Here is a 57,272-nt window from a genome sequence, read left to right on the forward strand (position 1 = left end):
GTACCTCGTCTACTACAACAACCACAGACCCCATCAGGCCTTGGCAGGACAAACTCCCAAGGCTTTCGCCGCTTCCAAGACCACCGCGATCCAATCAGCGAATTATTGAACATCGACAGCAATGACGCCGGAGATAGTTTGCATATTGAAACACAATTGAGGGGGTAACGAATGACTTTTCAGAGGATCGTCGTCGCGCTTCTGGTGCTGATCGTCGCCGGTCTTGGTGCCATCGGCTATGTCGAATGGAAGATGGCGGTGCAGGTGCGCACCCTGAAGGCGTTCGTCGAGGGCTATGTCTTCAACGAGGCCGTGCTGGCCTGCGAGCAGGCCAAGAGCTCGACCCCGTTCAAATGGAACGGGGGCAAGAGCACCTCGGTGATCGGCCTGAACTCGGTCAAAACAGACAAATACACCGTCAGCGCCAGCTACACGCTGGTGGCGGACCTCGTTTATTGTGATTACGATCCGATCAAAAGAAAGGCCGAGATCGGCTCGAGCTTCCTGGAGCGGGAGTAACGATCCGGCCTACACAAATGGGGTGGGATCGTCATGACCGGGGACCGGGCAGGAGACTATCGGATTCTGCATGAGGCGGCCTTGCGGGATTATCTCGCGGCCCTTCCGGACCTGAAGGTGCGGCTTGGCGGCGATCCCGTATCCTGGGCGATCACCGAGGTCGGCGACGGCAATCTCAACCTCGTCTTCATCGTCAAGGGCGCCCGTGGCGGCATCGCCGTGAAGCAGGCGCTGCCTTACGTTCGCCTCGTCGGCGAGAGTTGGCCGCTGCCGCTGTCGCGGGCCCATTACGAATATCTCGCTCTGTCACGGCAGGCCGAGCTCGCACCCGGCCTGGTGCCGGCCCTGCTGCATCACAACGAAAAGCTGGCGCTGACGGTGATGGAGCTGCTCGAGCCCCACATCATCATGCGCAAGGGCCTGGTCGCGGGAACCAAATATCCGCGCTTCGCGGACGACATCACCACCTTCATGGCGCGCACCTTGTTCTTCACCTCCGACCTCGCGCTCTCCGCGGCGGAGAAGAAGCAGGGCATAGCCGCCTTCGCCGGCAACCACGCACTCTGCAAGATCACGGAGGATCTGATCTTCACCGATCCCTACCGCATCGCCGAACAGAACCGTTGGACGGTGCCATATCTCGACGGCGTCGCCGCCGATCTGCGCGACGACATGGACCTGCACATCGCGATCTCCCGGCTGAAGTTGAAATTCATGGCGAGCCCCGAGGCGCTGATCCATGGCGACCTCCACACGGGCTCGATCATGGTCACGGACAGCCAGACGCGGGTGATCGACCCTGAATTCGCATTCTACGGTCCGATGGGGTTCGACGCGGGCGCCGTGCTTGCCAACCTCTTGATGGCCTATTTCGCCTCCGCCGGCCACGAGGGCGCGCCGGGCGACCGGGCCGCATTCGAGGCCTGGGTGTTGGAGACGGTCGAAAACGTGTGGACCGGGTTCGCCGGCAAATTCCTCGATCTCTGGCGCGGCAGCGCGGCCGGTGACGCCTATCCGGTGTCACTCTTCGGCGGCGAGAAGGGCACGGCGCGCCTGGAGGCCGAGCGGCAGGCCTACATGCAGCGCCTGTTCGCCGATACGGTCGGCTTCGCCGCTGCCAAGATCATCCGCCGCATCTTCGGCCTCGCCCACAACATCGATTTCGAGCTGATCGAGGACTTGCGCATGCGGGCGACCACCGAGGCACGCGCCGTGCGGCTGGCGCGCACGATGATGGTGGAGACGGGGGCATTTCGGACGGTCACCGACGTGACGGGCGCCGCGCGGAAACTGCGGAACTGGATGCCGGAGCTGTCCGGCTGAGAGAGCCGCATGGTGAGGAGCCGGAGCCGCCCCACGCTCCGTCATTGCTGTCGATGTTTTGCGAGCGCAGCGAAGCATCCAGAATCTTTCCGCGGAGCCAGACTGGATTTGCTTCGCTGCGCTCGCAATGACGAGGTGAGAGATCGTCGCGGGAACGTCAATAAAGCCGGCGCCCAGTCCCTCCGTCGTTCGCGTTGATCACGAAAAATGTTCACCGATCCCGGCCGTTCAATGACGCACCGCGTCAAATCGGCTTGGGGCATGCAACCAGTCCCCCGAAGGGTCTCGGTCGAAGGACTGCCTCGGAAACCGGCATCGGTTGCCATCAAATCGAAGCTTGCTTTCGACGGGCGACGAATGATCAAATCTCTTGTCGGAATACGCCTGCGCTGTTGGGGGACACATGATGTTCAGGATGATTGCGGTCGTCGCGGGGATGGGGCTGGCGCTCGCTGCTACGGCGGAGGCCGAGACGCCGCGCAAGGGCGGAACCATCCGGATGACTGCGCCCTATGGCTCGAGCTTCACAAGTCTCGACATTCACACCACGCAACGCGCCCAGGACGAGATCTACGCCAAGGCGCTGCACCGCTCGCTCTACATCTGGGATTCCGCGCAAGGAAAGCCGGTCCTGGAACTCGCCAAGGAGGATGTGGTCTCGGGCGGAGGTCTCGTGCACACCTTCAAGCTGCGCGACGATGCCTACTTCCACAATGGCCGAAAGATGACCGCCGACGACGTCATCTGGTCCTATAACCGCATCATGGACGGCAGCAAGGCCTATCCCGGCGCTCGCTTTGTCCGCGTGATCGAGGGCGCGGCCGCGGTGGAGAAGGGCCAGGCCAAGGAAATCTCCGGCCTGAAGAAGATCGACGACTTCACCATCGAGATGAAGCTGACCGACAAGGTCGATCCCGGCTTTTATTTCTTCACCGCGCTGACCTCGATCTATCCGGCCGACGAAGGCGCCAAGGAGAGCTTCATCCAGAAGCCGATCGGTCTCGGGCCTTTCAAATTCGTCGAGCACGTGCCGGGATCGCGCATCGTCCTGGAGCGCTGGGACCGCTTCTACAAGCCCGGCAAGCCCTATGCCGACAAGGTCATCGTGTCGATCATGGCCGAGGCCGCCGCGCGCGATGTCGCCTTCCGCAACAAGGAGATCGACACCTCGGTGCTGGGACCGGCGCAGTACGTCGCCTACCAGTCCGACGCCAACCTCAAGGGTACCATCGTCGATGTCGCGGAGGTCTTCACGCGCTACATGGGGATGAACACCGCCTTCAAACCGTTTGCCGACAAACGCGTCCGGCAGGCGATCAACTACGCGATCGATACCGACTTGATCATCAACAAGCTGGTCAAAGGCAAGGCCTACCGCGCCACCAGCTGGCTGCCGCTGACCTCGCCGGCCTACGACAAGTCCATGAAGCCGTATCCCTATGATCCCGCCAAGGCCAAGCAACTGCTCACCGAGGCCGGCTACGCATCCGGCTTCGAGTTCGAATGGACCACCAGCCAGAACGAAAGCTGGGGCCTGCCGATCGTCTCGGCCGTCATTCCAATGCTGGACAAGGTCGGCATCAAGGCCAAGGTCAAGCAGGTCGAGACCGCGGTGCTGGCGGAGGTGGTTCGCACCGGCGACTACCAGGCCTTCATCTATTCCCAGCAGAGCGGCCCGGATCCGCTGGCCGCACTCAAATGCTTCCACTCGTCGACGCCGCAACCGGCCTGCAACTACATGAACTTCAAGAATGCCGAATTCGACAAGATCCTCGACGAGGCCGGGCAGGCCGATGACGCTGCGAAGCGCACCCAGCTGCTGCAAAAGGCCAATGCACTGCTCTACGACGAGGCGCCGGTCTGGTTCTTCAACTACAACAAGGCGGTCATGGCCGTGCAGCCATGGCTCCACGGAATTCAGCAGAACCCGACGGAGCTGACCCACCAGAACGTGGAGGAGCTCTGGGTCGACGAGACCTCGCCCGCGAAGTGACACGCGCGCTCCCCCCATCGTGACAGACAATGGAGGGAGCGAGGAAAAGTGCCGATGCTCTCGTTCCTGATCCGTCGCCTGCTGCAGACCATTCCGACCGTGCTCGCCGTCGTGCTGCTGGTGTTCGTGCTGTTCAGTGTCGTTCCAGGCAGCATCGCCTCGACCATGAGCGACGACAGCGACCCGCAGGTCGAGCTGCGCATGAAGAAGCAGCTCGGCCTCGACCAGCCCGTCTACATGCGCTTCGGCGCCTATGTCGCGAGGCTCGCGACCGGTGATTTGGGGGCGTCGTTCCGGACCCGCGAGCCGGTGACGACCATGATCGCCAAGCGGGCATGGCCGACGCTGCAGCTGATCTTCGCCTCCATGGCATTTGCGGTTCTGCTCGGCGTCCCGCTCGGCTTCGTCGCGGCGTTGCGGCCGGGCAGCCTCGTCGACACCGTCTCGATGGTCCTGGCGGTATCGGGCCTGTCTTTGGCCAAGTTCTGGCTCGGACTGCTCTTGATGTACCTGTTCGCGTTGAGGCTCGGCTGGCTGCCGAGTTTCGGCTATGGCGATGGCGGCCTCAAATATCTGATCCTGCCGGCCGTGACGCTCGGCGTCTCGCCGATGGCGCTGCTGGCGCGGACAACGCGCGCCGCGGTCCTCGAGATCATGACCGCGGACTTCGTCCGCACGGCGCGCTCGAAGGGCATGAGCGAAACCAGGGTCGTGAAATGGCACGTGATGCGCAATGCGCTCGTCCTCATTCTCACGACCATGGGCCTGCAGTTCGGCGCGCTGATGGGGCAGGCGGTCGTGGTCGAGAAGCTGTTCTCCTGGCCGGGGATCGGCTCGCTGCTCGTGGACAGCGTCCTGCAGCGCGACATTCCCGCCGTCCAGGGTTCCATTCTCGTGGTGGTGCTGTTCTTTCTCGCGATCAATCTCTTGATCGATGTGCTCTACGGCGTGATCGATCCCAGGATCAGATACGCATGAAGCTCCGCGCCAATCTCGTCATCGGGGGCGCGTTATTCGCGCTTGCGATCCTGGTGGGCTTGCTCGCGCCCTGGCTGGCGCATACGGACCCCGTCATGGATGCCAACCTCTTGAATGCGGAGGAGCCTCCGAGCTGGACCTGGTGGTTCGGGACCGACGGACAGGGCCGCGACATCTATTCCCGCGTCGTCTACGGCGCCCGCATCTCGCTGACGGTCGGCATCGTCTCGCAGCTCATCAACAGCGTCATCGGCGTGGGGCTTGGTCTGAGCGCCGGCTATTTTGGCGGCTGGTGGGACGATGTCGTCAACGCCCTGACCAATCTCATGCTCGCGATCCCCTCGTTGATCTTTGCGCTCGCCATCATGGCGGTGCTCGGTCCCGGCCTGACCAGCCTCTTGATCGCGCTCGGGCTGACCAACTGGTCCTTCACCTGCCGGCTCGCACGCGCATCGGCGCTGTCGCTGCGGAACCAGGGCTACGTTCAGGCCGCAACCGTGCTCGGTTATGGCGATCTGCGCATCATGATCACGCAGCTCTTGCCGAACATGTTAGGGCCGATCGTCGTGATCGGCACGCTCGGCATGGGCAGCGCCGTTCTCTCCGAAGCCGCATTGTCGTTCCTGGGGCTCGGCGTCCGTCCGCCCTTTCCGAGCTGGGGCAGCATGTTGTCCGAGGCCCGCGACCAGATCACGACGGCGCCGTGGCTCTCGGTTTTTCCCGGCCTTGCCATCTTCCTGACCGTGCTCGGCCTCAACCTGCTCGGCGATGGCCTGCGCGACATCCTCGATCCCCAATCGCGGAGCCGGCGAACATGACAGGGGCGCCGCTGATCGAGGTCGAGGATCTCCGCATCGATCTCGATGATGGATCGAGGCGCGTTGCGGCGGCCGAAGGCATTTCGTTCCGGATCGATCGGGGCGAGACATTCGGCCTTGTCGGCGAATCCGGCTGCGGCAAGAGCATCACGGCGCTCGCCTTGATCGGCCTGCTGCGGTCGCCGCTGTCGATCGGCGGTGGCGCCATCCGGTTCGAGGGGCGGGAGATCCAGAACCTCTCAGCCGCCAGGCAGCGGCAGCTGCGCGGCAACCGCATCGCCATGATCTTTCAGGAGCCCATGACGGCGCTGAACCCGGTCTCGCCGGTCGGACGGCAGATCGCCGAGATGTTCGTGCTGCACAAGGGCAAGAGCTGGCGGGAAGCCAACCAGCTGGCGGTCGAGTCGCTCGCGAGCGTGCGCGTCCCCGCGCCGGAGCGGCGCGTGAAGGATTACCCGCATCAGCTTTCGGGCGGCATGCGCCAGCGCGTGATGATCGCCATCGCACTCGCCTGCGGTCCGGACCTCCTGATCGCCGACGAACCGACCACCGCGCTCGACGTTACCGTGCAGGCCGAGATCATCGAGCTGATGCGAAACCTATGCGCCGAGCGCGGAACGGCGATCCTGATGATCAGCCACGATCTCGGCCTCGTCGCCAATGTCTGCCGCCGCGTCGCCGTGATGTATGCCGGCCGCATCGTCGAGGAGCGCAGCTCGGCGGATATCTTCCGCGCGCCCTCCCATCCCTACACGCAGGGCCTCGTCGACTCCCTGCCGCGGCTGGGCAGCCGCGCCGCGCTCGGCCGCAGCAGGCTCAAGGAGATCGCGGGCGTCGTCCCGGCGATCACGAATTTCCCGGATGGCTGCCGGTTCAATCCCCGTTGTGCGCAGGCGACCGATATTTGTCGGACAGCCGCGCCCAAGACGGATTTGCTGGAGGCAGGCGGCTTGGTCAGGTGTCATCACCATGCATGAGCCGCAGAACATGCTGGGCGAAGCCAGGCGGGACGACGATCTCATTCTCACCATCGAGGATCTCGCGGTTCATTTCCCGCTGGGAGGTGGCCTGCTGGGCCGCGGCCGGCGGCTGCTGCGTGCGGTTGACGGTGTCGATCTCGAATTGAAGCGCGGCGAATGCCTCGGCCTCGTCGGCGAGTCCGGATCCGGCAAGTCGACGGTCGCGCTCTCGATCCTCGGTCTGCTGACGCCGACGCGCGGTCGCATCGTGTTGGACGGGCAGGTCGTGACCAACAGGCAATCCGGCGATCGAAAGGCGCTGGCCCGCATCGTGCAGATGGTGTTTCAGGATCCCTACGCCTCGCTCAATCCGCGCCAGACCGTTCGTCGCACGCTCGAAGATCCCCTGCGCGTGCACGGCGTGACCGCGAAAAGCGAGATCGAGGACCGCGTCGCGACGATGCTGAAACATGTCGGCCTGCGCCCCGAGCAGGCCGATCGCTATCCGCACGAATTCTCCGGCGGCCAGCGCCAGCGCATCGGCATCGCGCGCGCGCTGATCCTCAATCCGAAGATCGTCATCTGCGACGAGCCGGTCTCGGCGCTCGACGTCTCGATCCGAGCCCAGATCATCAATCTGCTCTTGGAATTGAAGGACACGCTCGGCCTGTCCTACATCATGATCAGCCATGATCTCGGCGTCGTCGAGCACATGAGCGACCGCGTCGCCGTGATGTATCTCGGCCGCATCGTCGAGAACGGCCACTGGCGCGAGATCTTCGAACGTCCCGCGCACCCCTACACGCAAGCCCTGATCGCCGCGATCCCCGATCCCTTGCGCCATGCGCCGCTGGTGACGACAGGCGGCGACTTGCCCAACCCGCTCAATCCACCGAACGGCTGCGCCTTCAGCCCCCGCTGCCGGTATGCGGAGGCGGTGTGCCGGAATGAGCCGGGGCCGTCGCTGGAGACGCGGGCGGATGGGCACGCGGTGCGGTGCTGGCGAAGCGAGGAGATTGCGGGGGAGCCGATGTCAAGTGAGCGGAAGTCGCAAATTTAATCCTCGAACCGGCCGCCCCGTGCCCGGCTCTCCGCGGCTTCGTTCCTACGCTCTTTGGTGATCCATTCCTGAAGGTCAGCCTTGGCCTTGTCGAGAGCATTGGCAAGTTCTGGTGTGTGGTCGCCCGGAAGCTGTTCAAGCAGTTTCAAGCGTTCTTCCAGCTTCGTCGCGAGCGACCCGCTCCAGCTCCACGGACGTAAGCGCCGCACGATCTCATTCAATACGGCATGAGGATCGGGGGCCTTGTTCAGCAACTTCGATGCCAAGGGAAGCCACTCATGCGGTTCGTTGTTCGCAGGACGCTTGAACAGGCCTACCGATGCCGCCATGAGAGGATAGCGAACGGCGGGATCAGCATCGCACCACGCTAGAAGTACATCATCCGGCACGACGCCCAGCGGGTTTTTGTGAAAGCGCTGGAAATCGACAAAGACCTGCACGGCTTTTTGCCGCGCCTTGGCGTCGCCCGAGAAGGCCTCGTCGAGCACGATCTCCGGATGAACGCGAAGCAGGCCCGTTACAAGATCATCCTGCGTGTACGCGTGAATATCGTAGCGGCCCACCGCGATCATCAATTTTCGGATGATGCGCCGGACGATTGGGATGCCCTCTTCCCCCGCCAGAGATACCTTTGCGATGCTTCCCAACTCGCGATCTTCCCGATCCGACCGAGCATCCTTTGCATGGAATTCAAAAGCATCGAGGAGAACGCGCCCCGCCTCGGCAACCTCGGGCACCGGGTCCTTCTTGTCGATTCCATTTGAAACTAGGCGCATTGACAGGACTTCCAACGCGACCGTCAGGCCGCCGGGCTTGCTCGCGATCGCAAGGAGAACGTCTCGGAACTGCGGTCCCGGAATCTCATCGCTCGCGCGGCCATAGCCCAGCGCGAAATATTGTGTGATGTCGGCTTTGCCGAGTTCGAGGGCTCGGTGCAGGCGCTGGACGCCTTTCTCATCCACAATGATCCGCGCTTGAAGGTGCGGAAAATACACCCCAACCGATGGGTGTTCGACGGCCTCGTCCAACATTTTGTCGGCCAACAAGGCATTCCGCTTTTGCAGACCCGTCAAGAATCCGCCCATCAGCCCTGTGTCGGGCTTATCCGTTACCGAGAATTCGGTCATGAAGGCCTGCCAAATCTCGTAGGGCTTCTCTGTGGTGCTTCCGAGGCCGGCGCCGAACAGAGGGACGCGAGAACCGCCACGCACGAGGCCCGGCAGCAGCGTTTTGAATGCCTCGTCGTCGTTCGCAACATCCTTTCCGAGACTCTCGACTGTCTGATTCATGCGCACCATCGCGTCCTCGTAGTCGTCGTTTTCGACCTCGTCGAGATCATCCAGATCGATGTTGCGCCCTGATCCCAGGACCACGCCCTTCACCTTGTCGACGAGATCCTTGGGACGAAGAAATTCCTCTAATGCCAATAGCCGCTCGCGTATTTCGGCAGGCATGTGTTCGCCATCAAAAATTCGCGTTTGACGCACGGCTACCCAACCTTCGCGCCAGAATCCTTTGCTTGCGATTTGCCTCATTAGCGCTTCCAAAGCATCCACTTGGCCAGCGTTGGACCAGAGGCCCCGGAATTCATGAGCGATGGCAGTGCGTACACCGGGCGCAACAGGGGCGTCGGATAGGGCAAGGGGCGAGATCAGGTGCAGCACTGCGTCGAACCAATCCTGCACATCCTGGCCTGTTGGCGGATAGTAGCCGTAGTCACGCGAACGCGCGCCGAATTCAAAGCCATGGGCCGAGGAGAAATGGTCGGTCTTCAGGACGGCGTCGAGGGATTTCAACCCCAGCGCTCTACACCCGGGCTCGTCCGACTTTAGCAAACCTTCCAGAATCTTGAGCCGCATGATGATTGGCGCATGCGTGCCGGACAGAACAATGTAGAACAGCGACGGCACGATACCCACGGCGCCACTGTCGTCATCGCCTTTTGCCGCCAGGGCGATCTTGATCAGCAAAGCGATCGCCCGCTTGAAGTGTTCCGGCTCATAGGCAAGCGAGCGAAGCAGCCGCACGACATGCGTGGTCTTGGCCAGCGTAGGCTCGTCGGCGTCTTTCAAGGCCTGCTCGATGGCTGCGAGGGTCTCATCCGGCATGACAGGCGCGACATTTGCCAACATCGTTCGTTCGTCTTCGCCGAGATTGGGGGTGTCCGCGAGCATCCCTCCCGGGGCGAGCCAGGCCTGAACGATAGAACGGGCCTCCTTGCTGCCGTCGAGATATCCAAGCCTTCGCGAGAACGAGCGCCTAAGGCGCAGAGGCGCATCGGTCACCAGCGTCTTCACAATCGTCGCCGCGGGAATGTTCTGCAAGGCGAGCGCAGCAAGGCGATTGGCAATTGCGTGCGGCAGTACCGCGCACCATTCCGCGCGTTCCTGCAACAGATCGCGTCGTTTCAGCTCGGCGACTGCGGCGTAAACCTCCGATACGGGCTTGCCGATGAGCCCTGCAAGAATGGGCAGCTCGGCACCTTCGCCTTCTGTTTTGACACCTTCGAAGGAGTAGACCAGCGAGCACGCCTGGGCGATCAAGAGCAAATCGGGGTCGTGTTCATGCCGCTGCTGAAAGAGCCGCTTGAACAGATCCGCATCGCTGAGCTTACTGATGGAATCATTTTTCCCAACTGTGGCGGCCAATGCGAGTGCCACGCGCGCGTTGCCGCCCGAAAACTGCGCTATGGTTCCTGCGTCGATTTGTGAGACCTGAGGATAGCGCCGTGCGACCAGCTTCTCGATAAGGGGAAGAGAGGACGTATCCAGTGCGAAGACATCCGTGCCCTCGGGTTGATCATCACGGATATCGTACTCGACCGTGATCACGCTGATGGTCGAGTTCGCCTCGCGCGCCACCTTCGCCAACTCACCATGAAGCTCGAAGGGGCAATTGTCGATCACGAGGATACCACGCCTGCGCGCCGCAATCAGATCGGAGGCAAGACCGATGGGTGCAGGGTTAGGGTCTTCGGCTACATTCGTGTAGTAGGCCAGTGAAGGATCAAGCCCTCCATTGCCGACCTTGTCGTCGAACAGCGCTTCACAAAGCCGGGTTTTGCCCACACCCGAAAGGCCAACGAGCCGGACCACCTGTCTCGGCTGACGCAGAATGTTACGAATACGGTTGATGCCGTCGACCGCGCTCAGTCCTTCGCCCTCCTTTTCATCGCCGGTCTTGATACGGGCTTCGGCATCGAACAGATATGAATCATCGGTTCCGCATGTGCGCTGCGAAACTGCGCAAGCTCGAGGCGGCGCAGGTCGTAGCTGCCATGGGCCCCCAATTGCAGCAGTACCGCGCCTGTCGGCTTCAATTGCGAGGTCGCCTCGGCGATGTGGCGAAAGCCTTCGGAGATTCCGGGCAGATAGGTGCGGAGATCGGTTTGCGCGTGCTGCAGCCCGCCGGCCTGCACGAGCTCGTCGAGGGGAAGGTCGACGTGCTGATCACCCGCGGGGTGAGCCACCATCCGGGCTATCGCTGCGAACGGATCAATGAAGGATCGGGTCCGGGTGATTGGCTGGTTGCGTGGCGCGCGGCGGCCTCGAAGGCGCGGAGCGCGTTGAGCGGGGGAAGGGCGTAGGTCATCGCAACGGCACTTTGACACCGATAGGCCGCGGGCTTGCAATAGATTTCCTTGCGCTGAACCGCAGCAATGATGCTTTGCACAAGGGTGATGCCGCCGGATAGCCTTGACCCGCAAATCCGGAGAAACGCCATGTCGCCACTCACATCGTCAGCCACAATCCCGCAACGGTTCACCCGCCCGCCGGCGGCTACAGCATGGGCCTCGAGCTGAAGCAGCATCGCCGCCTGCTGTTCATCAGCGGCCAGGTGCCTGAAAAGTCCGACGGCACCGTGCCCGACGGCTTCGAGGCGCAATGCGAGCAGGCCTGGCGCAACGTCAGGGAGGTGCTCGCCGCGGCAGGTCTCGGCGTCGAGCACCTGGTCAAGGTCACGACGTTCCTGACGGAACGCAGTCAGCTCGTGATCAACCGCGCCATTCGCCGCGCCATGCTCGGGGAGCACCAGCCGGCACTGACCGTCGTTGTCGTCGAGACCGTCGACAGCAAATGGCTGCTGGAGATCGAAGCGATCGCCGCGGAATGAGGCGGCGCCGTCGATGTTGCAAATGAGCCAATCATATCAGGTGTCCAATGGCCGAGATCCATCCGTTCTACCAGACGCACCGCCAAGCCATGGAAGCCGCCATGCGCGAGCGACTAGACCTTGCCGACGCGATGCTCCGCGAGCGCGCGCAACTCTCAGATATCGACGCAATCAGGCAGGAGGTGATGGACGAATTCGAGATCGTCCTCACCCAGATTCCTTACGTCGGTGGCGCGGCAAGCCGCATGAGTGATTTCTTCATGCGCCTGACCGGCTTCATGGCCATCAGCCGGGTGCTGCGTCGCCACGACGTGCCGGTGCCCGTGATCGGCGAGATCGAGCGGGAAACCTACAAGGCGCAGCTGCTGACGACATCCGAAGCCGAGCGTCTCGCCGCGGGGCGTCAGTTCATGTCACGGGAGAACCAGGCTTTGATGCGCGAGCAGGCGGCAAGAAGCGTTACAAGAGCTCACCAAGCGGAGTTTCCGGACGATTTCGTCTACGATTTCGTTGAGCCGCGTCCCCAGGACAGCTTCGAGTTCGGCATCGATTACAAGGCCTGCGGCTTCTGCAAGCTCGCGGCACGTCATGGCGACAAGGAGATCCTGCCGACCATCTGCGGCCTCGACTTCGTCGCCTACGCCACGCGAGGCATCCGCCTGGAACGGACCCAGACGCTGGCGGGCGGCGCCAGCCACTGCAATTTCCGGTTTTCGCGGTTGTCGCCGGATGCCGAGGCTGGGAGTTAGACCGCACCCGCTGACCCGCGATAGAGCGGAATGGCTTTAGGTCGAGCCGATTGCCACGGGCTCGGTGCAACCTCTCTCGCTTGCGGGAGAGGTCGGCGCAAAGCGCTGGGTGAGGGCTTTCTCCTCTTGGGGATTGTCCCATTTGCGCGATCGAGCCTCATTTCATCGCGCCTTAGGTAGATCCCAGATCGCCGTTCTGCTCGCAACGACGGGGGATGCACCGGCCTTTCGAAGCCGGCTGCCGATGATGACATCATGCCCCTGTTTTGCCCGACGAGTCAAATCGACTTCGCCAAATCGGAAGTTAACGATGCTGCCGGCAAGTCATTGATTTCGCTGGCCCCGGCTACTGTGCATGGGGTTGTTTTCGCAGTTTTTGTTTTTGCGGCCGTCTACTCCGCCGCTTTTTCCCTCAAGCGCTGCGCGTAGACATTGATGACCAGCGCGGCCAAAAGGATCAGGCCGCGGATCAGGATTTTCAGGAAGCTGTCGATGTTGACGTGGTCGAGGCCGTTGTTGAGGACGCCGAGCACGAACAGGCCGACGATGGTGTTGCCGATGCCGCCGCGGCCGCCGAACAGGCTGGTGCCGCCGACGACGACGGCGGCGATGGAGTCGAGCAGGTAGGTGTCGAACTCGTTCTGCTGGGCACTGCCGAAATGGGCAACGCCGAGCATGCCGCCGATACCGGAGCACACCGCCGAGATCACCATCACCGCACCGAGGATGAGCTTGACGTTGAGGCCGGAATACTCGGCCGCCTCGCGGTTGCCGCCGACCATGTAGACGTAGCGGCCGAAGCGCGTGTAGGTCAGCACCAGATGGCCGCCGAGCAGCATGATGGCGGCGACGATGACGATCCAGGGGATGCCGCCGATCGAGCCCGAACCGAGCGTCGTGATCAGGCTCGGCACCTTGTAGGCGATCTGGCCGCGCACCAAGAGCGCGGAGATGCCGGCGGCGATCTGCATCATCGCCAGCGTCATGATGAAGGAGGGGATGCCGATCACGGTCAGCCCCAGCGCATTGACGAGGCCGAGCAGGCCGCAGAGCAGGATCGACAGGATGACCGCGACCGCGCCGGGCAGCGGGATGTTGGCGATGTTGACGTAGGATTCCTGCAGCGTGAAGTAGGCGACCGCAATGCCGGTGACGTTGGCGATGCTGGCGATCGACAGGTCGATTTCGGCGCAGAGGATCACGAAGGTGAGGCCGACGGCGATGATGCCCGTGACCGACACCTGCGTCAGGATATTGCCGAGATTGTCGAGCGTCGCGAAGGAGGGGCTGGCGAAGGCGAAGAAGGCGGAGAGGAAGATCAGCGTCAGGAAAGGCGCGATGTTGCGCATCTGCGAGCGAAGGAAGGGCGCAAGGCCCCGCGCCCGACGAGCTCCCGCAAAAGCCGTCTCACTGCTCGCCATTGTGCGTCTCCGTCACGCCGCCTCCAGCAGGCGGTCCTTGCTGACCGGCTCGTTCCTGAATTCCCGCACCAAGGCGCCGCGCTTGAGCACGAGGATGCGGTCGGCCAGCGACAGCACCGTTTCCGGCTCGGTCGACAGCACGATGATCGCGAGCCCCCTGGCGCGGAGGTCGCGAACGATGTTGATGACGTCGTTCTTGGCGCCGACATCCATGCCGCGGGTCGGCTCGCACAGCACCAGGAGCTTTGGTGGGTAGGTGAGCCATTTCGCCAGCGCGACCTTCTGCTGGTTGCCGCCCGAGAGCATGCCGAGATCGAGGCCGACCACGGGCGGCCGGATCTGCAGCTGATCGACCTGGCGCTTGGCGATGTCGCGCTCCTGCGCCGGCTTGAGCAGCACGGACGAGATGCGGTCGAGAATGCTGATCGAGATGTTCTTGTAGACCGGCTCCTGGTGAAACAGCATGTCGCGCCGGCTCTCCGGCACCAGCGCCACGCCGGCGCGCCGCGCCGCCGCCGTGCTGGCGAAGGTCGTTGGCGCGCCCTCGACGGCGAGCGTGCCGCTGTCCGGCCTCAGCTTGCCGAACAGGATGCGCGACAGCTCCTGCTGGCCGCACCCCATGAAGCCGTAGATGCCGAGCACCTCGCCGGCGCGAGCCTCGAACGAGACGTCCCGAAGGCTGCGGGACAGCGATAGCTGGTCGACCCTAAGAACGACCTTGCTGTCGCTCGGCTGCGGCAGCATCAGATCGTCAGTGTAGCTATGCTCGAGCACCTCGCCGCCGCGGCCGATCATGGCCTCGATCAGCGCGCCCTTGCTGGTCGCAGCGCTCGCGGTCTCCGCCACCTTCCGCCCGTTGCGGAACACGGTCACCGTGTCGGACACGCGCAGGATGTCCTCGATGAAATGCGAGATGAAGACGATTGCAGTGCCTTCCTCGCGCAGCCGCCGGAGCGTTGCGAAGAGCCGCTCGACCTCGGGCGGGGAGAGGGCAGAGGTCGGCTCGTCCAGGATGACGATGCGGGCGCCGGAGAACAGCACGCGGGCGATCTCGATCAGTTGCTGCAGTCCGATCGGGAGATCGCCGAGCCGCGCCATCGGGTCGACGTCGATGCCGAAGCGGGCGAGCTGCTCGCCCGCCTCGCGCGCCATCCGCCGCCACTGCACGAGGCCGAGCGCGTTGGTCGGCTGGTTGCCGAGGAAGACGTTCTCCGCGACCGTGAGGTCGGGCGCAACGCTGAGCTCCTGATGCACCATGGCGATGCCGGCGGCGTGCGCATCCCGCGCCGAGCGGAAATGCATCTCCTGGCCGTCGACCAGGAAGCGGCCGGAGAACTCGGTGTGCACGCCGGCGATGATCTTCATCAGCGTGCTTTTTCCGGCGCCGTTCTCGCCGACGAGACCGTGGATCTCGCCGGGATAAAGCGCGAAGTCGACACCACGAAGCGCTTCGACGCCGCCGAAGCTCTTCGTGATGCCCTGGAGTTCCAGGATAGGCTGTTGTCCCGCAGTCATGAAAGTTCAGATCTGGAGACTCAGATCAGGAAGTGATCCTGCATCCACTGCATCCCGGCGGCGTTGGCCTTGGTCACGACCGGGCCGTCGGTGACGACGTTCTTCGGGATTCCCTGTCCGCTCTTCTCGCCGCCGACCACGGCCGATACGCCTGCAATGATGGCGCCGCCATGGATGCGGCAGGAGGGATTGCGGACGGTCGCGAACATGCGGCCTTCGCTCACCGCCTGGATCGCCGGCGGCATGGCGTCGACGCCGCCGATCAGGATGTTGGTGCGACCGCGCGCCTTCATGATGTTGGCCGCCGCAAGCGCCATGTCGTCATTGTGGAAGAACGCCGCGTCGATCTGCGGATATTTCGTCAGGTACGTTTCCCACAGACGCGCCGTCTTGGAGACGTCCCAGTCGGCCGGCTGCGTGTCGAGCACCTCGATGTTCGGAAATTGCTTCACGACGGAGTTGAAGCCCTTGGCTCTTCCTTGCGCGCCGGTATGTCCGAGCGCGCCCTGGGTCATGATGATCTTGCCCTTGCCGCCCATCGCGTTGCACAGCGCCTGCGTTACCGAGGCGCCCATGAACTCGTTGTCGGGAGCGAGGAAGGAGTGGACGTTGATCTGATCGAGCGGCGCGATCAGCGTGTCCATGTCGATCACGGGCGTGCCGGCGTCGATCATCTTCTGAACCGGCTGGGTCAGGGTGCCGATGCCGAAGGCCTGGATCGCGACGAAGTCCCATTTCTGCGAGGCCATGTTGTCGATCGCGGCGCGCTGCTTGACCGCATCGAGCTGGCCGTCGAACCAGGTCACTTCGACGTTGAACAGCTTGCCCCAGAATTCCGCCGCCTGCTTTCCTTGCGCGCACCAGGTGGCCTGGAGGCCCGCGTTGGAGAAGGCCGCCTTCAGCGGTTTTTCGCTGCGTCCGACTTCGGCCGCAAGTGCGGGGTTTATGCCCAGGCTGCCGAAGAGGGCAGCCCCGGCGCCGGCGGTCGCGGCCGCCTGTAGAAGATCGCGCCTCGTCGTCGAGAAATCTTTCGTCCCGGACATCGCTCGCTCCCATATATTTTGTCGTCGGCGCGTCATTGCTTGCGCGACCGATGTCCGAAAGTCTCTCACAAGAGTTGTTGGCACTCAATCTGCAATCAACCGCGAGACAGGCGTCGCATCAGCCGGGAGTGTCCGCTGCGCGTCAGCGCGAGGTCGAGCATCGCCCGCGCGTCGATCCCTGCGCGAGCGCAATGCCCCGCGCGCAATGCTCGACTACGATGACTGGTCGCTGTGGTCGGAAGGAGCGTTCATCTGCCACGCACGCAAAAAAAAGAGCGGGGCCCTGGCCCCGCTCAAAAATTGTGTCGACCCTATTATCCCCGATTCTAAGATTTGCTCTTGATTGACGGGGCGACGCTGCGTTTTGCGCGCCAGGGGCTCCTCCCGAGACTTGGACCACCAGGCCTCGACCTCACGGTCAGCGCCTGAGCAAGAGGATGCTAGATCAACTTTTCTCACTTGTCATCATTTTCAGCAACGAATGTTCAAAATTCGAGCAGCTGACGAAATGATCGAGCTTTTAGCCATATAACCATATGACAAATATAAGAAATTTGTGGACAGGCGGGGCAGGTCTCCCTGCCTCAAATGCCGGACCGACGGCGGTGGCACACGCCGACCACAGCTTTCGAGAAAGCTGCGCTGGGTCAAGAAGGCGGCGGAACTGACCTCGACTCGGCCCCGGCCGCAGTGTTTAGTTGCCGGTCGAGCGAACGGTTTCGGCGGATGCGCGCACGGCTACAAAAATACTTGCCCTTGGTCCTGCTCGCCCTGGTGATGCAGGTGCTGGCGCCGATTGCCGCCTGCTGGGCGACGGGCGAGGCCGTGTCCGATCCGTTGTCCGCAGCCGTCATCTGCCACAGTGTAGGCGAGCAGGGCGGTCTGAATGATCAGTCGGGCACGCCGACCGCGCATGCCGGCGCTTGTGCGCTGTGCTGCCTGGCGCATGCCGGCGCCTCGCTGGATTCGCCGCCGCAGGTTGCGCTCGCCATTCCCGCCCGCGACGCTGGCCGGGTGGTGTGGCGTCCCGCTGAGGTCCCCGCCGTCGCCCTTCATGAGGGCTCGAGCGGCCAGGCCCGCGCACCGCCTCGAATTTCCTGACGTACTGACGAACTTTGCCCCGGTGCGCTTGTTGGCGCGCGACGGGCATCTTGCAACAGACCGGCTGGTGCGCCGGTATCAGGAATTGGCTCATGCCTTGTTTTCGTTCTCTGCAGAGCGCGCGTGCGCGCGCGATTCTACTTGCCTCCGCATCCATTCTGGCGTTTCCACAGGCTGTGCGGGCGCAGCTGAATCGGCCGGAACTTCCCCCGGTGACGGTTGAAGCGCCTTCTGAAAAGCGCGTGTCAGTGCCGCGTCCAAAACGCGATGCAGTGCGGCCTGAGCGTGTTGCGCGGGACCTGCGCACGACTCCGACTCCGCAGCCGACCGCGAGCGCTCAGGGGACGGGCATTCCAGGCGCCCTGACCGTGCTGACCGCGCAACAAGCGCTCGCGGAAATCAACCAGACGCCGGGCAGTGTGGCGCTCGTATCGGCCGACGCCTACCGCAATTCGACCCCCTCGAACACAATCAAGGACATTCTGGACTACGTGCCCGGCGTGTTCGCCCAGCCCAAATGGGGCGACGACACGCGTCTTTCGATTCGCGGCTCGGGCCTGTCGCGCAATTTCCATCTGCGCGGCGTGCAGCTCTACATGGACGGCATTCCGATCAACACTGCGGACGGCTATGGCGATTTCCAGGAGATTGATCCGACGGCCTACAAATACGTCGAAGTCTACAAAGGCGGGAACGCGCTCCAGTTCGGCGCGAACTCGCTCGGAGGTGCCATCAATTTCGTGACGCCGACGGACCGCGACGCGTTGCCGAATGGCGTGTCGCTCGATGTCGGAGGGTTTGGCTTCAAGCGCCTTCAGGCGAACACAGGAGGCGTGAACGGGCCTTGGGATGGTTTCGTGACCGCTTCGACGCAGTCCGCGGACGGGTTTCGCGATCACAGCTTCGGGTCGAGCAACCGCTTGAGCGGCAATGTCGGCTATCAGTTCTCCCCGGACGTTGAGACGCGGTTTTACCTCAACGCCAATGAGGTGCGGCAACGGATTCCTGGTACTGTGACTAGGACGTCTGCCCTGACCAATCCGGAGGCTGCCGCGCCGGCAAACGTTGCAATGGATCAGCAGCGCAACATCGAGACCGTCAGGCTGGCGAACAAGACGGCGGTGCGGTTCGATGACACCAAAGTTGAATTTGGCGCTTTCGGGGTCGACCGCCATCTGATGCATCCGATTTTCCAGTGGCTGGACTACCGTTACAAGGACTACGGCGGCTTTGTGAAGGTCACAGACGAGCGCACGATCGGAGGCTTCCGCAACAGACTGGTCGCTGGTGTCAACGTATTGAACGGCAGCATCGACAACCAGCAATTCGCCAACATCGCCGGGCAAAAGGGCGCACTGCTGTCGTCGTCGATCGATCGCTCGGAAAATGCCTCCGTCTATATCGAGGACAGCTTCTACTTCCTTCCGAACGTCGCGGTCGTCGGCGGCACGCAGTTTCTGTACGCAACCCGCAATCGGCAGGATCGCTTCCTGAGCGATGGAGATCAATCAGGGGCAACGCGCTTCAATCTATGGTCACCCAAGGGCGGGCTGCTGTGGCAAATCGATCCAGGCTGGCAGGCCTTCGCCAATGTGTCGCGGAGCGCCGAGGTGCCGAGCTTCGGTGAGAGCGCGAACGGTCCCGGCATTCCGACGATTCCGTTCACCAGCATCCGTCCCCAGATCGCGACCACCTACGAAATCGGAACGCGCATGAGGCGGCCGGACTATGCGTGGGAGCTCGCCGCCTATCGCGCCAACATTCGCGACGAGCTCCTATGCCTCTACAGCGCCTTCGGCAATTGCAATGTGACCAACGCAGACCGCTCCATTCATCAGGGCGTCGAGGCGGGGGCGGGGGCCGCAATCTTCCGCGAGATCTTCGTGAGCGGATCTGCGCCGGACAAGATCTGGCTCAACGTCGCCTATACGTTCAATGACTTCCGTTTCGACAACGATCCGACCTTTGGAAACAACAAATTGCCGGGAGCCCCGGCGCACTATTTGCGCGCGGAGCTGCTCTACAAGCACCCGACCGGTCTCTACTTCGGTCCCAATGTCGAATGGGTACCCCAGGCGTATTTCGTCGACAGCATGAACACGCTGACGACGGAGCCCTACGCGCTGCTCGGCGTGAAGGCAGGGTTCGATAATGGCGGCCCGCTGTCCGGCTACATCGAGGGGCGCAATCTCACCAACAAGACCTACATTGCCAGCGCGAGCATCATTGATCGAGCGACGGCAACGTCGCCCTTGTTTGAGCCGGGTACTGGGAGGGCAGTGTACGTCGGAATGAGGTATCGATGGTGAGGCTTGCACGTCACTTGCCGCCGAATCTGCCCTGCGGGAGGCGATCACGAGAGTCCGAACGACTATGAACAAGGGAATCACCATGAAGAAAACGAAGCTTGCTCTTCTCACAATTTCGCTGCTGCTCACTGGTTGTGCCGTTGCATCGGCCGACGACGTCAAGGCCGGCGATCTCGTCATTTCGCAGGCCTGGAGCCGGGCAACGCCGGGCGGCGCCAAGGTTGCGGGCGGCTATCTGATCATCGAGAACAAGGGAACGGCGCCCGACAGGCTGGTCAGCGTTTCCGCGGACATCGCCGGCAAGGCCGAGGTCCACGAGATGGCGATGGACAATGGTGTGATGAAGATGCGGCCGCTCGACAGAGGGCTCGTCATCGACGCCGGCAAGACCGTGAAGCTTGCTCCCGGCGGCAGTCACTTGATGCTCCAGGAGCTGAAAGGCCCGCTCAAGCAGGGCGACAAAGTGCCGGTGACGCTTCAGTTCGAAAAGGCCGGCAAGGTCGCGGTGTCCCTCGACGTGCAGGGCGTCGGCGCTCAGGCCCCCGGCGACGGCGGACATTCCGGTCACATGGAAATGAAGAAGATGCCTGATCATTCCGGAATGAAGATGTGATGCAGAGGATCAAGTCTCCCATGACCACTCGCCGGAATTTTACGGGCCTTGCGCTCGCGATGGTTGCGTTGCTCTCGGTAGCCGCCACGCCGCTTGCAGCGGCGACCGACGACGACAGCTTCTTCACACATCTCCACACCGAGAAGGCGATGGCCAATGTCACGGTATCGCCGGGCCGAGCTGGCCCGGTCGAGATCGTCATCCAGCTCGAAACCACGGACGAGACGCCGCTCTCGGCCGAAGCCGTGTCGGTGACGCTGGTGCATACGCAGACAGGCAGGAAGCTCGCACCCGTGCAGGCGTCTCGCGATAGCGAGGACGGCTGGCACGCGAAGGTCGCGCAATTGACGCCCGGACGCTGGATGCTGGGCCTCGGGATATCGATCTCGAAGGCCGATCATGTCAACGTTGAATCGCCGATCCTGATCAAGTGATCTTCTCGAAGAGGCCGAACATGTCGAAGAGATCCTGTCTGATCCTCGCTGCCACGCTCGCCGCATCGCCGGCGGCGGCGCACGTCACGCTCGAGACGAAGCAGGCGGCCGTCGGCTCGTACTACAAGGCCGTATTCGCCGTGCCGCATGGCTGCGCGGGCTCGCCCACCGTGAAGCTCCGCGTGCAGATCCCGGAAGGGGTGATCGCGGTGAAGCCGATGCCGAAGGCTGGCTGGACTGTCGATGTGCTCGAGGGCAAATATGCCAGCGAGTACGATTTTCACGGCAGCAAGCTCTCCTCCGGCGTCAAGGAGGTGACATGGTCCGGCGGGAAGCTGCCGGACAGGTACTATGACGAGTTCGTCATGCAGACGATGCTGACCGACGTGCTCAAGCCGAACACGATCCTGTATTTCCCCGTCGTGCAGGAATGCGAATCCGGCATTAGCCGCTGGATCGAAATCCCAGCGGAGGGCGCAGCGCATTCGCATGAGAGCAAGTCGCCGGCCCCGGGTGTGAAGCTCATGCCAAAACCCTGATGCGCCTGCTCGCCGCGCTCACGACGCTGCTCCTCGTTGCCGGTTTTGCGACCGGCGCATCGGCCCATGCGGCGCTGATCTCGGTGACGCCCGCAAGCGGCAGCATTCTTGCGAGCGCACCAAAGGCCCTGGAGCTGCGTTTCAACGAAACGGTTACGCCAGGTGCAATCCGGCTGATCGACGGCGCGGGCAGGGCGCGGGACGATGCGCGCGTCAGCGCATCGGGTGAGGCGATCTCGATCGCGATGCCGCCGGACCTGCCGCAGGGCACGGCGGTGGTCAGCTATCGCGTCATTTCGCAGGACGGTCATCCGGTCGCGGGCTCCGTGATCTTCTCGATCGGTACGCCGACGGCGACGCAGCCGCCCGCGAGCGCGGATGCCGGCCTGAAGGTTCTGATCTGGCTGACGCGGATCGGCCTCTATCTCGGGCTTTTCGTCGGCGTCGGCGGCGCGCTCTTTGTGCAATGGATGGCGCGGTCGCTCACGGGCATGGTCGCGCCGGGCGTCGCGCTCGCCATTGGTGTGCCGAGCGCCGTCATTTCACTCGGTGCGCTGGGCCTCGATCTGCTCGGATTGCCGCTCCCGGCGGTTGCGACGACTGCTCCCTGGAAGGTCGCGTTCGCGACCAGCGCGGGTCCGGCCATGCTGGTGGCGATCGCCGCGATGCTGTTTGCATTGATGGCCCTGCGCAACGCCGGTTATGCGCGCTCACTTGCGATCCTCGCATTCATCGGCGTCGGCTTGTCGCTCGCGATGACCGGACACGCCGCAACCGCGCCGCCGGAAATGTTGATGCGTCCGGCGATCTTCCTCCACGGCGTCGGCGTCGCGTTCTGGATCGGCGCGCTGGCGCCGCTCGCAGCGCTTGTGTCGATGTCGCCGGACAAGGCCTTGCCGATCGTGAACCGCTTCTCCCGGATCGCCGTGCCGATGGTCGGCCTCCTCGCATTGAGCGGCCTTGCGCTCGCGATCGTCCAGCTCGAAAAGCCCGCGGCGCTGATCGAGACCTGGTACGGTCTCGTTCTTCTCGCCAAGCTCGCACTGGTGCTCCTGCTGGTCACACTCGCAGCGCTCAACCGCTTCTGTTTCACCCCGGCGCTGGAGAGAGGGCGCGCAGCCGCCCTCAAGCGCTCGATCGTGTTCGAAGGCGCGATCGCTGTTGCCATCTTCGCCCTCGTCGCCGGCTGGCGCTTCACGCCGCCGCCTCGGACCCTTGTTCCCGAGACGCCCTTGGCGATCCACATCCATACCGACAAGGCGATGTTCCAGGTGCTGGTCTCGCCCGGCAAGGCGGGGATCGACGATTTCGTGCTCCAGCTCATGACCGGCGGGGGCACGCTGCTGGAGGCCAAGGAGGTGACACTCACTCTGAGCCTGCCCGAGCGCGGCATCGAGCCGATGGAGCAGGGTGCCTCGCTCGGGCCGGACCACTACTGGCATGTCCGCAAGGTAGAGCTTCCTTTCGCCGGACGCTGGCGCGTGCGGATCGATGCGCTTGTGACTGATTTCGAGAAGATCACGCTGGAGGACGAGCTCGAGCTGGCGCCGCCCTAAGCTTGCCGAGTTTGCGGCGCATGCTGAACTTCGAGCTGAACCTGAAGTCGACGGAAAAATGACAAGGAATTTCGCCGCGTTAGCGGCTTTTCCTCATTCCCGGTCTTGTGTTTTTGCTCCCAATCCGGTTTCACTGCAGCCGATCACTGATTCCCAGAGTATTACCATGCGGTTGTCGCGTTTCTTTCTGCCCATTCTGAAGGAAAATCCGAAAGAGGCGGAGATCGTCTCGCATCGCCTGATGCTGCGCGCCGGCATGATCCGGCAGGAGGCCGCCGGCATCTATGCCTGGCTGCCGCTCGGCTTCCGCGTGCTCAAGAAGATCGAGCAGATCGTGCGCGAGGAGCAGGACCGGTCCGGCGCGATCGAGGTTTTGATGCCGACACTCCAGCTCGCCGACCTCTGGCGCGAGAGCGGTCGCTATGATGCCTATGGACCGGAGATGCTGCGCATTGCCGACCGGCACAAGCGCGAGCTGCTGTACGGGCCGACCAATGAGGAAATGATCACCGAGATCTTCCGCGCCTATGTGAAGTCCTACAAGAACCTGCCGCTGAATCTCTATCATATCCAATGGAAATTCCGCGACGAGCAGCGCCCGCGCTTCGGCGTGATGCGCGGCCGCGAGTTCCTGATGAAGGACGCCTATTCCTTCGACCTCAACGAGGCCGCGGCACGCGTCGCCTACAACAAGATGTTCGTCGCCTATTTGCGCACCTTCGCGCGGATGGGACTGAAGGCGATTCCGATGCGCGCCGAGACCGGACCGATCGGGGGGGATCTCAGCCACGAGTTCATTGTGCTGGCAGAGACAGGTGAATCCGGCGTCTTCATCAATCGCGACGTGCTGGACCTGCCGGTGCCGGGCGAAGACGTCGATTATGACCGCGATCTGACGCCGATCATCAAGCAGTGGACCTCGCTCTATGCGGCGACTGAGGACGTCCACGACGCCGCGCGCTTCGAGCGGGAAGTGCCGGTGGATAAACGGGTCAACACCCGCGGCATCGAGGTCGGTCAGATCTTCTATTTCGGCACGAAATACTCCGAGCCGATGAAGGCGCTGGTGGCGGGCCCGGACGGCGTCGACGTGCCGATCCACGGCGGCTCCTATGGTGTCGGCGTCTCGCGCCTGGTCGGTGCCATCATCGAGGCCTGCCACGACGATGCCGGCATCAAATGGCCGGAGGCGGTGGCACCGTTCCGCGCGTCGATCCTCAACCTCAAGCAGGGCGATGCGGCCGTCGATGCGGCCTGCGAGAAGCTTTATGCCGAGCTCACGGCCAAGGGCGTCGACGTGCTCTACGACGACACCGACCAGCGCGCGGGCGCCAAGTTCGCCGCCGCGGACCTGATCGGAATCCCCTGGCAGATCATGATCGGGCCGAAGGGCCTCGCCGACGGCAAGGTCGAGATCAAGCGGCGCAGCGATGGTGCCCGCGAGACCATGTCGCCGGCGGACGCGGTCGCCCGGCTGGTCGGCTGAATATTGTTCATCGCCCGATATCGCGGCCGCCAATCCGGCCACAATTGACCCCGAATCATGGGATTATCGAGCGATGGATGAGACCATGACCGAGACCGTGCAAACCGCGCCTTTTGCGCCATTCGAGTGGATGCTGTCGGCGCGCTATCTGCGGGCGCGCCGCAAGGAGGGATTCATCTCGGTCATCGCCGGGTTCTCCTTTCTCGGCATCATGCTGGGCGTCGCGACGCTGATCATCGTCATGGCCGTGATGAACGGCTTCCGCAAAGAGCTGCTGGACAAGATCCTGGGGCTCAACGGCCACATCCTCGTTCAGCCGCTGGAATCGCCGCTGACCGACTGGAAGGACGTCGCCGAGCGCATCAGTCAGGTCGAGGGCATCCGCCTCGCGGCCCCCGTCGTGGATGGTCAGGCGCTGGCGTCATCGCCATGGAACGCCTCGGGCGTTCTGGTGCGAGGCATCCGGTCCGACGATCTCAACAACCTCACCTCGATCGCCAAGAACATCAAGCAGGGCTCGCTCGAAGGCTTCGACGACGGGCAGGGCGTCGCGATCGGCCGCCGCCTCGCCGACCAGCTATCGCTGCATGCCGGCGACAGCATCACGCTGGTGGCGCCGAAGGGCGCGGTGACGCCGATGGGCACGACGCCGCGGATCAAGCCGTACAAGATCGTCGCCGTGTTCGAGATCGGCATGTCCGAATACGATCTCGGCTTCGTGTTCATGCCGCTGGCCGAGGCGCAGGCCTATTTCAACCGCAGCAACGACGTGACCTCCATCGAGGTGTTCACCACCAATCCCGACAAGATCGACGCCTTCCGCAAAGCGGTGACGGAGGCTGCGGGCCGGCCGGTGTTCCTGGTCGATTGGCGGCAGCGCAACTCGACCTTCTTCAATGCGCTCCAGGTCGAGCGCAACGTCATGTTCCTGATCCTGACCATGATCGTGCTGGTCGCGGCGCTGAACATCGTGTCGGGCCTGATCATGCTGGTGAAGGACAAGGGCAGCGATATCGCGATCCTGCGCACGATGGGCGCCTCGCAAGGATCGATCATGCGGATCTTCCTGATCACGGGCGCTTCGATCGGCGTGGTCGGCACGCTGGTCGGCTTCTGCGTTGGCCTCGTGATCTGTCTCAACATCGAATCGATCAGGCAATTCCTGTCCTGGCTGACCAGCACCGAGCTGTTCTCGCCGGAACTCTACTTCCTGTCGAAATTGCCCGCAGAGATCGACATCGGCGAGACTACGGCGGTTGTCGTCATGGCGCTGACGCTGTCGTTCCTGGCGACGCTCTATCCGTCGTGGCGCGCCGCGCGGCTCGATCCCGTCGAAGCGCTCCGGTATGAGTGAGGGGCTGATGGAGCAGCAGCAGGGGGCCGAGGATGTACCGGTCATTTATCTCCATGAGATCAAGCGGCAGTACTTGCAGGGTGAGGTGCCGCTAACGATCCTCGACGGTGCCAAGCTGGCGCTGTGGGCCGGCCAGTCGGTCGCGCTGGTGGCGCCCTCGGGCTCCGGCAAGTCGACGCTGCTGCACATCGCGGGGCTGTTGGAAGCGCCCGACTCCGGCGAGGTCTATGTCTCGGGCGCGCCGACCTCGCAGCTGCCCGACATCGAGCGCACGCAGCTCCGCCGCACCGATATCGGCTTCGTCTACCAGTCGCACCGGCTGTTGCCGGAGTTCTCGGCGCTCGAGAATGTGATGCTGCCGCAGATGATCCGCGGCCTGAAGAAGTCCGAGAGCGTCAAGCGCGCCAAGGAGATCCTGGGCTATCTCGGCCTTGGCGATCGCATCACCCATCGCCCGGCCGAGCTGTCCGGCGGCGAGCAGCAGCGTGTCGCGATCGCACGTGCGGTCGCCAACGCGCCACGCGTGTTGTTTGCGGACGAGCCGACCGGCAATCTCGACCCAGGTACGGCCGAGCACGTGTTCCAGGCCCTGATGCAGCTGGTCAAGGCGACCCAGGTGTCGATGCTGATCGCGACCCACAACATGGAGCTCGCCGGCCGCATGGACCGGCGCGTCTCGCTGTCGCACGGCAAAGTGGTCGAGCTCGATTAAGCAAGTCAGCCGCAGGCTCGGTTCACCTCTCCCCAGCGGGGAGAGGTCGATTTGCGTCAGCCAATCGGATGAGGGGGACTGCCCAACGAAAGACCGTAAACCCTCACCCGGCGCGCGGGACGAACGCGCCGACCTCTCCCAAGGGAGCGGTGAGTTCCCGACGCCGCGCTGCTCGAGTCGAACTCAAAACTGCGAAAACAACCCCATGCACAGTAGCCAAGTGCTTGACGGGACTGACGAAAAAACGGCGACGGCGCTCTGCCGCCGCCTCAGGGCTCAAGGCCTGATCACGGTCAATTTGAACGGTCCGCCATTCGCCGCGGCATGCGCTACCGCCTCGTTGGCATGCTCGAGGTCGAAGGCGGTGGTCTCGTACTCGTCGAGCCGCAGCAGCCCGGCGCGCACCAGCGCGATCAGGCGGCTCGCCGCATCCGGCGGATACATCCAGACGCCGTGGATGCTGATGCAGTTGCGCATGATCCAGGGGTAGGGCAGCTCGAGGCCGGCGCCGCCCGCCATGCCGACGCCGCCCATCAGCACGACGCGGCCATATGCGCGCACCGTCATGACCGCGGCCCGCACGACGGTCGGGCTCACCGAGGGCGGCATGATGTCGAACACGCAGTCGATCGGGCCTGATGCAGCGCGCTTCATGCGCTCGCGGTCGTCGTCCTCATTGCCGGTGAGCCTGACCGGCTTCACGCGGCTGCCGAAGCGGCGGACCAGGTCGGCGAGGATCTTTTCGTTGCGGCCAGGCGTGACCACGCAGGCGGCGCCCATCGCGAGCGCGACCGAGACGGCCGCGCTGCCGAAATTGCCGGTGGCGCCGTTCACCAGCACGGTCTCGCCAGGACGAAGGTTCGCAGCGAGGAAGCCGCCATAGGGCACCAGCAGCGTGCCCAGTGCGCACCAACGCGTCGCCTCCTCAGGCGTGATCGCGCCGAGCCGTTTGACGTTCTCGGTCGGCAGGCGCATCTGCTCGGCGAAGGAGCCGTGGCGAAAGTGCTTTTGCAGAGACATGCCGCCGGGCCCGGCGGCCGTCAGCCCTTGCAGGGCGATATCGGGCGCAACGGCGTCATCGCGCGAGCGCACCGTCGGATCACAGAACACCCAGTCGCCGGTCGCCAGCTTGGTCGCGTCCGGGCCGATCGCGCGCACCCGGCCAATGCCGCCGGGGCCCGGGATGACCGGCAAGTCGAGTGCGTAATTGCGCTCCCCGCTGAAGACCTCGTTCATGTAGGAGAGCACGCGCGTGGCGACGACATCGACGATGACCTCGCCGGTGCCGAGCACCGGTTCGGGGACATCTTCGATCACCAATGGCGAGCCGAAGGATTTGAGCACGGCAGCTTTCATGATGTTCACCTCAAAGTCGGGTGAAGCCGATATGCACCGCCTTGGAGAGGCCAGGAAGGCCTGGTATTATCCTAGTATTCCGAGGGCCCTCCATTGCGGGAGCGACATCGATGGCCGACCCACGCCGCGTCGAATTCGGCGATTTCCTCAGGTCCCGCCGCGAAAAGCTGTCGCCGAAGACCGTGGGCCTTCCGGCGGGGCGCCGCCGGCGCACTACAGGCCTGCGGCGCGAGGAGGTCGCGCAGCTCGCCGGCATTGGGGTCGACTGGTACATCCGCCTCGAACAGGGCCGTACCGTCAGCCCGTCGGTCACCACCATCGATGCGCTGGCCCGCGCGCTGCGGCTCAGCAAGACCGAGCATGCGCACCTCAAGGATCTCGCGCGCGACGGCGACAGGCGTCCGTTCACCCGCGAGGTGGTGCCGCCGCCCATTCTGCGCCTGGTCGAGAGCCTGCCGCATCCGGCCTACATCACCGGACGGCGCTGGGACGTGCTGGCCTGGAATGAAGCCGCAGAAGAGATCTTTGCATTCGGCCGGCTGCCGGAGGACGATCGCAACACGCTGCTGTTGATGATGACCAACAAGCAGACGCGAAAATCCTACGGCGCGGGCTGGGCCGATGTCGCAAGGCGCATGGTCGCGATGTTTCGCGCCACCCACGATGTCTGGGCCGGCGATCCCGCCTTTGCGGAATTGCTGACGCGCTTGCGCGAAGGTAGTCCCGAATTCGTCAAATGGTGGGGCGCCCACGAGGTGCACGGCACCTTGTCGGGCCGCAAGACCATCACCCATCCGACCAAGGGCGTGCTGCATTTCGAGCACACGAGTTTTCAGGCCAACGACGACGCCGCGCTGAGGCTCGTGATCTATACGCCGGTGTGATCGCGCGCGGGAACTCGCGTCAGCATTTGAACGCGGAGCCGTACCGCCCGCGGCGAAAGGGGCTCTTGCCAATTTAAGACCATTCGGTCTATATATCTACATATGCGCAGCCAGTCTCCCGTGCAGATTCCCCGTGGCCGTCCCCGAACGTTCGACACCGAAGCTGCTGTCGAACGCGCGATGAATGTGTTCTGGTCGCGCGGCTATCACGCCACGGCGCTCCCGGACCTTCTTCGAGCGACCAAGCTCTCGCGCGGCAGCCTTTACGCCGCCTTCGGCGACAAGCATTCGCTCTTTCTGCGTGCACTTGATCGTTACATTGCCGATGCCATCGATCGCATGGACGTCGAATTTGCCCCTGAGAGAGAGCCGGTCGACGGCTTGCGGGCCTATTTCGCCGGTTACGTCGAGCGCAACAGCGGGGCCAATGGCCGGCGCGGATGCCTGCTGGTCGCCACAGCCATGGAACTGGCCGGCCGTGATGCCGAGGTCGACCGTCGCATCGGGAGCTTTTTCAGAGCCATGGAGGCTCGCTTGGTCGATGCCCTGTCCCGTGCGAAGGCAGCGGGCAGATTGGCCGATGGCGTCGAGCCTGCGAGTGCCGCCCGCATTATCGTCTGTTTCGTCGAGGGCATGCGGGTGGTCGGTAAAACGGCTCCGGCACGGATGATTTCGCAAGCCACCGTCGACGCTTTGCTCGATCGCTTTATCAGGTAGGCAGACCATGGACGTTTCCGCTGCTCGCAGGCCTATATCTGGACCGAGTAGTCTTGAAAAGAACGGCGCCATGTCGGCCATCCAGATCGTCTGCGCCGTGGCCGTTCCGTTGCTCTGGGGCTATCAGTTCGTGGTCATCAAGGTCGGCGTGACGGAGTTTCCGCCGCTCTTCTTCCTCGCGCTGCGCTTTCTGGCCATCGCGCTGCTGCTTGTTCCATTCGTTGGGCAGCCTGCGCGACAACAGTTCGGTCCCGTCGCAGCCATTTCGCTTTTCCTGGGCGGACTGAATTTCGGTCTCTTCTATGTTGGCCTTGGGCTCGGCTCGGGAAGCCTGTCGGCCGTCGCATACCAACTCGCCCCGCCTTTCACCGTCCTGTTGGCCTGGCCGCTGCTGTCGGAAAAGCCGTCGCTCGCCACATCCGCCGGCGTCGTGATCGCATTCGCCGGTGTGGCGGTGCTGGCCGCGGGACCCGGCTTGTCCGCAAATACCCTTCCGCTGCTGCTTGTGGTCGGAGCCGCGTTCGCGTTTGCGGTGTCCAATGTCTTGATCAAACGCTATGGCCCTTTTGAACCGCTGATGTTGATGGGGTGGTCGTCGCTGCTTGCGGTGCCTCAGGTTCTGGTGATGTCGTTGCTCCTTGAACATGGACAGCTCACGAGCCTCGTCGCCGCGGATGACCGTGGTTGGCTGGCGCTGGCCTACACGATCTTCATCGGAGGGATTGTCGGGTTCGGCCTCTGGTTCTGGCTGATTGCCCGTTGCTCCATAGGCCGCGTCGCGCCATTCGGACTTCTGCTTCCGGTGTTCGCCTTGACATCGAGCGTGTTGTTTCTCGGCGAACATATGACGCCGAAGTTGCTTGTCGGGGGGCTGCTCGCGATATCAGGCGTCGCCATGACGCAGCTGCGACCGGCCACGCGTTCGTGAGCAGGGCAGGGGAGACGGACCTCGCTCGCCGGAGCGCTTTGCGAAACGATGGAGTTTCGGAGTAGGTTCGTCAGTCACATCATCCGTTATCTGTAGCTCGCCTGCGACCATCGGGTGCAGCGCGTAGAGTCGTAGTGGCCGGCGCGTCTGATTTCGAGCGGCAAGCGGAAACGTTGCGGTGGTTTGGATCGCAACGCTTGATCAGGAGTGGACATCTCGGGAGTACTGAGAGGCCGATCAAGGACCTGACCGCAACCACTGCGAAAAAGCCCGGATGGTCCGTGCGCGCGGATGGCTTGGCTTACTGACCACATGGAAGCTGTAGCCAGGCAAGCTCAACTTGAAGGCCTTCACGAGCGTCCCAGCTGCGAGGTCGTGTGCCACGAGCACGTCACTGAAAATCCCGACTCCCTGTCCGGCGATCACCGCCTCGATGGCGTGCAGTTCCTCCCGGAAGCTCAAATGCTGCATGTCCTTGAATTGGGGCACTTCTCGCCACCTGCGCTGAGCCGCGGCGAGCCATCTCTGCCACGTGGGCGGCTCGCGATCGGCGGGCGACCAATAGGAGTGGATCAGAACGTGGTTAGCAAGATCGATCGGTCTCTTCAGGCGCTCCGTTGCAAGCAAGCTGGGACTGCAAACCGGCCAGAACGTATCGCTGAAGAGGTCATCGACGATTCCGTCTGTCGGCCGTGCCCGGCTGGTCGCATAGCGAATGGCGACATCGCCATCTCCGGCCTGCAGATCGAGCACTGAATCCGTGCCGATGACTTCCAGCGGCACGTCGGGATGCAGCTTCCGCCACAGGGGCAGGCGGGGCACGAGCCAGCGGCTGGCGAAAGCGTTGGTCGTCGTCACCCGGAGAGGCTGCTGGTCTCGTTCCTGCTTGACGGCCGCAATGGCCGCGGCAAACCCCTCGAGGCCGCCGCGAATGGCGGGGAAGAGCCGCGCCCCGGCCTCGGTCAACGAAAGAGGCCGTGGTCTGCGCCGGAACAGAGCCCGACCGCAATACTGCTCGAGCAACCCGATCTGGTGGCTGATCGCCGTCGGCGTCACACCGAGTTCTGCCGCCGCCTTCTTGAAGCTCAGATGCCGTGCGGCAGCTTCAAAGGCGCGGAGCTCGATCAGCGGCGGCAGCTTGTGCATGCCACCAGTCTAGGTGAAATCAATTCATCGTCACCTGAATTCTTCGGATTTGCGCCGAGACAGCCCACGATTGAGGATACGGCGGTCAAGCTGAGGAGACCGTGTCATGTCACCCATCGCATCCGTCGCCAGCGCTGCCGCCGATCTCAACGCCTCCTTCGGAGGACAGCTCCTCGAGCCAGGGGACGAGGGCTACGAGGAGGCGCGAAAGGTCCACAACGGGCTGGTCGACAAGCGCCCAGCATTGATTGCCAGGTGCCGCAGCGTCGCCGATGTCGTGGATGCCGTGGCACTTTCAACCAAGCTTGGTCTTCAAGTCGCGGTTCGCGGGGGCGGTCATAATGTGGCAGGGCGCGCAACCATCGACGGCGGGATCATGATCGACCTCTCGCCCATGAAGGGCATCCGGGTCGACGCCGTCGGCAAGACCGTATGGGCGCAGGGCGGGGTCACCTGGGGCGAGCTCAATCGCGAAACGCAACTCCGCGGCCTTGCGGTCACCGGCGGCGTGGTCTCGACCACCGGCATCGCCGGCTTGACCCTCGGCGGAGGACTGGGCTGGTTGATGGGCAAGTACGGCCTGGCACTGGACAATCTGCGCGCCGTCGAGCTCGTCACCGCCGACGGCAAGGTTTTGCGGGCCAGCAAGCAAGAGGAGCCCGATCTGTTCTGGGCCGTCCGCGGCGGCGGCGGAAACTTCGGGATCGCCACCAGTCTCGAATATGATCTCCATAGGGTCGGGCCGATCATCACGGGCGGTCCGATCATCCACCCCATCGCGCGCTCCCGTGACGTGCTGGAATTCTTCCGGGCCAGTACGCGCTCGCTCACGGACGAGCATATGCTGTTCGCATCCCTGACCCATGCGCCCGACGGATCGGGCACGGAGGTTGCCGCCCTGGTCACCAGCCATTGCGGTTCGGTGGCGGATGCCGAAGCAGCGATGCGACCGCTGAAGCAGTTCGGGGCACCAATCCTGGATGCAGTCGGGCCGATGCCCTATTGCGAGCTCAACCGCATGCTCGACGCCAATTATCCGAACGGCGCTTTCAACTATTGGAAATCAAACTTCCTCAGCGAGCTGAGCGACGATGCGATTTCGACCATGATCGAATGTTTCGCGCGCTGCCCGACTCCCATGGGGCAGTTCCTGCTCGAACACATCCACGGCGCGGCGGTTCGCATCGCTGCGGGGGATACCGCATTTCCGCATCGGCAGGAGGGCTACAACTTCCTGATCCTCGCGCAGTGGACGCAGCCCGGCGAGACAAGCCGCTGCATCTCCTGGGCGCGCGAGACCTACGAAAGCATGCGGCCCTTCTTTGCCTCCGGCCGCTATGTCAATTATCTCGATGATGACGAGACGGGCGATCCTGTCGCTGCCGCCTATGGACCGAACTACCGGCGTCTGCAGCGGATCAAGGCGAAGTACGATCCGACGAACTTCTTCCGCATGAACCAGAACATCCGGCCGCTGGCCTGATTGGCGGCTGAGGATCTCGTCGTTCTCATCCCGTTCAGGATGTCCGTACAAGGCGCTACGCTCCGGCCCCGGTCTTGACGTTGGCCGGGCCGCGCTGATCCAGGGAAGGACTCCAGAAATGGCCATCGTGTGCCGACCCGCTCGCATGGACGACTTGGTGAGAGCCGACGAGATCGTGGTCGCCAGCATCAATGAACTGACTGAGCGGCGGGGCTTTGGAAAGATGGCATCCTCTCGTCCGCCGAGTTTTCAGGCCTTCTCGCTCGCCGATGATGCGGAAGGTTTATGGGTCGCCGATGACGACGGACAAATTGTCGGCTTCGCGTGGAGTTGGGTTTGCGGCGGGCTTTGGTTTCTGGCGCAGCTGTTCGTGGCCCCTGATCGCCAGGGCGCCGGCATTGGCGATCAACTCATCGGTCGGACGTTCGCGCACGCAGAGATGCGCGGAGCATCCATCAAGGCGCTAATCACCTTCACGTTCAATAACGTGTCTCAAGGCCTCTACATCCGGCACGGACTGTTCCCGCGCTTTCCGATCTACATGGTCAGTGTGCCTCGTGACCGCCTGGCGCAGCGGTTGGCCGAGCCGCGGCTCCGTCTTGAATCTCTCGCCGCCAAGACGACCGGGTTCGATGAGCTGGCGTCCATTGACGCCAGTGCTCTCGGCATTTCCAGAGAGAAGCATCATCGATATCTCCTGAACGACAGCACGACGAGCGGGTTCACCATTCACGCCGGTCGTGAATGCGTGGGGTATGTCTATATCTCGGATGGACACATTGGCCCGCTTGCAGTCCGCCGGCCAGATCTCGTCGGCCCCGCATTTGCGGCTGCGCTGTCGTTCGCAGCGCGGAGCGATGTGTCAACCATTTCGGCCTTCGTGCCGGGCGCGAGCGAGCCGGCTCTCAAGGCGGCGATTGACAACGGGATGCGTTTGACCTTCCCGATGCTGCTGATGTCCAATCGACAGTTCGGAGATTGGGGCAGCTACCTCCCGCGCAATCCCGGTTTCATGTAGCTCAATCCAGGTGCATTGAACACGCTCCATGGGCGCCGAGTGGGCGCAGGATGATGACGATCCGTGGACGCTCGACAGCCGCCCGGCGACGCCGACCGTCCAATACGAGCACACCGTGATCGCCACGCGAAACGGACCTTTGATCGTCACGCCGGCCGGTAAGGCCACCGAGGTCGGCCTGCTCATGCCAGACGATCGACGATCTCAAGGAGCCGATCGCAGGACGCCTCGATCCTCTTGAGCGGAGACGTTGCGACCCCGAGCAACAGTCCCGGGCGCGCTGATCCCTTCGACGCATACCAGAGAGATAGCGGCGTGGGCGCCAGCCCAAGCGGTGCGGCTTCCCTGGCGATGGCCAGATCGGGCGCTCCCTCCGGCAACCGCAGGACCGCCGCCAATCCGGCAATCGCAACATTTGCAGTGCGCGGGCGGAGGTATTTCAGCAATGCATCGCCTTGCGCTGCGTAGACCCGCTTCGTGCGCCGAAGATGCCGGAGATAATGGCCATCACTGATGAAATCGGCCATCGCGAGCTGCACCGCGGGTCCAGGCGCCGGCGCGAGGCACGCCGCAACTTCGGCAAATCGCGACGCCAGGGCGGCCGGTGCAACGACAAAGCCCAGACGGAGGGCAGGCGTCACGGTCTTGCTGAAAGAGCCGATGTGAATGACGCGGCCGGCGCGGTCGAGCGATGCCAGCGCCGGCGTCGCCCGGCCCCTGAGCTGCAGCTCGCTCAGATAGTCATCCTCGATCACCCACGCCTTGCTTTGCGCAGCCCAGTCGAGCAGGCGGGAGCGCCGCGCGAGCGACAATGTCGATCCGAACGGCGCCTGCTGTCCTGGTGTCACGAGGACCAGCGCCGCATCGGGAGCATGCTTCAGGCCGTAATCGACGTCGATACCGTCGGCGTCAACCGGGATCGGCGCGATCGATAATCGCGCAAGCCCGAGACCGCGCCGGGTGAAGGGAAAGCCCGGCTCCTCCAACCAGGCCTTCTTCTGCTCGAGCCCGAGGACGCGGAGCGCCAGGCCGAGCCCGCCGCTGAAACCGCCGGTAATGATGATCTGGGAGGGCGCGCATTCGATGCCGCGCGCCAACGCAAGATTGGCCGCGATCTCGCGCCGCAACGCCAGTTCGCCGCGTGGGTCAGGGTAGATCGCCGGCGCGCTCACCTCGGCGCGCACCGCCTGCGCGCGCATCCGCGCCAGCAGCGTCGCAGGAAGGGCCTCCTGCGCAGGCACGCCCATCTGGAAGATCGCCGGCCCGGCCGTGAGCTCCTGATACATCTCCATGAACGAGCCGGGGGCCGGGGCCTTGTCCCGCCGCACCGGCAAGGACGGCCGGTCCGCGACATGCGTTCCAGTGGCGCGGGCCGCGACGATCAGTTGGGCGGATGAGAGCTTTTCGTACGCGACGCGTACGGTGCCGCGCGCGACGCCGAGCTGGGCGGCCAGATCCTGCCAGGAGGGCAGGCGCGCGCCCGCGGCGAGCACGCCGCTCTCGATGGCGGTCCTGATCCCCCTGTGGATCTGCTCGGCCAGCGGCGTCTTCGCAGATCGATCGAGCTTCAGACGCAGTGGCTTGGTCATGCCTGCATGGTACACGATTTTTGTGCGTTCTTGGTGCTTTTTTATGGACCATGGCAGGGGCACCTAAAGGGGGCAACGGGGAGCGTTCATCCCTTCCGATCATCAAGGAGCAAGCAGATGAGTGAACGTCTCAACTACAACCACATCGCACCATCAGGCGCGAAGGCACTGGGCGGCGTCTACGGCTACGTCATGCAGAGTGGCCTTCCCGCGACGCTGGTCGCCCTGGTCTATCTCCGCGTGTCGCAGATCAACAACTGCGCCTATTGCCTCGACATGCACACGCGCGACTTGCTGAAGAGCGGCGTGAAGATCGAAAAGCTCGCGCTGGTCCAGGCATGGGCCGAGGCCGGCAATCTCTTCGACGCGCGCGAGCGCGCCGCCCTTGCGTGGGCCGAGACTGTTACCCGTGTCGCCGAGACCAACGTTCCGGATGTAGCCTATCAAGCCGCCCGCAAGGTCTTCAGCGAGCGCGAGCTGGTCGATCTCACGATCGCGATCAGCCTGATGAATGCGTACAATCGCATGTCGATCAGCTTCCGAAAGTCGCCACAGGCTGCGCTCGAGCATGCAGCCTGACCGCGAAGGGCATCAGCCGAAACAGAAAGCAGGAGCCTGAAGATGACGAGCGTGATTTCCGGCGTCAAGATTCCCGACAGCCAATTGGCGCGCGAGGCCGCCGAGCTGGTGCGCAGTTACGAGGACGAGATGTTGTTCAACCATTCGGTTCGCGTCTACGTGTTCGGCGCGATCAAGGGACTGCGTCAGAAGCTGAAGTTCGATTCCGAGCTGCTCTATGTCGCGGCGGTGTTTCACGATCTCGGCCTGGTCGATCACTACCACACCGAGACCAAGCGGTTTGAGGTCGACGGTGCCGACGCCGCGCGCGACTTTCTGCGGGCGCGCGGCATTGCCGAGCCGGAGGCCGACCTGGTGTGGGAAGCAATCGCGCTGCACACCACGCCCGGCATTCCGCAATATATGAAACCGGAGATCGCGCTCACAAACGCAGGCGTCCTGGTGGATGTCGTGGGCGTTGGATTTGACGAGTACACGCCGGAGCAGCGCGACGAGGTAATATCCGCGTTTCCGCGCGGCGATTTCAAGAACGAGTTCTTGAAGGTGCAGACCTGCTCGGCGCTGAAGAAGCCGCAGACGACGTTCGGCACCGTCAATTTCGATTACATCGAGGATCACGATCCGAGCTTCCGCAAACCGAACGCATGCACGCGCATCCGCAACACGCCCTGGCAAAGCTGAGGAGACGCAGCCGCTACGCCACAGGATGCCTGGCTGCAGCCGAACTGTTCCGATCATCCGGTGTCAACGGCCGTGCGCTCGCGGCGAGAGGGCGTTGGTTTCTTCTTTGAGAAGTACGGGTTCACGACGCAACTCGCTGAGCGCCCAACGGCGAGATATCGGCACTGCGCAAGTGAGCCGTAGCGGCAGTCGAAATAGCCGACGGGGCCGTAGATCTGCATGCAGACCGGATAGCTCGGATCATAGGTCTGCGCGTGCGCAGACCCGCTTGCCGGGAGCATGCCGGTGAGGGCGAGCATCAGTACGGCGCGTCGCATCTCAGCGCGGCAGGAAATAGCCCGGCGTCTGCGCGCGCGGGCGATTTTGATACGCGTATGGGTCGTCGCTTTGTCCGACGAAATACGGATTGGCGATGCAGGTCAGCGCGCGACCGGACGCGCTCGCCTGACACTGCGGGTAGGTGTCGAACCTGCAATTGCTCAGTCCCGGCCATTCATCACCAGTGAGGCAGAACGGATGGTTCTTGCCGAATGCGCGTGCGGGCGTGCTTGCAATTGATGCGAGTGCAAATGTGATCAATGCGAGCGAAAGTGTGGCGACAATGGGGTGAGGAACTCGACTGCGCATTTCGATTCTCCAATCACGCGAACGTGCGCGCGACGTCGTTACGCACGCATGCGGTGTATGTCGTGTAGTCGACATTGGAACTCGTGAAAACCCTGGTTTCAAAGGGTTTCCGTGCACGTGACGGTAAACATTCGTTAATGAGCAAGGTCCTTTCGATCGAACTGTTGCGTAGCGGTTACAGCAATTCCGTCGATCGCTGTTATGACGACGGTCACGGCCCGGGGGCCTTTGAAGAAACTGGAACGGGAATCAAATGAAGAAGAGTTTGTTGCTTGCTGCTGTCAGCCTCGTCGCGCTCAGCGCGGCCGCGCCGGCACTGGCTGCTGACCTCGCGGCGCGGCCGTACACCAAAGCTCCGCCGGCGGCGATCGCTGCTGTTTACGACTGGAGCGGCTTCTACATCGGCATCAACGGTGGTGGCGGTTCGTCGCACGTGACCTGGGACTTCGTGGGCGTCGGTCGTGAAGGTTCGCACGATGCGACCGGCGGCACGGTTGGTGGCCAGATCGGCTATCGCTGGCAGTCGGGCCAGTGGGTGTTCGGCGTGGAAGGCCAGGGCAACTGGGCCGACTTCTCCGGCGATAATCTCAGCGCGCTGTTCGCCACCCGCAACCGCACGAAGATGGATGCGTTCGGCCTCATCACCGGCCAGGTCGGTTATGCCTGGAACAACGTCCTCATCTATGTGAAGGGCGGTGCGGCCGTGGTCAGCGACAAGTACGAGATCTTTAACCTCGGCGGCGGATTGCTCGCGTCGACCAGCAACACCCGCTGGGGCGGCACGGTCGGTGCCGGTCTCGAGTACGGCTTTGCGCCGAACTGGTCGGTTGGCGTCGAGTACAACCACATCTTCCTGTCCGACAAGGACGTCACCTTCGCCGGTTTCGCCGGCACCGAGCGCATCCGTCAGGACGTCGACATGGGCCTCGTCCGCCTGAACTACAAGTTCGGCGGCCCGATGGTGGCTCGCTACTAAGACAGAACGCTCCACGCGAGCGGCTGACGAAAGCCCCGGCTTCGGCCGGGGCTTTTTGTTATTTGCATTCAACGAGTTAACCATCCAGCCTGGGGACGTCCCGGATCACTTGACTCCTTAGAACAAACTGAGAACAATGTTCTTCATACGTTCCAACAAGGGAGCAGGCCATGTTCAGGGTTTTCGTCGAAGAAGCCGCCGCACTGGCGTCCATCACGCTGTTCGTCGGGATGATCGCGATCTGGGCGCAGGTGATTCCGCAGCTCTGATTCGCTGAGCTTCCGGCATGTTGGGGAAAAGCCGGATGACGGGGCGAAGCGGTCGCTCCTGCGTGGACTCTCGCGGCGCGACACCCCACCATTGTGAAGCGAGTCGGCCGGACGGGTGGATGATGCCCTAGGGCGCCGGCGACCGCTCTATCCCATCTGCAAGAGGCCGTCACGCGACCATGCCGAGCGCCGGATTTGTTCACCTTCACGTTCACTCGGCCTATTCGCTGCTCAAGGGCTCGATCAAGATCGCCAAACTTGCCGAGCTTGCGAAGAAAGACCATCAGCCCGCGCTGGCGCTGACCGATACCGACAATCTGTTCGGTGCGCTGGAGTTCTCCGACAAGATGGCGGGCTCCGGCATTCAGCCGATCGTCGGCTGCGAGCTGGCGATCGATTTCGGCGATCAGGATCCCAATGCGCGCAATGCGATCGGGCCGTCGCGCGTGGTGTTGCTGGCGGCGCAGGAGCGCGGCTATCGCAGCCTGATGCGGCTGAACTCGCGCGCGTTCCTGGAATCACCGGACAGCCATGCTCCGTTCATCAAATTCGACTGGCTCGAGGGCGAAACCGAGGGGCTGATCGCACTGACGGGCGGACCGGACGGGCCGATCTCGTTGGCGCTCGCCGGTGGTCTTGGCGAGCTCGCCGCGGCGCGCTGCGAGCGTCTGGCCGGCCTGTTCGGCGACCGCCTCTACATCGAGTTGCAGCGCCACAACACCGAAAAGGAGCGGCGCGTCGAAGGCGGCTTGATCGACATCGCCTACGCCAAGGGGCTGCCGCTGGTTGCGACCAACGAGCCGTATTTCGCGGCGACCGACGATTACGAAGCGCATGATGCGCTGCTGTGCATCGCCGGCGGGCGGCTGATCGCCGAGACCGAGCGCGAGCAGCTCACGCCGGATCACCGCTTCAAGACGCGCGCCGAGATGGCGGTGCTGTTCGCCGACATTCCGGAGGCACTCAGCTCGACGGTGGAGATCGCCGAGCGCTGCTCGTTCCGCCCCCTGACGCGCAAGCCGATATTGCCGTTCTTCACGGTCGGCGCCGCGTCGAGCTCGGATGCGGCCGCGGTGGAGGCGGCCGAATTGAAGCGCCAGGCGGAGGAGGGGCTCGCCAAGCGCCTGCGGGTCCACGGCCTGTCGCAGGGCACGACGGAAGAGACCTATGCCAAGCGGCTCGCCTTCGAGCTCGACGTCATCACCCGCATGAAATACGCGGGCTACTTCCTGATCGTGTCCGACTTCATCAAATGGGCGAAGTCGCAGGGCATTCCGGTCGGGCCGGGCCGCGGCTCCGGCGCCGGTTCGCTGGTCGCCTGGGCGCTGACCATCACCGACCTCGATCCGATCAAGTTCGGCCTGCTGTTCGAGCGCTTCCTCAATCCCGAGCGCGTCTCGATGCCGGACTTCGACATCGACTTCTGCCAGGACCGCCGCGGCGAGGTGATCAAATACGTCCAGGAGCGCTACGGCCGCGACCAGGTCGCGCAGATCATCACCTTCGGTACGCTGCAGGCGCGCGGCGTGCTGCGCGACGTCGGCCGCGTGCTGCAGATGCCCTACGGCCAGGTCGACAAGCTGACCAAGCTGGTGCCGCAGAATCCGGCCGCGCCGGTGACGCTGGCTGCGGCGATCGAGAGCGAGCCGAAGCTCCAGGCGTTCCGCGACGAAGACCCGATTGTGGCGCGCGCCTTCGACATCGCCCAGCGCCTGGAAGGCCTGACGCGCCACGCCTCGACGCATGCCGCCGGCATCGTGATTGGCGATCGCCCCTTGAGCGAGCTCGTGCCGCTCTACCGCGATCCCAAATCCGATATGCCGGTGACCCAGTTCAACATGAAATGGGTCGAGCCGGCGGGCCTGGTGAAGTTCGACTTCCTCGGCCTCAAGACGCTGACCGTGCTCGACGTCGCCTGCAAGCTGCTCAAGCCGCGCGGCATCCACGTCGATCTCGCCACGCTGCCGATCGACGATGCCGAGAGCTACCAGATGCTGGCGCGCGGCGACGTGGTCGGCGTGTTCCAGGTTGAAAGTCAGGGCATGCGGCGGGCGCTGATCGACATGCGCCCCGACCGTTTCGAGGACATCATCGCGCTGGTCGCGCTGTATCGCCCGGGTCCGATGGCGAACATCCCGACCTATTGCGCGCGCAAGCACGGCGACGAGGAGCCGGAATATCTGCACCCCCTGCTGGAGCCCATCCTGAAGGAGACCTTCGGCGTCATCATCTACCAGGAACAGGTGATGCAGATCGCGCAGGTGATGTCGGGCTATTCGCTCGGCGACGCCGATCTGCTTCGCCGTGCCATGGGCAAGAAGATCCGCGCCGAGATGGACAAGCAGCGCGACATCTTCGTCGCGGGCGCGGTGAAGAACGGCGTGCCGAAGGGGCAGGCCGAGACCATCTTCGAGCTGTTGGCGAAGTTCGCCGACTACGGCTTCAACAAGAGCCACGCGGCGGCTTACGCGCTGGTGTCCTATCACACCGCCTATATGAAGGCGCATTATCCGGTGGAGTTCATCGCAGCGTCGATGACGCTCGATCTCAACAACACCGACAAGCTCTCCGAATTCCGCTCCGAGGCGCAGCGCCTCGGCATCAAGGTCGAGCCGCCGAACATCAACCGCTCGGGCGCGACCTTCGAGGTCGGCGAGAACACGATCTACTACGCGCTCGCCGCGCTCAAGGGCGTCGGCATTCAGGCGATCGATCAGATCATCGCGGAGCGCACCAGAGGCGGCCTGTTCACCTCGCTCGCCGATTTCGCCGCGCGGGTCTCGCCGCGCGCGATCAACAAGCGCATCATCGAAAGTCTCGCCGCCGCCGGCGCCTTCGACGCGCTGGAGCCGAACCGGGCGCGCGTCTTCGCCGGTGCGGATGCGATCCTCGCCGCGTGCCAGCGGGCGCATGAAGCTGCGACCATCGGCCAGAACGACATGTTCGGCATGTCGGCGGACGCGCCGACCATCATGCTGCCGCAGGTCGAGCCGTGGTTGCCGGCCGAAAAACTCCGCCGCGAATACGACGCCGTCGGCTTCTTCCTGTCGGGACACCCGCTCGACGATTATGCCACCGTGCTGAAGCGGCTGCGGGTGCAGAGCTGGGCCGAGTTCTCGCGAGCGGTGAAGACGGGGGCCACCGCCGGCAAGGTCGCCGCCACCGTGGTCTCGCGCATGGAGCGGCGCACCAAGACCGGCAACAAGATGGGCATCATGGGCCTGTCCGATCCGACCGGCCATTTCGAGGCCGTGCTGTTCTCGGAAGGGCTCGCGCAATATCGCGACGTGCTGGAGCCGGGCGCGGCCGTGCTGCTGCAGCTCGGTGCCGAGCTTCAGGGCGAGGACGTCCGCGCCCGCGTGCTGCATGCCGAGCCGCTCGACGCCGCCGCCGCCAAGACGCAGAAGGGTCTGCGCATCTTCCTGCGCGACACCAAGCCGCTGGACTCCATCGCCAAGCGTCTCGCCGGCCCCGACATGGCCGCTTCGAACGGCGCCGCGCCGAAGGTCGGCAGTCCCGGCATCGCACCGCGCTCGAATGGCGACGGCGAGGTCTCGCTGGTGATGATGCTCGACCTCGAGACCGAGGTGGAGATGAAGCTGCCCGGCCGCTTCAAGGTTTCGCCGCAGATCGCCGGCGCGATCAAGGCGGTGGCGGGCGTGGTGGACGTGCAGCAGCTCTGACGTTGTCAGCTCCGCCGCAAACCAACGCTTAACTATCAAGCCCCCGTGTGGTATCGAAGCCTGTCCGGCGCAGCTATGAGTTGTGTGCCGGACAATCGCGTTCGGCGGGTCGTCAGGGAGGACAACAGCCATGTGCGATAAATGCTCCCAAAATCTACAGCAATCGCTCGCTCCTTCGCGGCGCTCCATGATGCTCCTTGCTGCTTCGGCGCTCGGAGCGGCGGCGTTCGGCGGGGCCGCTTTGGCCAAGGAGGCAAAGGCGCCGCCGAAGCCGCAGAACGTGCTGTCGCCCGATGCGGCGCTGAAGCGGCTGATGGAAGGCAATGCGCGCTACGTGTCGGGCGTGTCGCGCCGCCACGACTTCAGCCACGAGCGCGAGGCGTTGGTCGGCGGTCAGAATCCTTACGCAGCGGTTTTGAGCTGCGCCGATTCACGCATCGCGCCCGAATATGCCTTCGATAGTGGACGCGGAGACCTGTTCGTGTGCCGCGTCGCCGGAAATTTTGCCGGCGATGAGACCGTTGCCAGCATGGAGTACGCCGTCGCCGTGCTCGGCACGCCCCTGATCCTGGTGCTCGGCCATGACAGTTGCGGTGCCGTCGATGCGACCATCAAGGCGTTGAAGGACGACAAGCCGCTGCCGGGGCACATCCCCACGCTCGCCGCCGCGATTGCGCCGGCGGTGAAGACCGCGGCCCAGCAAAGCGGGAACGCGCTCGACAACGCCATTCGTCAGAACGTCATCGACAACGTCGCCAAGCTGAGATCGGCTGCTCCGATCCTCAACGCAGCGGCCGAGCAGGGTAAGCTCAAGGTGGTCGGCGGTATCTATCGGCTGAGCACGGGGACCGTCGAGTTGCTTGCCCAGGGCTGAGCCTGGGCCGCCCTTTCGAGCTGACATGAGGCTGACCTGGAGCTGACGCCCGCGGCGGCGCGGCCACGCCAGCGCCTCAATCCGAGCTTTTCGTTCAACCGCCGTTCAGCCGGCTGCGCGCCTCATGCGTGGTGGCACCTCAACAACAAAAGCGGGCAAGCAAGCCATGCGTGGGACACTCAGAGCCTTCATCTGCCTTCTGCTGCCGATCGTGGCTCTTGCCGCCGCCGCGCCGGATCAGGCGCGCGCGCAGCAGCCGGAAAAGCGCATTGCACTCGTGGTCGGCAACGGCGCCTATGCCAAGTCGCCACTGGCGACGACGGCCAATGATGCCGGCCTGATCGCGCAGACGCTGCAGGCGGCCGGCTTCGATGTGGTCGGCGCGCGCGATCTCGACGGCGACACGCTGCGCAAGAGCATGCGCGATTTCATTCAGAAGGCCCAGGCTTCGGGACCGGGCACCGTCGCGATGATCTATCTCGCCGGCTACGGCGTGCAGCTGGCCGGCGAGAACTATTTCATCCCGGTCGATTCCAACATCACCCGCGACACCGACATACCGACCGAGGCCATGCGCATCAGTGACTATGCGCGCCAGCTCGCGTCCATTCCGCTCAAGGCCAATATCGTGGTGCTCGACGCGGCCCGCGCGCAGCCCTTTATCGAAGGCGGTCAGCCGATCGCGAGCGGTCTGGCGCTGGTCGAGCCCGAGGCGAACATGCTGATCGCCTTCAACGCCGCGCCCGGCACGGTGGCGCCGGAGGAGAAGGGGCCGTACGGAATCTATGCACAGTCGCTCGCCGAGATGATCCGCACCGGCGGCCTGCCGCTGCCCGAGGTGTTCGACCGCGTTCGCCTGCGCGTCAACGAGGCCTCCAAGGGCGCGCAGGTGCCCTGGAATGAGCAGAAAATATCGGCGCAATTCTCTTTCTTCGAGCGCGGACCCGATGCGCCGCCGCCGGAGGCTGCGCCCGACCAGGTCGCCGCAATCCGGAGCAAGCCGATCCGCGATCTCGGCGTGCAGGATGCCTATGCCGCCGCGCTCGAGCGCGACACCCTGGCGGCCTATGAGGAGTTTCTCGTGGCCTATCCCGGCGATCCGCTCGCCAAGCGCGTGATGGCGATCGTCGCCGCACGCCGCGAAGCCATCACATGGCGACGGACCTATCGGACCGACACGCCGGAGGCCTATTGGTCGTATATGCGCCGCTATCCGCGCGGCCCGCATGCGGCCGATGCGCGCCGACGCCTGGCGATCCTCACCGCGCCGGCCGAGCCGCCGCCGACCTTTGCGATGATCGACTACGACGTGCCGCCACCGCCTCCGGAGGAGGTGGTCTATGTCGATCGTCCGGTGCTGTATTTCAGCGATCCCGTGTTCGACTTCGTGCCGCCGCCGCCGCCGCCGGTCTATTTCTGTCCGCCGCCGCCGCCCGATTTCGTCGTGCTGCCGCCGCCGCTGCCCGTGGTCGGCCTGTTCGTGCTGCCGCAGCCGGTGTTCGTGCCGATCCCGGCGTTCTATAGTCCGCCGGTCTATGTCGCGCCGCCGCCGAACAACATCATCTTCAATAACATCCACAACACCACGGTCATCAACACCGTGATCAACCAGCCGCCCGCGCCGCCTGCGGGCGCCGCGGCCGGGCCGACGAGCCTGGCACCGGCCGTCGCCGGCCGTGCCACGCCGGCAGGTCCCGCTGTCCCGCAGGCCGTCGTGCAGCGCGCCGCCTTGATCCAGCAGGGAAAGGCGCCACTGCCGCCGAGCGCAACGATCCAGCCGACCGCGAGGCCCGTGACACCTCCCGGGACACCGGCGAATGTCGCGCCCACTGCGGCGCCATCGCCCGCGCCACAGACCAAGTTGCCTCAGGCCAACACGCTGCCGGTTCCCGGCGCGCGTGGTGGTCCGCCAGCACCTCCGGCCGGGGCAGGACCTCTGCCCGGCGGCAGGCCCATGCCGCCGACGGCAACCGCACCCGGCACGACGCTGCCGACGCATCCGGGGGCGCCAACGGCCGCGGCGCCCGCCACGACGCTACCGGGGCATCCTGGTGCGCCAACGGCGGCCGCTCCCGCGACCGCTGCGCCCGGCCAGCCGCCGAAGCCGCCAGTGGCACAGACCCCGCCCGGGACCGGTCCTGCCGAGCGCGCCAAGTCCGCGACGCGCGAGCCGGCCGGCTTGCCGCCGGCGACCAACCCGTCCTCGGCCGCCGCCGGTCGGCCGGGCGCGCCGTCGCCTTCGGCCGCGCGCGAGCAGATCAGGTCGCCGAATCAGCCACCGCCTGCTCCGGCGCAGGCCGCCCGGCCTGCTGCACCGCCGCGGCCGCAGGCCGTGGCACGACCAACGCCTCCGCCGCCGGCAGCAGCGCTGCGCGCGGCGCCGCCGCCTCCGCCGCGTGTCGCATCGCCTCCGCCGACGCGGAACGCTCCGCCGGTGGCGGTCGCACGGCCTGCGCCCCCGCCGGTGGCCCGCCCGGCGCCTCCACCAATGGCGCGGCCCGCGCCTCCGCCACCGGCAGCCCGGCCGGCGCCTCCGCCGCCGCCCCGGATGGCTGTGGCACCGCCGCCGCCGCGTCCGGCAGCCCCACCGCCGCGGCCAGCGGCCCCGCCGCCGGCGGCAAAGAAGTGCCCGCCGAACCAGCCGAAATGCTAGGATACGGCGCGCGGTTGACGGACCAGGCGTTCGGCGGGCGAGACCCGCCCCCGAAAGGCCCTTATTTCCTTGCTTCTGGCCGAAATGGCGCTATATAGCGCGCCATCTCACACGGAAACATGGCTCACAAGGCCGTCCGGTGGCAGCCGGGGCGAGAACGCTCCGTTTTGCTCACACGTTTCCGGAGGAACCAACCGGAGAATTAGAACGATGGCGCTACCCGACTTCACCATGCGTCAGCTGCTCGAAGCTGGCGTGCACTTCGGCCACCAGGCCCACCGCTGGAATCCGAAAATGGCTCCGTTCATTTTCGGCACCCGCAACAACATCCACATCGTCGACCTCGCTCAGACCGTGCCGATGCTGCACCAGGCTCTCCAGGCCGTCAGCGACACGGTGGCCAAGGGCGGCCGCATCCTGTTCGTCGGCACCAAGCGCCAGGCGCAGGACGGTGTTGCGGACGCGGCCAAGCGCTGCGCGCAGTATTTCGTCAATTCGCGCTGGCTCGGCGGCACGCTGACCAACTGGAAGACGATCTCGGCCTCGATCAAGCGCCTGCGTCACCTCGACGACGTGCTCTCGAGCGGAGAAGCCAATTCCTACACGAAGAAGGAGCGCCTGACGCTGCAGCGCGAGCGCGACAAGCTCGACCGCTCGCTCGGCGGCATCAAGGACATGGGCGGTCTGCCCGACCTGATCTTCGTGATCGACACCAACAAGGAAGACATCGCGATCCAGGAAGCCCAGCGGCTCAACATCCCGGTCGCCGCGATCGTCGACACCAATTCGGACCCCAAGGGCATCACCTATGTGGTCCCCGGCAATGACGACGCCGGCCGCGCCATTTCGCTGTACTGCGATCTCGTTGCGCGTGCGGCGATCGACGGCATCTCGCGCGCCCAGGGTGATTCGGGCATCGACGTCGGCGCTTCGGCTGAGCCGGTCGCCGAAGAGCTTCCGGCGCCCTCGTCGAGCGGCTTCCAGGGCCTTGCGGGTCCGCGTGGCACCGCCGACGACCTCAAGAAGCTCCCGGGCGTGTCGGGTGCGATCGAGAAGAAGTTCAACGATCTCGGCATCTTCCACTACTGGCAGCTCGCCGAGCTCGACCACGACACCGCGCTCACGATCGGCGAAGAAGTCGGTCTGCCGAGCCGTGCGGATGCCTGGGTGGCCAAGGCCAAGGCGCTGACCGCGGAAGCGGAATAGTCAAAAAGAGCGATGGGTTGGCCGGATAGGATCCGGCCACCATTTCAGTTGACGCGAATCCCTGAGATGGACCGCGGCGGGGCGCTTCGATGCCGCGCTGCGGCAAACCGCCAGGCACAAAGGATTTTCAACGATGGCAACGATCACAGCTGCGATGGTCAAGGACCTGCGCGAGTCGACCGGCGCAGGCATGATGGACTGCAAAGCCGCGCTCACGGAGACCAACGGCGACATGGAAGCGGCGCAGGACTGGCTGCGCAAGAAAGGTCTGTCCAAGGCCGCCAAGAAGTCCGGCCGCGTCGCGGCCGAGGGCCTGATCGGCGCACTCACCAAGGGCACCAAGGGCGTCGTGGTCGAGGTCAACTCCGAGACCGACTTCGTCGCGCGCAACGGCCAGTTCCAGGGCCTGGTCAAGATGATCGCCCAGGTCGCGTTCGACGTCGGTGCCGATGTCGAGAAGATCAAGGCCGCCAAGGTCGGCGACGTCACGATCGAAACCGCGATCAATGATGCGATCGCCACCATCGGCGAGAACATGACGCTGCGCCGCGCCGCCCAGCTCGAGGTGAGCCAGGGCGTGGTTTCTCACTACGTCCACGGGGCCGTCGTCGAAGGCGCCGGCAAGATGGGCGTGATCGTGGCGCTGGAATCGCCGGGCAAGGCCGAGGAGCTCGCCGCGCTCGGCCGTCAGATCGCGATGCATGTCGCGGCGGCCAACCCGCTGGCGCTCGATCCGTCGGGCCTCGATCCGGCCGTGGTCAAGCGCGAGAAGGACGTGCTCGCCGACAAATACCGTCAGCAGGGCAAGCCCGAGAACGTGATCGAGAAGATCGTCGAGTCCGGCCTCAAGACCTACTACAAGGAAGTCTGCCTGCTCGAGCAGGCCTTCATCCACGACACCGGCAAGTCGGTGGCGCAGGCGGTGAAGGAGGCTGAAGGCAAAGTCGGCGGGCCTGTGAAGATCGCCGGCTTTGTGCGCTATGCTCTCGGCGAGGGAATCGAGAAGCAGGAAAGCGACTTCGCGGCCGAGGTCGCCGCTGCCAGCGGCAAGAAGTAAGCGCCGGAACACCTCCTTCCGGCGTGCCGCCGGAAGCGGCGCCCGGAGAAGGAAAGTGCTCATGACTGATCCGGTCTATCGTCGCGTCGTGATCAAGCTGTCCGGCGAATATCTCGCGGGGCAGCAAGGCTTTGGCATCGATCAGCCGACAGTCGACCGGGTTGCGGACGATCTGATCGCGGCCCGTAATCTCGGGACCGAGGTTGCGGTCGTGATCGGCGGCGGCAACATGGTCCGTGGCGTCGAGGTCTCCTCCCGCGGGGTGTCGCGCACGACCGGCGACACCATGGGCATGCTCGCCACCATCATGAACTGCCTCGCGCTGGAAGCGGCGATCGAGCGCAAGGGCACGCCGGCACGGACGCTGTCGGCCTTCGTCATGCCCGAGATTTCCGAGCTGTTCACCCGCACTGCGGCACACAAATACCTCGCCGAAGGCCGGATCGTGCTGCTTGGCGGCGGGACGGGCAATCCGTTCTTCACCACCGACACGACCGCGGTGCTGCGGGCCGCCGAGATCGGCGCACAGGCGGTTCTGAAGGCGACCAATGTCGACGGGGTCTACTCGGCCGACCCGAAGAAGGATCCGGCCGCGACGCGGTTCGACCGCCTGACGCATTCGCAGGCGATCGCGGGTGGTTACAAGGTGATGGATGCGACCGCCTTCGCGCTTGCCCGCGAGACATCGCTGCCTATCATCGTATTCTCGATCGCGGAGCCGGGCTCGATCGGCGCGATTCTGCGTGGCGTCGGCCACGGAACCATCGTCGCCGGCTGACGGCTCGTCTGGCGCCCCCCGAGGGAAGGGCGCGGAGCGGTCGCCGGGATTTTGAAGGAGAAACGTGATGGCCACGGGTAATTTCGACCTCAACGAAGTGAAGCGCCGCATGCAAGGCGCCGTCCAGTCCCTCAAGCACGAGCTCGGCGGCCTGCGCACCGGCCGCGCCTCCGCCTCGATGCTCGATCCGGTGCAGGTCGAGGCTTATGGCAGTCACATGCCACTCAATCAGCTCGCCACGGTCAGTGTGCCGGAGCCCCGGCTGATCTCGGTGCAGGTCTGGGACAAGTCGATGGTCAAGGCAGTGGAGAAGGCGATCGTCGATTCCAATCTCGGCCTGTCGCCGGCGACCGAGGGGCAGGTGCTGCGCCTGCGCATTCCCGAGCTCAACGAGGAGCGGCGCAAGGAGCTGGTGAAGGTCGCGCACAAATATGCCGAAGCCGCCAAGGTCGCCGCGCGCCATGTCCGCCGCGACGGTCTCGACGTGCTCAAGAAGCTCGAGAAGAATCACGAGATGTCGGAGGACGATCAGAAGCGTCACGCCGACGAGGTGCAGAAGGCGACCGACGGCACCATTTCCGAGATCGACCAGTTGCTGGCCGCCAAGGAAAAAGAAATCCTCACCGTTTAAGGCATCGCCTTCATGTCCAACGCCGCCGCGCCCGCAACGGAAGGACCCGATAGGTCCGAAGCGCCTGCGCATGTCGCCATCATCATGGATGGCAACGGGCGCTGGGCGGCCGCGCGCGGCTTGCCCCGTGCGGAAGGGCATCGCCGCGGTGTGGACGCGCTGCGCCGCGTGGTGCGCGCCTCGCACGAACTCGGCATTCGCTATCTCACCATCTTCTCGTTCTCTTCGGAGAACTGGTCGCGCCCGGCGAGCGAGATAGGCGATCTGTTCGGTCTGCTGCGGCGCTTCATCCGCAACGATCTGGCGAGCCTGCATCGCGACGGCGTCAAGGTTCGCATCATCGGCGAGCGCGAGGGGCTCGAAAGCGATATCTGCGCGCTGCTCAACGAGGCCGAGGAGCTGACGCGCGACAACACGCGCCTGACGCTCGTCGTCGCCTTCAACTACGGCTCGCGGCAGGAGATCGCGAAAGCGGCGCAGAAGCTCGCCCGCGAGGTCGCGGAAGGCAGACGGGATCCTGCCACGATCGACGCCGAGACACTGGGGGCGCATCTCGACGCGCCCGACATTCCCGACCCCGATCTCATCATCCGCACCAGCGGCGAGCAGCGCCTGTCCAATTTCCTGATGTGGCAGGCCGCCTATAGCGAGCTCGTGTTCGTGCCGATCCACTGGCCCGACTTCGACAAGGCGGCACTCGAGAGCGCGATCGCCGAATTTGCCAGGCGCGAGCGCCGTTTCGGCGGCTTGGTCGCAAAGACCGCCTCGTGAGCGAACCCGACGCCGCACCGGCGGGCTCTCAGCCCGCCCCGAGCAATCTCGTGCTGCGAGTCCTCGCAGCACTGGTGCTGGCGCCGCTTGCCGTTGCGCTCGCCTACGCCGGCGGCTGGCTTTGGGCGCTGCTCGTCACCCTGGTGTCGATCGGGCTGTTCGCGGAATGGCTGACGGTGGTGGGCGCGAGCTCGGTTGCGCTGACGGGGGCGGGGACCATCGTCATCGCCACCATGGGATTCTGCGTGACCTTCGGTGCGCTGAAGACCGCCATCATCACGGGCTGCATCGGCGGTGCGATCGTGATGCTGATTGCGCGAGGCAAGTTCGTCTGGGCGGCGACTGGATTTGCCTATGCATCGGCGGCGCTGCTGGCCTCGATCCTGGTGCGGAAGGATCTCGTCAACGGCTTCTCCGCACTGATGTTCGTGCTGCTCGTGGTGTGGGCGACCGATATTGGCGGCTATTTCGCCGGCCGCAGCATCGGCGGGCCGAAGCTGTGGCCGCGCGTCAGTCCGAAAAAGACCTGGGCCGGAGCGCTCGGCGGCTTTGCGGCGAGCCTTGTGGTTGCGGCCGGATTTGCCGCCTGCGGGATCGGAAAGGCGGTTCCACTGCTGCTCGTCAGCGCCGTCCTGTCGGTGGTTTCGCAGCTCGGCGATCTCTTCGAATCCGCCGTGAAGCGGCGCTTCGGGGTCAAGGATTCCAGTCACTTAATTCCCGGTCATGGCGGGCTTCTGGACCGTCTGGACGGTTTTGTCGCCGCCATCCTGGCGGCATGGATTATCGGCTTCGTCCGCCATGGTGTGCATAGCGCCGGAAGCGGTCTTATGGTTTGGTGAGGATATGAGCGCGGTCCCATTGCGTAACAACAGGCTTGCTGCGTCCGACGTCCGCAGCGTCACGGTCCTCGGCGCCACCGGCTCGATTGGCGACAGCACGATGGATCTGTTGCGCGCCTCGCCCGAGCGCTACCGCGTCGAAGCGCTGACGGCGAACGGCAATGTCGCAGCGCTGGCCAAGCTCGCCAGGGAATTCTCCGCGCGCTTTGTGGCGATCGCCGACACCTCCAAGCTCGCCGAGCTCAAGGCCGCACTGGCCGGCACCGGCACCGAATGCGGCGCCGGCGAAAGCGCGGTGATCGAGGCCGGCGCGCGTCCGGCCGATTGGGTGATGGCGGCCGTGAGCGGCGCTGCCGGACTGAAGCCGGCGCTGGCGGCGGTCGACCGCGGCGCCCATGTCGCGCTCGCCAACAAGGAATGCCTCGTTTGCGCCGGCGATTTCTTCATGCAGCGCGCGGCGAAAGCGGGTGCCTGCATCCTGCCCGCCGATTCCGAGCACAACGCGCTGTTCCAGGCGCTGAGCTCAGGTAACCGTGACGAGCTCGTCCGTGTCATCATCACGGCCTCCGGCGGCCCGTTCCGGACCTGGAAGCCTGCCGACATCGAGCAGGCGACGCTCGATCAGGCCCTGAAGCATCCGAACTGGAGCATGGGCCAGAAGATAACGATCGATTCCGCCTCGATGATGAACAAGGGCCTCGAGGTGATCGAGGCATCCTATCTGTTTGCGCTCTCGCCGGACGAGATCGACGTTCTCGTTCATCCGCAGTCGATCATCCACGGCATGGTCGAGTTTTCCGACTGCTCGGTGGTCGCCCAGCTCGGCGCGCCCGACATGCGCACGCCGATCGCGCATTGCCTCGGCTGGCCTGATCGCATCAAGGGGCCGGCGGCCAAGCTCGACCTTGCCAAGATCGGTCAGCTGACTTTCGAAGCGCCGGACTTCGAGCGGTTCCCCGGACTACGGCTGGCTTACGATTCGCTCCGAACCGGGAAGGGGGCGACCACGGTTTACAACGCCGCCAACGAGGTCGCGGTCGCCGCCTTCATCGCCGGCAAGATCCGGTTCGGTGCGATTGCCCGGCTGGTCGAGGCGACCCTTGACGATTGGATCAAGGGCGGGAATCAGGCGCCCCTGACGTCCGCCGACGATGCAATCTCCGTTGACCATGTTGCTCGAAATAGGGCTGCCGCCCTATTGCCTCAAATTGCCTTAAAGGCATCCTAGTTGGTTCGCGACCAGGGCCTTAAGGCGCTGGGTGAGGGAATTCGATGATCGACTTTTTCGTCCATAGTTTCAATACGTTGAGCCATGGGCTCCTCGGCTACGCGGTTCCCTTCCTGTTCGTCCTGACCATCGTCGTGTTCTTTCACGAGCTCGGCCATTTCCTGGTCGCGCGCTGGGCAGGCGTGCGCGTATTGACCTTTTCGCTCGGGTTCGGCCCTGAGCTGGTTGGTTTCAACGACCGCCATGGCACCCGCTGGAAGATCTCGGCCATCCCGCTCGGCGGCTACGTCAAGTTCTTCGGCGACGAGAGCGAGGCCTCGACCCCGTCGGCCGAGACGCTCGCGGCCATGACGGCTGAGGAGCGCGCCGGCAGCTTCCACCACAAGAAGGTCGGCCCGCGTGCGGCCATCGTCGCGGCAGGACCGATCGCCAATTTCATCCTGGGTGCGCTGATCTTCGCCGGCATGGCGCTCTATTACGGCAAGCCGAGCACGATCGCGCGTGTCGACGGCGTCGTTGCCGAGGGGGCGGCAGCAGCGGCCGGCTTCAAGGTCGGTGACGTCGTCGTCCAGATCGACGGCAAGCCGATCGAGAGCTTTGCCGACATGCAGCGAATCGTTGCGATGAACGCCGGTTCGGCGCTTAGATTCCAGGTGAAGCGGGACGGCGCCATCGTCTCGCTGACCGCGACCCCGGCGCTGCTCGAGCGCAAGGATCCGTTCGGCAACAGCCACCGTCTCGGCGTGCTCGGCGTCGAGCACAAATCGCAGGCCGGGGAGGCCTCGACCGCACCGGTCGGCGTCGGTGAAGCGCTCAAGATCGGCGGCGAGCAGGTCTGGTTCATCATTACCAGCACCTTCAAGTTCCTGGGGTCGCTGTTCGTCGGACAAGGCAATCCGAACGAGGTCAGCGGCGTCCTGGGCATCGCGAAAATGTCGGGGCAGGCGGCCAGCGCCGGGTTCCAGTTCGTGATCAATCTCTGTGCGGTGCTGTCGGTGTCGATCGGCCTGTTGAACCTGTTCCCGATCCCGCTGCTCGATGGCGGCCACCTTATGTTCTACGCGGCCGAAGTGGTCCGGGGGCGGCCCTTGTCCGAGCGGACTCAGGAAATGGGGTTCCGAATCGGGCTCGGCTTGGTGCTGATGCTGATGGTATTTGCGACCTACAACGACATCCTGCGGATGGCCGCATCCTGATAGAGGCTTTTTTGTGGCGTTGCTGTTGAGCAACGTCTTGGAATGAAATTGAAATTGCGGCGCTTTCGGCCGTTTGCGGCGTCGGCGAAATTGGCTACAAGCGGCCTGAAGTTGGGGAATCTCCGGACCGGCGTTGGGGTTGGGTCTGGCTCGGAATGATAAGGGCGCGTTGCGCAATGAAGTTTGGACTGCGACTCCGGGGGGGCTTGCTCGCAACCCTGATCTTGTTCGGCGCGCCGGTGGTTGCCCCGGTTGGGGCTGTTTTGGTGTCTTCGTCTGCGCTCGCTCAGACCGTTCAGTCGATTACCGTCGAGGGAAATCGCCGGGTCGAGGTGGAGACGATCCGCTCCTATTTCAAGCCCGGTCCGGGCGGCCGGCTGGATCAAGCCGCCATCGACGACGGCCTCAAGGCGTTGATCGAGACCGGCCTGTTCCAGGACGTCAGGATCAACCGCGGTTCCGGCGGCCAGCTCATCGTCTCCGTGGTGGAAAACCCGGTGATCGGCCGCATCGCCTTCGAAGGCAATAAGAAGATCAAGGACGAGCAGCTCACCGCTGAGGTCCAGTCCAAGGCGCGCGGCACCTTCTCCCGCGCCATGGTGCAGTCCGACACGCTGCGAATCGCCGAAATTTATCGCCGCTCCGGCCGCTATGACGTGCGCGTCACGCCCGAGATCATCGAGCAGCCGAACAACCGCGTCGACCTGATCTTCACGATCGAGGAGGGCGCCAAGACCGGCGTCAAGTCGATCGAGTTCGTCGGCAACAACGCCTTCTCGTCTTACCGTCTGCGCGACGTCATCAAGACGCGCGAATCGAATCTTTTGAGCTTCCTTGCCAGTGGCGACATCTATGACCCCGATCGTGTCGAGGCCGACCGCGACCTGATCCGCCGCTTCTACCTCAAGAACGGTTTCGCCGACGTCCAGGTGGTAGCCGCGCTTACCGAATACGATCCGGAGAAGAAGGGCTTCAACGTCACCTTCAAGATCGAGGAAGGCGCGCAATACCGCGTCGGCGCAGTCGACTTCCGCTCCAGCATCCCGAACTTCGATCCCTCCTCGATGCGCGCCTATTCGCGCGTCAATGTCGGCTCGCTCTACAACGTCGAATCGGTCGAGAAGTCGGTCGAGGAGATGCAGATCGAGGCGTCGCGCCGCGGCTACGCCTTCGCCGTGGTCCGGCCCGGCGGCGACCGCAACTTCGAAGCGCACACGGTGTCCGTCGTTTTCAACATCGACGAGGGCCCGCGTACCTATATTGAGCGCATCAACCTGCGCGGCAACACCCGCACACGCGACTACGTGATCCGCCGCGAGTTCGACATCTCGGAAGGTGACGCCTACAACCGCGCGCTGGTCGACCGTGCCGAGCGGCGCCTGAAGAACCTCGACTATTTCAAGAGCGTGAAGATCACGACCGAGCCGGGCTCGTCGAGCGACCGCGTCATCCTGATCGTCGACATGGAAGAGAAATCGACCGGCGACTTCTCGATCTCGGGCGGTTACTCCACCACCGACGGCGCGCTGGCCGAAGTCTCGGTCTCCGAGCGCAATCTGCTCGGCCGCGGCCTGTTCGCCAAGGCGTCGGTGACCTATGGCCAGTACGCCCGCGGCTACTCGCTGTCCTTCGTCGAACCGTATCTGCTCGACTACCGCGTCGCGCTCGGCCTCGACCTCTATCAGCGCCAGCAGCTGTCCAACAGCTACATCTCCTACGGCACCAAGACGCTCGGCTTCTCGCCGCGCCTCGGTTTCTCCTTGCGTGAAGATCTGGCGCTCCAGGTGCGCTATTCGATCTACCAGCAGGAAATCACGCTGCCGTTCTACCTGGCGAACTGTAACAACGTAGTCGGTTCGGCTGCGTTCAACCCGAGCCCTGCGTTTGCCAATGCCAACGGTATCAGCCTGGCCTCGACCAATGGCCTCGGCTGCTACAGCGACGGCGAAGCCTCGCTGCCGGTGCGCAAGGAGCTTGCCGCCGGCAAGGCGCTGACCTCGGCGCTCGGCTACACGCTGACCTACAACACGCTGGACAACAACAAGAACCCGACCGACGGTCTGCTCATCGACTTCCGGCAGGATTTCGCCGGCGTCGGCGGCGACGTCTCCTACCTGAAGTCGGTCATCGACGCGAAGTACTACACTCCGCTGGTGTCCGATATCGTCGGTCTCGTCCGCCTGCAGAGCGGCATGCTGAACAAGATCGGCAGCGATCTGCGCATGCTCGACCACTTCCAGATGGGCCCGAACCTCGTCCGCGGCTTTGCCCCGAACGGCATCGGCCCGCGCGACCTGAACCCGTTCGGTACGCAGGACGCGCTTGGCGGCACCAAATACTGGGGCGCTTCGCTCGAACTGCAGATGCCGTTCTGGTTCCTGCCGAAGGAAGTGGGTCTGAAGGGCGCGGTCTATGCCGACGCCGGCGGCCTCTACGACTACAAGGGACCGACGAGCTGGACGGCGACCAACGAGGTCAATGTGCCGGGCTGTATCCCGTCGACCGTCAATCCGTCGAGCGCGGGGACCTGTACCGGCCTCGTCTATGACGACAGCAAGGTGGTTCGCTCGTCGGTGGGTGTCGGCCTGATCTGGCAGTCCCCGTTCGGTCCGCTGCGCTTCGACTACGCCGTGCCGATCACCAAGGGGAAATACGACCGCGTGCAAGAGTTCCGGTTCGGCGGCGGCACCACGTTCTAGTTCGATCAGCACGGCACGATCCGGATCACCGGAGCCGGTTTCCGAAAGGGATCGTGCCAATCCAAGACATGAGGCATGATGCGGCCTGACCGCTTCATGCCGAAGCCGGACCGCGACGGGTGGAATGGCGCAGCCGACCTTCTTCACAAAGCCGCCTGCCACAGTATTGGCCGAGATTGCCACGCTGACCAAGGCGCAGCTGGTCGACCCCGAGAGGGGCGGCCACATCATCACGGGCCTAGCTTCGCTTGACGAGGCGGGCCCGATGCATCTGGCATTCTTCGACAACCTCAAATATGCCGATCAACTCAGGGCGACCAAGGCGGGCGCCTGTCTGGTCAGCCCGCGCTTCGAGGCCGAGGTGCCCGCGCATGTGGCCGTGCTGCGGGTGGCGCAGCCATTCCGCGCCTTCGTCAGGATCGCTCGGGAGTGGCACGGCGACGCGCTGCGGCCGCAGTCCTGGGTCGGCAATGACGGCATCGCACCCTCGGCAATCATCGACCCCTCGGCCCGGCTCGAGGACGGGGTGATCGTCGATCCGCTGGCCGTGATCGGCCCGGACGTCGAGATCGGCAGCGGCACCGTGATCGGCGTCGGAGCGGTGATCGGCCCCGGCGTGAAGATCGGCCGGGACTGCAATGTCGGCGCCCGCACGGCGATCCAGTGCGCCCTGATCGGCAACAACGTGCTGATCCATCCCGGCTGCTCCATCGGCCAGGACGGCTACGGCTTCATCTTCTTCGGCCCCGAGGGCCATCTGAAGGTACCGCAGACCGGGCGGGTGCTGATCCAGAACGACGTTGAGGTCG

At 64.2% G+C, this 57,272-nt stretch carries 49 protein-coding genes and 2 pseudogenes (1 of these 51 running past the window's edge); 40 read left to right on the forward strand and 11 right to left on the reverse strand.

Going from position 1 to position 57,272, the window contains the following annotated elements; genetic code table 11:
- Positions 1–171: 171 nt before the first annotated feature.
- The 7 genes from EAV90_RS29255 to EAV90_RS29285 all read left to right on the forward strand — a co-directional run bounded on the left by EAV90_RS29255 (position 172) and on the right by EAV90_RS29285 (position 7,650).
- The gene (locus EAV90_RS29255) at positions 172–519 is read left to right on the forward strand and encodes a hypothetical protein (protein WP_122403013.1); all 348 of its coding nucleotides are present in this window, start codon (positions 172–174) and stop codon (positions 517–519) included.
- Between the two features lie 33 nt (positions 520–552).
- On the forward strand, positions 553–1,842 hold the full coding sequence (gene mtnK / locus EAV90_RS29260; protein ID WP_122403014.1) for an S-methyl-5-thioribose kinase: 1,290 nt from the start codon (positions 553–555) through the stop codon (positions 1,840–1,842).
- Positions 1,843–2,245: 403 nt separating this feature from the next.
- The gene (locus EAV90_RS29265; RefSeq protein ID WP_122403015.1) at positions 2,246–3,835 is read left to right on the forward strand and encodes an ABC transporter substrate-binding protein; all 1,590 of its coding nucleotides are present in this window, start codon (positions 2,246–2,248) and stop codon (positions 3,833–3,835) included.
- Positions 3,836–3,889: 54 nt separating this feature from the next.
- Entirely contained in the window at positions 3,890–4,813 is a 924-nt protein-coding gene (locus EAV90_RS29270) for an ABC transporter permease (RefSeq protein ID WP_122403016.1), read from the forward strand.
- Positions 4,810–5,631 (forward strand): ABC transporter permease, encoded by an 822-nt coding sequence (locus EAV90_RS29275; protein ID WP_122403017.1) that lies wholly within the window; start codon positions 4,810–4,812, stop codon positions 5,629–5,631. Before EAV90_RS29270 ends, EAV90_RS29275 begins: the two co-directional genes overlap by 4 nt.
- On the forward strand, positions 5,628–6,608 hold the full coding sequence (locus EAV90_RS29280; protein WP_122403018.1) for an ABC transporter ATP-binding protein: 981 nt from the start codon (positions 5,628–5,630) through the stop codon (positions 6,606–6,608). Before EAV90_RS29275 ends, EAV90_RS29280 begins: the two co-directional genes overlap by 4 nt.
- The gene (locus EAV90_RS29285; RefSeq protein WP_122403019.1) at positions 6,601–7,650 is read left to right on the forward strand and encodes an ABC transporter ATP-binding protein; all 1,050 of its coding nucleotides are present in this window, start codon (positions 6,601–6,603) and stop codon (positions 7,648–7,650) included. The genes EAV90_RS29280 and EAV90_RS29285 overlap by 8 nt, the downstream gene beginning before the upstream one ends.
- Here the strand turns inward: EAV90_RS29285 and EAV90_RS29290 are convergent.
- From EAV90_RS29290 to EAV90_RS40225, 3 genes and pseudogenes are all read right to left on the reverse strand, one after another.
- Positions 7,647–10,745 (reverse strand): hypothetical protein, encoded by a 3,099-nt coding sequence (locus tag EAV90_RS29290; RefSeq protein ID WP_122403020.1) that lies wholly within the window; start codon positions 10,743–10,745, stop codon positions 7,647–7,649. The genes EAV90_RS29285 and EAV90_RS29290 overlap by 4 nt on opposite strands.
- Positions 10,746–10,870: 125 nt before the next feature.
- A pseudogene (locus EAV90_RS29295) lies at positions 10,871–11,026 on the reverse strand (LysR family transcriptional regulator); the annotation flags it as partial.
- Positions 11,027–11,127: 101 nt separating this feature from the next.
- On the reverse strand, positions 11,128–11,460 hold the full coding sequence (locus EAV90_RS40225; RefSeq protein ID WP_174221539.1) for a hypothetical protein: 333 nt from the start codon (positions 11,458–11,460) through the stop codon (positions 11,128–11,130).
- Between EAV90_RS40225 and EAV90_RS29305 the strand changes: the two genes are divergently transcribed.
- A complete protein-coding gene (locus EAV90_RS29305) occupies positions 11,437–11,763 on the forward strand; it encodes a RidA family protein (RefSeq protein WP_162500257.1) in 327 nt (108 codons plus the stop codon). The genes EAV90_RS40225 and EAV90_RS29305 overlap by 24 nt on opposite strands.
- A 47-nt stretch (positions 11,764–11,810) precedes the next feature.
- Entirely contained in the window at positions 11,811–12,512 is a 702-nt protein-coding gene (locus tag EAV90_RS29310) for an L-2-amino-thiazoline-4-carboxylic acid hydrolase (RefSeq protein WP_122403021.1), read from the forward strand.
- A 392-nt stretch (positions 12,513–12,904) separates the two neighbouring features.
- Here EAV90_RS29310 and EAV90_RS29315 read toward each other — a convergent pair whose 3' ends face one another.
- Genes EAV90_RS29315 through EAV90_RS29325 form a run of 3 tightly spaced genes read right to left on the reverse strand, consistent with a single transcriptional unit; the run spans position 12,905 to position 16,491 of the window.
- Positions 12,905–13,933, reverse strand: coding sequence for an ABC transporter permease (locus EAV90_RS29315; RefSeq protein WP_122403022.1), 1,029 nt, complete (start codon positions 13,931–13,933; stop codon positions 12,905–12,907).
- Between the two features lie 12 nt (positions 13,934–13,945).
- A complete protein-coding gene (locus EAV90_RS29320; RefSeq protein WP_122403023.1) occupies positions 13,946–15,448 on the reverse strand; it encodes a sugar ABC transporter ATP-binding protein in 1,503 nt (500 codons plus the stop codon).
- 20 nt (positions 15,449–15,468) lie between these two features.
- Entirely contained in the window at positions 15,469–16,491 is a 1,023-nt protein-coding gene (locus EAV90_RS29325) for a sugar ABC transporter substrate-binding protein (protein WP_162500258.1), read from the reverse strand.
- A 726-nt stretch (positions 16,492–17,217) separates the two neighbouring features.
- Here EAV90_RS29325 and EAV90_RS29330 point away from each other — a divergent pair.
- The 9 genes from EAV90_RS29330 to EAV90_RS29370 all read left to right on the forward strand — a co-directional run bounded on the left by EAV90_RS29330 (position 17,218) and on the right by EAV90_RS29370 (position 26,595).
- Positions 17,218–17,592 (forward strand): DUF2946 domain-containing protein, encoded by a 375-nt coding sequence (locus EAV90_RS29330; RefSeq protein WP_122403025.1) that lies wholly within the window; start codon positions 17,218–17,220, stop codon positions 17,590–17,592.
- Positions 17,593–17,684: 92 nt separating this feature from the next.
- Positions 17,685–19,901 (forward strand): TonB-dependent receptor family protein, encoded by a 2,217-nt coding sequence (locus EAV90_RS29335; RefSeq protein ID WP_129145479.1) that lies wholly within the window; start codon positions 17,685–17,687, stop codon positions 19,899–19,901.
- An 82-nt stretch (positions 19,902–19,983) separates the two neighbouring features.
- On the forward strand, positions 19,984–20,514 hold the full coding sequence (locus EAV90_RS29340; RefSeq protein ID WP_122406640.1) for a copper chaperone PCu(A)C: 531 nt from the start codon (positions 19,984–19,986) through the stop codon (positions 20,512–20,514).
- A 20-nt stretch (positions 20,515–20,534) separates the two neighbouring features.
- Positions 20,535–20,948, forward strand: a complete 414-nt coding sequence (locus EAV90_RS29345) for an alkaline phosphatase D family protein (RefSeq protein ID WP_244607988.1) — start codon at positions 20,535–20,537, stop codon at positions 20,946–20,948.
- A gap of 20 nt (positions 20,949–20,968) precedes the next feature.
- Complete coding sequence (locus EAV90_RS29350; protein WP_122406641.1) at positions 20,969–21,487, forward strand: YcnI family copper-binding membrane protein; 519 nt, start codon at positions 20,969–20,971, stop codon at positions 21,485–21,487.
- A complete protein-coding gene (locus tag EAV90_RS29355; protein ID WP_122403028.1) occupies positions 21,487–23,043 on the forward strand; it encodes a copper resistance CopC/CopD family protein in 1,557 nt (518 codons plus the stop codon). Before EAV90_RS29350 ends, EAV90_RS29355 begins: the two co-directional genes overlap by 1 nt.
- Positions 23,044–23,209: 166 nt before the next feature.
- On the forward strand, positions 23,210–24,529 hold the full coding sequence (proS, locus tag EAV90_RS29360) for a proline--tRNA ligase (RefSeq protein WP_122403029.1): 1,320 nt from the start codon (positions 23,210–23,212) through the stop codon (positions 24,527–24,529).
- A 73-nt stretch (positions 24,530–24,602) separates the two neighbouring features.
- Positions 24,603–25,883 (forward strand): lipoprotein-releasing ABC transporter permease subunit, encoded by a 1,281-nt coding sequence (locus EAV90_RS29365; RefSeq protein ID WP_122403030.1) that lies wholly within the window; start codon positions 24,603–24,605, stop codon positions 25,881–25,883.
- A 7-nt stretch (positions 25,884–25,890) separates the two neighbouring features.
- Positions 25,891–26,595 (forward strand): ABC transporter ATP-binding protein, encoded by a 705-nt coding sequence (locus EAV90_RS29370; protein WP_122403031.1) that lies wholly within the window; start codon positions 25,891–25,893, stop codon positions 26,593–26,595.
- A gap of 276 nt (positions 26,596–26,871) precedes the next feature.
- Here EAV90_RS29370 and EAV90_RS29375 read toward each other — a convergent pair whose 3' ends face one another.
- The gene (locus EAV90_RS29375) at positions 26,872–27,951 is read right to left on the reverse strand and encodes a quinone oxidoreductase family protein (RefSeq protein ID WP_162500259.1); all 1,080 of its coding nucleotides are present in this window, start codon (positions 27,949–27,951) and stop codon (positions 26,872–26,874) included.
- Positions 27,952–28,061: 110 nt separating this feature from the next.
- Between EAV90_RS29375 and EAV90_RS29380 the strand changes: the two genes are divergently transcribed.
- The 3 genes from EAV90_RS29380 to EAV90_RS29390 all read left to right on the forward strand — a co-directional run bounded on the left by EAV90_RS29380 (position 28,062) and on the right by EAV90_RS29390 (position 30,480).
- The gene (locus tag EAV90_RS29380) at positions 28,062–28,835 is read left to right on the forward strand and encodes a helix-turn-helix transcriptional regulator (protein WP_122403033.1); all 774 of its coding nucleotides are present in this window, start codon (positions 28,062–28,064) and stop codon (positions 28,833–28,835) included.
- Positions 28,836–29,015: 180 nt separating this feature from the next.
- Positions 29,016–29,552 (forward strand): TetR/AcrR family transcriptional regulator, encoded by a 537-nt coding sequence (locus EAV90_RS29385; protein WP_244607989.1) that lies wholly within the window; start codon positions 29,016–29,018, stop codon positions 29,550–29,552.
- A gap of 70 nt (positions 29,553–29,622) precedes the next feature.
- Positions 29,623–30,480, forward strand: coding sequence for a DMT family transporter (locus EAV90_RS29390; RefSeq protein ID WP_122403034.1), 858 nt, complete (start codon positions 29,623–29,625; stop codon positions 30,478–30,480).
- Between the two features lie 237 nt (positions 30,481–30,717).
- On the opposite strand, the gene EAV90_RS29395 is transcribed toward EAV90_RS29390, so the two are convergent.
- On the reverse strand, positions 30,718–31,626 hold the full coding sequence (locus EAV90_RS29395; RefSeq protein WP_122403035.1) for a LysR substrate-binding domain-containing protein: 909 nt from the start codon (positions 31,624–31,626) through the stop codon (positions 30,718–30,720).
- Between the two features lie 106 nt (positions 31,627–31,732).
- Between EAV90_RS29395 and EAV90_RS29400 the strand changes: the two genes are divergently transcribed.
- The 3 genes and pseudogenes from EAV90_RS29400 to EAV90_RS40890 all read left to right on the forward strand — a co-directional run.
- On the forward strand, positions 31,733–33,109 hold the full coding sequence (locus tag EAV90_RS29400) for an FAD-binding oxidoreductase (protein ID WP_129145475.1): 1,377 nt from the start codon (positions 31,733–31,735) through the stop codon (positions 33,107–33,109).
- A gap of 118 nt (positions 33,110–33,227) precedes the next feature.
- Entirely contained in the window at positions 33,228–34,127 is a 900-nt protein-coding gene (locus EAV90_RS29405; RefSeq protein WP_164937153.1) for a GNAT family N-acetyltransferase, read from the forward strand.
- Positions 34,128–34,152: 25 nt separating this feature from the next.
- Positions 34,153–34,287, forward strand: a pseudogene (locus tag EAV90_RS40890) (type I methionyl aminopeptidase); the annotation flags it as partial.
- A 22-nt stretch (positions 34,288–34,309) separates the two neighbouring features.
- Here the strand turns inward: EAV90_RS40890 and pdxR are convergent.
- On the reverse strand, positions 34,310–35,716 hold the full coding sequence (gene pdxR / locus EAV90_RS29415) for a MocR-like pyridoxine biosynthesis transcription factor PdxR (protein WP_164937154.1): 1,407 nt from the start codon (positions 35,714–35,716) through the stop codon (positions 34,310–34,312).
- A gap of 117 nt (positions 35,717–35,833) precedes the next feature.
- Between pdxR and EAV90_RS29420 the strand changes: the two genes are divergently transcribed.
- Together EAV90_RS29420 and EAV90_RS29425 are read left to right on the forward strand one after the other, a co-directional pair.
- Positions 35,834–36,295: a carboxymuconolactone decarboxylase family protein gene (locus EAV90_RS29420; protein ID WP_122403037.1), complete on the forward strand. Its 462-nt coding sequence runs from the start codon at positions 35,834–35,836 to the stop codon at positions 36,293–36,295.
- 42 nt (positions 36,296–36,337) lie between these two features.
- Entirely contained in the window at positions 36,338–36,976 is a 639-nt protein-coding gene (locus tag EAV90_RS29425) for an HD domain-containing protein (RefSeq protein WP_129145477.1), read from the forward strand.
- 53 nt (positions 36,977–37,029) lie between these two features.
- On the opposite strand, the gene EAV90_RS29430 is transcribed toward EAV90_RS29425, so the two are convergent.
- On the reverse strand, positions 37,030–37,293 hold the full coding sequence (locus tag EAV90_RS29430) for a DUF3551 domain-containing protein (RefSeq protein ID WP_129145478.1): 264 nt from the start codon (positions 37,291–37,293) through the stop codon (positions 37,030–37,032).
- A 1-nt stretch (position 37,294) separates the two neighbouring features.
- Entirely contained in the window at positions 37,295–37,603 is a 309-nt protein-coding gene (locus EAV90_RS29435; RefSeq protein ID WP_122403040.1) for a DUF3551 domain-containing protein, read from the reverse strand.
- 253 nt (positions 37,604–37,856) lie between these two features.
- On the opposite strand from EAV90_RS29435, the gene EAV90_RS29440 reads away from it, so the two are divergent.
- The 14 genes from EAV90_RS29440 to lpxD all read left to right on the forward strand — a co-directional run.
- Positions 37,857–38,579, forward strand: a complete 723-nt coding sequence (locus tag EAV90_RS29440; RefSeq protein ID WP_122403041.1) for an outer membrane protein — start codon at positions 37,857–37,859, stop codon at positions 38,577–38,579.
- A 448-nt stretch (positions 38,580–39,027) separates the two neighbouring features.
- Positions 39,028–42,531, forward strand: a complete 3,504-nt coding sequence (gene dnaE / locus EAV90_RS29445; protein ID WP_122403042.1) for a DNA polymerase III subunit alpha — start codon at positions 39,028–39,030, stop codon at positions 42,529–42,531.
- Between the two features lie 130 nt (positions 42,532–42,661).
- Entirely contained in the window at positions 42,662–43,405 is a 744-nt protein-coding gene (locus EAV90_RS29450; RefSeq protein WP_122403043.1) for a carbonic anhydrase, read from the forward strand.
- Between the two features lie 166 nt (positions 43,406–43,571).
- A complete protein-coding gene (locus tag EAV90_RS29455; protein WP_122403044.1) occupies positions 43,572–46,058 on the forward strand; it encodes a caspase family protein in 2,487 nt (828 codons plus the stop codon).
- A gap of 210 nt (positions 46,059–46,268) precedes the next feature.
- Positions 46,269–47,264 carry a 30S ribosomal protein S2 gene (locus EAV90_RS29460; RefSeq protein WP_122403045.1) on the forward strand — a complete coding sequence of 332 codons (996 nt, stop codon included), beginning with the start codon at positions 46,269–46,271 and terminating at the stop codon, positions 47,262–47,264.
- Between the two features lie 133 nt (positions 47,265–47,397).
- Entirely contained in the window at positions 47,398–48,321 is a 924-nt protein-coding gene (tsf, locus tag EAV90_RS29465) for a translation elongation factor Ts (protein ID WP_122403046.1), read from the forward strand.
- A gap of 61 nt (positions 48,322–48,382) precedes the next feature.
- On the forward strand, positions 48,383–49,099 hold the full coding sequence (pyrH, locus tag EAV90_RS29470) for a UMP kinase (protein WP_122403047.1): 717 nt from the start codon (positions 48,383–48,385) through the stop codon (positions 49,097–49,099).
- Between the two features lie 67 nt (positions 49,100–49,166).
- Positions 49,167–49,730, forward strand: coding sequence for a ribosome recycling factor (frr, locus tag EAV90_RS29475; protein WP_122403048.1), 564 nt, complete (start codon positions 49,167–49,169; stop codon positions 49,728–49,730).
- Positions 49,731–49,742: 12 nt separating this feature from the next.
- Positions 49,743–50,501 carry an isoprenyl transferase gene (locus EAV90_RS29480; protein WP_036010029.1) on the forward strand — a complete coding sequence of 253 codons (759 nt, stop codon included), beginning with the start codon at positions 49,743–49,745 and terminating at the stop codon, positions 50,499–50,501.
- Positions 50,498–51,340: a phosphatidate cytidylyltransferase gene (locus EAV90_RS29485; RefSeq protein WP_122403049.1), complete on the forward strand. Its 843-nt coding sequence runs from the start codon at positions 50,498–50,500 to the stop codon at positions 51,338–51,340. Before EAV90_RS29480 ends, EAV90_RS29485 begins: the two co-directional genes overlap by 4 nt.
- Positions 51,341–51,344: 4 nt before the next feature.
- Complete coding sequence (gene dxr / locus EAV90_RS29490) at positions 51,345–52,568, forward strand: 1-deoxy-D-xylulose-5-phosphate reductoisomerase (RefSeq protein ID WP_122403050.1); 1,224 nt, start codon at positions 51,345–51,347, stop codon at positions 52,566–52,568.
- A 44-nt stretch (positions 52,569–52,612) separates the two neighbouring features.
- Positions 52,613–53,764, forward strand: a complete 1,152-nt coding sequence (rseP, locus tag EAV90_RS29495) for an RIP metalloprotease RseP (protein WP_122403051.1) — start codon at positions 52,613–52,615, stop codon at positions 53,762–53,764.
- Positions 53,765–53,940: 176 nt separating this feature from the next.
- Positions 53,941–56,463 (forward strand): outer membrane protein assembly factor BamA, encoded by a 2,523-nt coding sequence (gene bamA / locus EAV90_RS29500; RefSeq protein WP_122403052.1) that lies wholly within the window; start codon positions 53,941–53,943, stop codon positions 56,461–56,463.
- A gap of 124 nt (positions 56,464–56,587) precedes the next feature.
- A protein-coding gene (lpxD, locus tag EAV90_RS29505; RefSeq protein ID WP_122403053.1) for a UDP-3-O-(3-hydroxymyristoyl)glucosamine N-acyltransferase crosses the window boundary here: on the forward strand, positions 56,588–57,272 show its 5' portion. 383 nt of this gene lie beyond the right edge of the window; 685 of the gene's 1,068 nt are visible here — the first part of the coding sequence; the start codon lies at positions 56,588–56,590; its stop codon lies off the right edge, out of view.

It is taken from the genome of Bradyrhizobium vignae, assembly GCF_004114425.1.
In the GTDB taxonomy this organism is placed as follows: Bacteria; Pseudomonadota; Alphaproteobacteria; order Rhizobiales; family Xanthobacteraceae; genus Bradyrhizobium; species Bradyrhizobium vignae.

Bases quoted from the DNA above. Each gene is read 5' to 3' on its own strand.
- EAV90_RS29285 (WP_122403019.1), top strand. From the start codon at position 6,601: ATGCATGAGCCGCAGAACATGCTGGGCGAAGCCAGGCGGGACGACGAT.
- EAV90_RS29430 (WP_129145478.1), bottom strand. From the start codon at position 37,293: ATGCGACGCGCCGTACTGATGCTCGCCCTCACCGGCATGCTCCCGGCA.
- rseP (WP_122403051.1), top strand. From the start codon at position 52,613: ATGATCGACTTTTTCGTCCATAGTTTCAATACGTTGAGCCATGGGCTC.
- EAV90_RS29370 (WP_122403031.1), top strand. From the start codon at position 25,891: ATGGAGCAGCAGCAGGGGGCCGAGGATGTACCGGTCATTTATCTCCAT.
- EAV90_RS29435 (WP_122403040.1), bottom strand. From the start codon at position 37,603: ATGCGCAGTCGAGTTCCTCACCCCATTGTCGCCACACTTTCGCTCGCA.
- EAV90_RS29450 (WP_122403043.1), top strand. From the start codon at position 42,662: ATGTGCGATAAATGCTCCCAAAATCTACAGCAATCGCTCGCTCCTTCG.
- pdxR (WP_164937154.1), bottom strand. From the start codon at position 35,716: ATGACCAAGCCACTGCGTCTGAAGCTCGATCGATCTGCGAAGACGCCG.
- tsf (WP_122403046.1), top strand. From the start codon at position 47,398: ATGGCAACGATCACAGCTGCGATGGTCAAGGACCTGCGCGAGTCGACC.
- EAV90_RS29460 (WP_122403045.1), top strand. From the start codon at position 46,269: ATGGCGCTACCCGACTTCACCATGCGTCAGCTGCTCGAAGCTGGCGTG.
- EAV90_RS29385 (WP_244607989.1), top strand. From the start codon at position 29,016: ATGAATGTGTTCTGGTCGCGCGGCTATCACGCCACGGCGCTCCCGGAC.
- bamA (WP_122403052.1), top strand. From the start codon at position 53,941: ATGAAGTTTGGACTGCGACTCCGGGGGGGCTTGCTCGCAACCCTGATC.
- EAV90_RS29315 (WP_122403022.1), bottom strand. From the start codon at position 13,933: ATGGCGAGCAGTGAGACGGCTTTTGCGGGAGCTCGTCGGGCGCGGGGC.
- EAV90_RS29305 (WP_162500257.1), top strand. From the start codon at position 11,437: ATGGGCCTCGAGCTGAAGCAGCATCGCCGCCTGCTGTTCATCAGCGGC.
- dnaE (WP_122403042.1), top strand. From the start codon at position 39,028: ATGCCGAGCGCCGGATTTGTTCACCTTCACGTTCACTCGGCCTATTCG.
- EAV90_RS29440 (WP_122403041.1), top strand. From the start codon at position 37,857: ATGAAGAAGAGTTTGTTGCTTGCTGCTGTCAGCCTCGTCGCGCTCAGC.
- EAV90_RS29480 (WP_036010029.1), top strand. From the start codon at position 49,743: ATGTCCAACGCCGCCGCGCCCGCAACGGAAGGACCCGATAGGTCCGAA.
- EAV90_RS29355 (WP_122403028.1), top strand. From the start codon at position 21,487: ATGCGCCTGCTCGCCGCGCTCACGACGCTGCTCCTCGTTGCCGGTTTT.
- pyrH (WP_122403047.1), top strand. From the start codon at position 48,383: ATGACTGATCCGGTCTATCGTCGCGTCGTGATCAAGCTGTCCGGCGAA.
- proS (WP_122403029.1), top strand. From the start codon at position 23,210: ATGCGGTTGTCGCGTTTCTTTCTGCCCATTCTGAAGGAAAATCCGAAA.
- EAV90_RS29380 (WP_122403033.1), top strand. From the start codon at position 28,062: ATGGCCGACCCACGCCGCGTCGAATTCGGCGATTTCCTCAGGTCCCGC.
- EAV90_RS29255 (WP_122403013.1), top strand. From the start codon at position 172: ATGACTTTTCAGAGGATCGTCGTCGCGCTTCTGGTGCTGATCGTCGCC.
- EAV90_RS29345 (WP_244607988.1), top strand. From the start codon at position 20,535: ATGACCACTCGCCGGAATTTTACGGGCCTTGCGCTCGCGATGGTTGCG.
- EAV90_RS29390 (WP_122403034.1), top strand. From the start codon at position 29,623: ATGTCGGCCATCCAGATCGTCTGCGCCGTGGCCGTTCCGTTGCTCTGG.
- EAV90_RS29270 (WP_122403016.1), top strand. From the start codon at position 3,890: ATGCTCTCGTTCCTGATCCGTCGCCTGCTGCAGACCATTCCGACCGTG.
- EAV90_RS29320 (WP_122403023.1), bottom strand. From the start codon at position 15,448: ATGACTGCGGGACAACAGCCTATCCTGGAACTCCAGGGCATCACGAAG.
- EAV90_RS29350 (WP_122406641.1), top strand. From the start codon at position 20,969: ATGTCGAAGAGATCCTGTCTGATCCTCGCTGCCACGCTCGCCGCATCG.
- EAV90_RS29425 (WP_129145477.1), top strand. From the start codon at position 36,338: ATGACGAGCGTGATTTCCGGCGTCAAGATTCCCGACAGCCAATTGGCG.
- EAV90_RS29395 (WP_122403035.1), bottom strand. From the start codon at position 31,626: ATGCACAAGCTGCCGCCGCTGATCGAGCTCCGCGCCTTTGAAGCTGCC.
- EAV90_RS29420 (WP_122403037.1), top strand. From the start codon at position 35,834: ATGAGTGAACGTCTCAACTACAACCACATCGCACCATCAGGCGCGAAG.
- frr (WP_122403048.1), top strand. From the start codon at position 49,167: ATGGCCACGGGTAATTTCGACCTCAACGAAGTGAAGCGCCGCATGCAA.
- EAV90_RS29325 (WP_162500258.1), bottom strand. From the start codon at position 16,491: ATGTCCGGGACGAAAGATTTCTCGACGACGAGGCGCGATCTTCTACAG.
- EAV90_RS29335 (WP_129145479.1), top strand. From the start codon at position 17,685: ATGCCTTGTTTTCGTTCTCTGCAGAGCGCGCGTGCGCGCGCGATTCTA.
- dxr (WP_122403050.1), top strand. From the start codon at position 51,345: ATGAGCGCGGTCCCATTGCGTAACAACAGGCTTGCTGCGTCCGACGTC.
- EAV90_RS29375 (WP_162500259.1), bottom strand. From the start codon at position 27,951: ATGAAAGCTGCCGTGCTCAAATCCTTCGGCTCGCCATTGGTGATCGAA.
- EAV90_RS40225 (WP_174221539.1), bottom strand. From the start codon at position 11,460: ATGCTGCTTCAGCTCGAGGCCCATGCTGTAGCCGCCGGCGGGCGGGTG.
- EAV90_RS29340 (WP_122406640.1), top strand. From the start codon at position 19,984: ATGAAGAAAACGAAGCTTGCTCTTCTCACAATTTCGCTGCTGCTCACT.
- EAV90_RS29330 (WP_122403025.1), top strand. From the start codon at position 17,218: ATGCGCGCACGGCTACAAAAATACTTGCCCTTGGTCCTGCTCGCCCTG.
- EAV90_RS29455 (WP_122403044.1), top strand. From the start codon at position 43,572: ATGCGTGGGACACTCAGAGCCTTCATCTGCCTTCTGCTGCCGATCGTG.
- EAV90_RS29280 (WP_122403018.1), top strand. From the start codon at position 5,628: ATGACAGGGGCGCCGCTGATCGAGGTCGAGGATCTCCGCATCGATCTC.
- EAV90_RS29275 (WP_122403017.1), top strand. From the start codon at position 4,810: ATGAAGCTCCGCGCCAATCTCGTCATCGGGGGCGCGTTATTCGCGCTT.
- EAV90_RS29310 (WP_122403021.1), top strand. From the start codon at position 11,811: ATGGCCGAGATCCATCCGTTCTACCAGACGCACCGCCAAGCCATGGAA.
- EAV90_RS29365 (WP_122403030.1), top strand. From the start codon at position 24,603: ATGGATGAGACCATGACCGAGACCGTGCAAACCGCGCCTTTTGCGCCA.
- mtnK (WP_122403014.1), top strand. From the start codon at position 553: ATGACCGGGGACCGGGCAGGAGACTATCGGATTCTGCATGAGGCGGCC.
- EAV90_RS29265 (WP_122403015.1), top strand. From the start codon at position 2,246: ATGATGTTCAGGATGATTGCGGTCGTCGCGGGGATGGGGCTGGCGCTC.
- EAV90_RS29400 (WP_129145475.1), top strand. From the start codon at position 31,733: ATGTCACCCATCGCATCCGTCGCCAGCGCTGCCGCCGATCTCAACGCC.
- EAV90_RS29405 (WP_164937153.1), top strand. From the start codon at position 33,228: ATGGCCATCGTGTGCCGACCCGCTCGCATGGACGACTTGGTGAGAGCC.